Below are 57,671 nucleotides of genomic sequence, written 5' to 3'. Positions count from 1 at the left end.
ACCTGAATTTAAAAGGATATTTGCTTTTGTCTATTTTTAAGAGATTAACTGCAAAGAGAAAATAGAAATACGGTCTTATAGTGAACGACATAAAAAAGCATGTGTTTAAAGCTACAATAAGCCATAAAGGCAATACCTTGTATTCATTACATGCAATACTGGATGTGATGTCAAAGAAAATAACAACTCCTTCGTTTATAAGAATACTAAGGAACGTTTTATTAAGATTTAATGGAACACGCGGAAGGGCAAAGTAATACCCCATAATAATTATAATAATAAGCATGCTTGGAACAACATAACTGAAATTCCAATTTATCATATTTATTTCCCCTCAAAAAGATTTCCGAAGAATCTCATTCTCCAATATATAAAGTATAACATTTTTATATTACGTTTATCCTTTTGTGATTATTAAAATATAATAAACTATTAAAAACCCGGAGCCAAGAAGCTCCGGGTCATCCTCATAAGAAAAAATATATGTTTTCCTCCCAATACATAAAAAAGCGAAAAGCTTTGTTATGATCATAAAAGTTCCTGGAATCCGGGAACAAACAGATGTCTCGGTATTCCGTCAACCATTATAGGCCCTACATCACCCTGAATAAGGGGACGAACGTAAGTAATAAACTCATCAGTTACATAGGTGCCTTCTTTATTGATCCAATCTCTGGGAACAAGACGCTCATCATTTGCAATCTTGTGTACGTCCTTAACCTCAGTACCAGCCTGATAAGGATCATCTGAAAGACGTGTGATTACAACCATCTTGCCGCTGTCGCCTTCATCTGCAGCCTTCATTGCAGCACCGCCTACCTCATAAGCCTCAAGTATATCAACTCTGGAAGCACAGTGGCTTGCAGCTCTCTGTAGAGTTGAAAGCTCGATTGCTCTTGTCTTACATCCAATCTCAGTTGAAAGGACTGTGCAAAGATATCTTGCAGTACCTGTAAGCTGCTTATGACCGAATGCATCTACATATTCAACACCGTTATCATATTCGCTTATGTACTTGCCGTCTTTATCATGAATACCTTCAGAAATTGCGATAACAACATTTGCTTTTTCTTTTAGAAGGCCTTTGACCTTAGTAACAAATTTCTTAACGTCAAAAGGAAGCTCGGGAAGATAAATTGCATCAGGTCCGTCACAATCCTCTCCTCTTGATAATGCAGCTGATCCTGTAAGCCAGCCGGCATTTCTTCCCATTATTTCAACAATGACAACCTGACCATGGTCGGTTTCAAGACTCCATCCATCTCTTATGATTTCCTTAACAGATGTACCAATATACTTGGCAGCGGAGCCATATCCCGGTGTGTGGTCTGTAAGAGCAAGGTCGTTATCGATTGTCTTAGGGCAACCAACAAATCTTACAGATGAGCCGGAAATAATTGCATAATCAGAAAGCTTTTTGATGGTATCCATAGAATCGTTACCACCAATATAGATGAAGCAGTCGATTTCAAGATCTGTTAAGATCTGGAAAATCTTCTCATAAGTTTCCTTACTCTCAAATATTTCAGGTAACTTATAACGACAAGAGCCAAGATAGGCTGAAGGTGTACGTTTTAAAAGTTCAGCATCAAGACCGGTTTTGATGTGATCGGCAAGATCAACATATCTTCCTTCCATCAGTCCCTGTACGCCATGGATCATTCCATATACTTTCTTGTATCCACGATCGATAGCTGTACGGTAAACACCGGCAAGTGATGAATTAATAGCTGCTGTAGGTCCTCCTGACTGACCAACAATAACGTTTCTCTTCTCCTTTGTTGCCATATTAAGAATACCCCCTTAAGTAGATTTGTTATGCAACATGTATATATTTTATCAAACAGAGTACCTTTTGTCATTAAAAATAACTATAATATTAAAAAATAATAAAAAAAGACGTAGAAAATATGACATTTTATATTTTCTACGTCTTTTTTAAATTGTCTAGTAGTTCAGCAATGGACTATTCTGAGACTTCTATTTCCTTAATAAGAAATTCATTTCCCTGAACAAGATATGTTTTTTCACTTCCGCAAAAAGGACATATTCTGCCATGAGCGATAGTTCCATATTGTTTCCCGCAATCCTCGCACTGTGTTATGGCTGATATGGGCTCAATAGAGAGCTCAGTATCAGCTATAAACTCATGCTTTGGCGCAGCCCATTTCCAACAATCTGTGAGGAAATGAGGTATTACAGATGAAACCTCACCAAGCTGAATAGTTACTTTTTCAATTTTACTTATATTGTTTTCATCTGCGACGGTTTTAAGATCGTCGATTATATGAAAAACTACACCAAGTTCGTGCATATTAAATCCTCATTAATTCTTCTTGCCCTTGAATTTGATGTTAATAGCCTGCTTTGCTGCGTAAGGAAGAATGTATTTAAGCTTATCTTCACTCTTTCTCATCACGCTGCATTCAGGGTTTTCTCTGTAAAGATGAATTGCATCAAATTCACATTTTGTAGTACACAATCCGCATCCGATACACTTATTTGTATCAACAACAGAAGCTCCACATGAAAGGCATCTGGCTGTTTCGGCCTTAACCTGTTCTTCAGTAAAGACAAGCTTTGCATCTCTGAAGGAGTGTGTGGGATCAGTGATCTTGTCACTCTTTCCGGGAATCTGTCTCTTACAGGTATCGTAATCCTTAACAAGAATATCCTCTTTGTTGAGCTCCTTGAAATCGTTACGGTTACGACCGATTGTTAGTGAAGAATGAGGCTGTACAAATCTATGAATGGAGATTGCACCCTGCTTACCGGCAGCAATTGCATCAATAGCAAACTTAGGACCTGTATAAACGTCCCCGCCTACGAAAATGTCAGGCTCAGCAGTCTGATATGTAAGTGAATCGGCAACGGCACCGTTACCTCTGCCAAGCTCAACCTTTGATCCATTAAGCATATTACCCCATACGATTGACTGACCGATACTTAAGAATACGTGCTGGCACTCAACAGTAACTGTATCATTTTCATCATACTGAGGATTGAATCTTCCGTCAGCATCCTTAACTGAAGTACATCTTTTAAGAACAATGCCCTTAACTTTTCCGTTCTCAGTAAGGATTTCCTTGGGACCCCAGCCGGGATTGATCTCAACACCGTCTTCTTCGGCTTCAGCAATCTCTTCATCAGAAGCAGGCATGATATCTCTTGTCTCAAGGCAGAATTGCTTAACTGATGAAGCACCGCATCTTACAGCGCTTCTTGATACATCGATAGCAACGTTACCACCACCGATAACAACAGCATCTCCCTCAACCTTAAGAGATTCATCATCTGTAACTGCATGAAGGAAATCTACAGCTGTTACAACACCTTCGGCATCTTCTCCGGGAACGCCTGCTTTTCTTCCGCCCTGGCATCCTATAGCAATATAAAATGCCTTATAGCCTTGCTTTCTAAGCTCGTCAATAGTGATATCTTTACCTATTTCTACACCGGTTTTGATTTCGACACCCATCTCTTTAATGATGTCTATCTCTGCCTGTACAACGTCTTTTTCAAGCTTGTATGAAGGAATACCATATACAAGCATACCACCTGCTTTTTCATTTTTTTCAAAGATTGTTGGCTTATAGCCTTTTTCAGCGAGGTAGAATGCACATGAAAGTCCGGCAGGACCACCACCTATGATGGCGATCTTTTCATCAAACTCACCCTGAACCTTGGGAACAACTTTCTTGGGGATGAATCTTGTTTCAGCATTAAGATCTCTTGCAGCGATGAATTTCTTTACTTCATCGATAGCAACAGCCTGATCGATAGTGCCTCTTGTACAAGCTTCTTCACATCTTCTGTTACAGATATGTCCGCATACAGCAGGAAGCGGATTATTCTTCTTTATAAGCTCAAGTGCTTCAGTATATTTACCCTGAGCAGCAAGCTTTAAATAACCCTGAACTGCAATATGAGCCGGACAAGCTGTTTTACAGGGAGCAGTTCCTGTATCGTAGCAATTGATCCTGTTATTATCTCTGTAATCCCAGTCCCAATCAGCTTCAGACCATTTCTTTTCTGAAGGAAGAACATGTTTAGGATACTGAACTTCACTTCCGTCCTTTTTGCAGAGCTTTTGTCCAAGCTTAACAGCACCTGCAGGACACACTTCTACGCAACGTCCGCAAGCAACACAATCTTCTTTTGTAACACGTGCAACATAAGCTGAACGTGACATATTAGGTGTGTTGTAGAGCTGAGAAGTTCTGAGGGCGTAACAAACATTTACGTTACAGTTACATATAGCAAATATCTTGTTTTCACCATCAATATTGGTAATCTGGTGTACAAAGCCGTTATCTTCGGCCTTCTTGAATATAGCAAGTGCTTCTTCTTTTGTGATATATCTTCCGCCCTTACCGGTCTCAACAACATAGTCGGCCATATCACCAACTGCGATACACCAATCCATCTCATCATCAGCGCATCCTTCTTCGTAGGTCTTACGTGAACGACGGCATGAGCAGGGACTTGCAGCATATTTTCCTTCATATTTATCGAGCCAATGAGAAATATGTTCAAGTGAGATTGACTCATTATTCATCTCAATAGCTTTCTCAACAGGAATAACATGCATTCCGATTCCTGCACCTCCCGGAGGTACCATAGGCGTAACCTTCTCAAGAGGAAGAGTTGACATATAATCGAAGAATCTACCCATCTCAGGATTCTTGTCGATAATGTCTTTGTTCATGTTTGAAAATTCTGCACTTCCGGGTACAAACATAGGAAGAACATACTGCTTTTCTCTCTTCTCATTTTCCCAGTTGTACTCGATAAGTCCGGTCCATGACATGTGATCAAGAAGTTCCTGCAGATGATTTTTCTCTATGCCTGATATTTTCTGTATTTCTTCAAAAGTTTTAGGCTTTCTGACACCCATCTTAAGAGCAAGTTCTGCTTCTTCATCTGTTGCAAGAGAAGCAAGAGCCCAATATTCAGGGTCATCATTAGTGATCTTTTTAAGACCAAGATGATAAGGGATGCGGTCTGTAATCATTTTGCCAAGTTTGACTATAGGCTCACGCATCACGGCATCGTCTTTAACATAAGACGGCTTATAAGGTGGTTTACGTCCCATAAAAAATCTCCTTAAATTAAAAAACATTATAGATAATAAGTTAAACATAGGGGAATCTTTCGACTCCCCTAATGAAGTAACTACATTATGTTTTAGTTTTCAGCACGCTCCATAGCAAGCTGGTAGTCCTTAGTATCAGCAAATACATCATTTGCATAAGGGTTCTTGCCCATCTTAATAGATCTCTTGATGATCTCAGCCATGCAAATTACGTTGATAGTAATAGCAAGAACTGCTACAAAGCCCTGCATTCTGGGATCTGCTGTGATTCCCATTGAAGAAATGATCTCTCCTGCCTGAGCTGTTTTGCCGTTACCTGCATTGAACAGTTCGATTGCCTTTTCGTACAGATCCATAGTAGTGATACCATTTGCTGTAGCACCGCTGTAAACTGAAGGAAGTGCAGCTGCAAACTTGCTGCTAAGCTGGAATCCGGGAACAACCTGTGCCCACATGCACCAGATTGCAAGAGTGTTTGCACGGTTCTGGATCCACGCGCCCTTGTTCCAGAATGCATTTGCAAATGTAGGAGCAAGAAGAAGTGCAACACCGCAGTACCATGAATGTGTAGGAAGATTCAAGTAAGTATATTCAAAGTTCCATACATCATAAGCAAGGATGAACCATATTGTCATGTCAGGCCAGAGCATATCTGATTTGTTCTTATCACTTGATGTATACAGATTAACGCAACCTGTCATACAGAAAATATTGATAAGACCGGCAATGGCATTAACAACGTTCCACCATCCACCGTAGATGAATACACCTTCGTTAGATGCCCACCATGCACCGCTGAGGTTTCCAGAAATTGAGAATGCAGCAAGAGCAGATTCCATATCAGAAACATTTGCGATCATGATATTAGCTGCAACGATGAGCCAGGGGAACCATGCAAACCATTTTTCCTTGCCGATGCCCCATTTGTACTTGATCATCATGAAGCCTACGCAACCTATATCAGCAGCATATAACTTAAAGTAATGGAACCAGCCATCCATATATGCAATTGTAGGATTAGCCGAACCTCCAAATGCACCAAGATGAGCAGCTATAAAATAAACTGTTAAGATTGAAGGAATAACAACGAATACCATTATTCCGCCAAGTTTGGTCCTACGACCGATTTCGTTCATGAGAATAAGTCCCACAAACACCAATACCCAGCCTATAAGCTGCATACTGGCACTGTTACCGTATAATTGAAACAGCATATGAAACCTCCTAAAGATAATAAAAAATTAAATTTCTATAAACTAATAATAGCAATTCACGGGTATGAATTGCTATTGACAAAAGTAATATATTTTAACAATAATTTTTGGACACTATTATGTATTTTTAAGTTTCCCAACATAAGAATGCTCTTATTGCAGAGTATTTAAGCATTTTAAGATCATTTTTCTTCATCTGAATAATAAGGAATTATCAGTGAAGTTCCTGAAATGAGTTCTGAATCGGTTCTTATCTTATTAACACTTGCGATGTCTCTCACATAGCTCTCAACATTGTTATAATGCATAAGATCCATATTCTGTTCAGCGATACTCCATATAGTATCTCCTGCCTTTATACTAACGCAGCTGTAATATCTGTTGTCCTTATGTTCCCCGTTATTCTTGGCATCGGACATAAATGAGAATGACAAAAAGATTGAAATAAATACTACAACCGATATCATTATCACAAAAGTAATTATTCTACGACGAAGCTGCTTTTCTCTTCTTTCACGGTTTTTGATAGAGCGGATCCTGCTCTTATCATATATAACAGATTGATTATTGTAGATTTCCATTGTTGCTCTCATTGCATCACTCATGTCTTCTTCCTCCATACAACCCCGAACAAATGTTGCGAACAACCGTTCTATATATAATATATCGAGCATACATTCCGATGTCAATGCTTTTTCGCACACTTGTTCTAAATAAAATGATAAGTATAAAAAAATTATAAAATTTCTTAAAGAAATCATTCGTTTCAGTTCATAATTTGTTCATAAATTCAATGTAATATAAGTATCAAGATAGTTGATGAACGAAATCACTATCTCCCCCTCATAAGAAAATCGCAGGACACTCACAGCAATGTGAGTGTTTTGTGATTAATAAAACTTTTTCTTATTTTCTTATCACAATCACTTTTATATCATTTGGTTCATGTAATAAATGGCGAGACTTTTTCGTCACGAATGTTTCTTATGTAGATAATATAACCTGTTTGCTGTCCAATATTACGTACAGCAATTTTTTATAGACTCTATAAGAACTATAGTTTCACTATAGGTTCTATAGGTTACTATTCACGATTTTTTCAGGCAACCACCTCATTTCATGGTCAGTTGCCCCGTCCGCAGTAAAAAAAATAAATGCTCGTCATGCCTTTGAATTCATAGGGTCTACGTGACTTGCTACTTTTAATTTGTTGCAGTTCACGTAGAAATAAGCTGATTTTTAGACGAATTACGTGAGGGGATGTTCTGTTAAAGGGTGGTATCACGTAGAGTGGCTGAAATATTTAGACGAATTACGTGAGGAGATGTTCTGTTAAAGAGTGATATCACGTAGAGTGGCTGAAATATTTAGACGAATTACGTGAGGGAAGATTCTGTTAAAGGGTGGTATCACGTAGAGTGGCTGAAATATTTAGACGAATTACGTGAGGGAAGATTCTGTTAAAGGGTGGTATCGCGTAGAGTGGCTGAAAAAAGAAACAGGAGAAGACACAATGATCTTCTCCTGCTTAGGTGTATTACTTTTCGTATTCTTCGATTGAACATTTTCAAAAGCCTCGTAATAGACTGGTAAGATCAATAAGTCCCGATAAATACCATTGAACTGCGAGGCATGAGTTTAATAGATCCATTACATACTATTTAATGGATTTAATGTTTTAATGTTCAAAGTGAGCTGCAACTTTCTTAAGATTGTCTATAATAGGAAGATGCTGAGGGCAAACACCCTCGCACTGACCACAGGCTATACAGTCGCTAGCTCTTCCGAATCCGCTTTTTACAAGGTTTTCGTAGTTTGTAAAGTTAATGGTCCAGCCCTTTTCTTCCATGTCTTCTCGCATATTCTCATTATAAAGAGAAAAGTACTTAGGAATTGCTATCTTCATGGGACAGCCTTCCGTACAATACGAACAGCCTGTGCATGGAATAGCAATTTGATTATTAATTATATCGGCAGCTTTGAAGCAAAGCTTTTTTTCATCTTCTGATAATGGCTTAAAATCCTCCATGTAAGAAGTATTGTCATCCATCTGCTCCAAACTGCTCATTCCTGATAAGACAACCATGACATTATCTAAGCTGGCTACAAATCTGATCGCCCAGCTTGGAATAGACATATTCTCATCCTTTTCCTTGAATAACTGAGTAGCTTCTAAAGGAAGTTTAGAGAGTGTGCCGCCTTTTACAGGTTCCATGACTATGACAGGTTTGCTGTGCTTTGCAGCTACTTCATAGCATTCTCTTGAATGAACCCATTCACTTTCCCAATCCAGATAATTGATCTGCAGCTGAACAAATTCCATTTCCGGATGTCTTGTAAGTATGTCGTCCAAAAGCTTTGGACTGTCATGGAAAGAAAAGCCCGCATGACGCACAAGACCTTCCTTCTTTTTATCAAGCAGCCAATTAAAGCAGTCAAGGTCTTCATATTTTTGAAGCAGCCCCTCTTCTATGCCATGGATCAGATAATAGTCAAAGTATCCTGCTCCGGTCTTTTTAAGCTGCTCATTAAAAATCTTATCTCTGTCTTCTTTAGAATTGATAAATCCTGCATGAAGCTTTGTAGCAAGAGTAAAGCTATCCCTAGGATGTCTTTCAACAAGTGCTTTTCTTGCAACATTTTCACTGTTGAAACCATTATACATCCAAGCAGTATCAAAATAAGTGAACCCTCTTTCAAGGAACATATCAACCATTTTTGAAACTGCTTCAATATCAACATCTGCATCATTTGTTTTGTCGATAAGCGGCATTCTCATCATGCCAAATCCGAGTTTTTTTGCCGGTTTGAAATCCATAGATAATCTCCTCTCCTAAATGAAAATATAGTCACAACTATTATTTGAAGCTTTTTTTTGCCCTAAAAAGCTTAACAGTCTGGATCACTTTCTCAGAAATTTTTCATCGGCCTCATAATCATCACTGATAAAACGTTCTACCGTCATATGAAGATCATATTTTTCACGCAAGTCTGCAAGCTGCTCCATCATTTTAGATGCATGGTGTGAGTCTATTGCAGCCTGATCTGTCCATGAGTCTATAAGCAAAACAGTCTCAGGGTCACCTATTGGCTGAAAATATTGATAGCGCAGATTACCTTCTTCATTTCTTATTGCATCTGCAATTCCGGATGACTCCATTTCATCTGCAAATGCTCTGGCACTCCCATTTTTCCCTTTGTAGTAAAGATTAACTGTAATCATATTATTTTTTTATTCCTCCATTTTCCGCTCCTGAAACGCCAAATATCAAGAGCTGCTTTAATGCACCAGTCTAGAACCATTGCAAGTGCAATTCCTATTACTCCCATTTTCATCCATAGTGCAAGCATAAATGACAAGGCTGTCCTGCATACAACTGTGGCAAATATAGAAGCCCACATCGTAAACTTCACGTCTCCTGCAGTACGTAGTCCAGATGAAAGCGGGCCGGAAAAAGGCTGTACAAGTCCCGAAAAAAGATTATGAATCGCTACAATTATGAGGATCAGACGTTTTGTTTCATCTGATAGATTGTATAGAGTAAGCAGTAACGGTGTAAGTGCCATTACGATCACGTTCCAGATAACAGCAAGTAAAAGCGATAATCTGGTAAGCTTTCTTATGTTCCACTCTGCGGCTTCATAATCGCCTGCACCTACACATTGTCCGACAACAGTGATAAATACTGTCCCCATAGACATACCCATACATGCTGCAAGTGACCAGAAAGTCTGACCTGTAGTATTTGCTGCAATCTGAGAAGTCCCAAAAGTCGCAGTCAGCATACCAAGAACAACCTTTGCTGCCTGGAAAAGAGTATTTTCTATTGAATTAGGGATGGCAACGCCCAGAATACGTTTTGCCATCTGTACATTCAGGCTAAGAGAATCCTTTATGCCTATACCTATTCTTGTGCCGCTAAGTGAACTTATTTTTCTCAGGATATCATCAGATGCCTTCGTCTCTATACATAGCATCGTCATAATAATGGCTGCTACATACCATGATATCGTTGTAGGCCATGCAACACCGGCTGCACCTGCTTTTAATACGAATATACCAATAGCGTTTCCTACAACATTGACCAGATTAGCAATAAACGATACAAACATGGTCACTCTGGTCTTACCCATCGCACGAAAAACCGCGCAACCAGCGTTATAAATTGCATTTGCAGGAAAAGACCATGCAACAATCCACATATATGTCCTACAGGCCGCCATGGTATCTGCTTCAGCTTTGGGATACATTGTTCCAAGAAGTGATGAACCAAAAAACAGCATCAGCATCATGCATACTATAGAAAGAAGGCCTCCCATAAAGAAAATCTGCGATGCGGACAGATCTGCATTATCCTTTTCTTTACTACCGATGTACTGTGATACAACAACCGAACCTCCGGCTGAAATTGCGGTAAAAAGATAGATGAATATGGTGTAAACCATGGTATCAAGCCCAACACCCGCAACAACAGCTTCGCCTGCATAACTGACCATCATGGTATCCGCAAGTCCTACTACCATCTGAAGAAGCTGCTCTATAAGGAGAGGTACGATCATCGCTTTTAATGCCAAATTGGTAAATCGCTTGCGATCCTCTGATAAAAATTCTTTTGGTTCAATTATTTTTTCAATTAAACTCATCTTCTACCGTGATCTCGAAAAAAATGCATTTTCGCCTTCCTATAACTTATTTTGTTCCATAATTATGTTTAGAATATGATAAAACGAAAATTAAAAACACAATATTTATTTGTTTTTATGTGAAATTATTTATCGTGAATATATAAATTTGGAAACGTAGAAACATATATTTCCCTCATGTAAACATTATAATATCCGCACAAAAAAATATAAAGACAAATAAACTCATGTTTGCCTATGGTATTTTATTATGATATACTGAACATAGGTTCGTTAATGAATGGAGGATTATTATGTCTAAAGGAAAAATATCTGAGAAACAGTCTGAGATACTTGAATTTATGAAAGAAGTTATTCTTGAAAAGGGGTATCCGCCAACTGTACGTGAAATATGTGAGAAGGTTAAGCTTAAATCTACATCTTCCGTACACTCTCATCTTGAAACTCTTGAGAAAAACGGATATATAAGAAGGGACCCCACCAAACCCAGAGCAATTGAAATCTGCGACGACAGCTTCAATATGATCCGTACTGAAATGGTGAGTGTACCTGTTATTGGCCAGGTTGCTGCAGGAATGCCTATTCTTGCTGAGCAGAATATTGACAGCTACTTCCCTATTCCCGCAGAGATGTGCCCTAAGGGTGACACATTTATTCTTAATGTTAAGGGCGATTCAATGATAAATGCAGGTATTTTTAATGGCGACCGTATTTTTGTTCATGCTTGCGATACTGCAAAAAACGGTGATCAGGTAGTTGCTCTTATTGATGACTCTGCAACTGTTAAGACTTTTTATAAAGAAAACGGCCACATCAGACTTCAGCCTGAAAACGATACCATGGATCCCATAATTGTTGATGATTGTGCTATCCTCGGCAAGGTTTTCGGCGTTCTTAGACTTTACTAAATAATGTAAAAATGACTTCTTGCAGGCGAGTTCCACTTTTGCCTATAAGAAGTCATTCTTTTTTTTATTTATTTACGTCCTGAAATTTACAGGTCTTCTTTTGAAATCTGTTTTCCGTCTCTCCATATTCTCTCAAGGTCGTAGAAAATTCTGTTCTCTTCATCGAATATGTGAACTATGATATCACCAAAATCGAGAAGAATCCAAAATGCACTTTCGTACCCTTCAACATCTTTTTTTTCATAGCCTGCTCTTCCAAGCATCTCTTCAACCTTGTCAGCCATTGCCTGGATCTGAGGTCTGTTTGAACCGCTTGCAATGATAAAGTAATCTCCGAGAGAAGAAACCTCGCTTATATCAAGAATTTCAATATTTGTACCCTTACGGTCTTCAAGAGCATCAACCGCAAGCTTTACCATCTCTTTTGAGTTTTCAATAGAATGTTCACTCATTAAATAATCCCTCCAAATAATTAGTTTATCCAATAAGATTTGAATAGTAATCGAATGTACTTTTTGTCATAGGATCACATTCTTTATCGATATGATCAAGATAGTTTAGGGTGTCACGCAAAATATGAAGCATACATAAGTTAAGATCCCTGAAGGCCTCTTTTCTGATCTCATCCATATGTTCAAGAGGCTTTCTGTTGGGCTCTATAAAGTCTGCAATAAATATTATCTTCTCAAGGTCAGTCATATCAGGCTTTCCTGTAGTATGCCATCTTATGGCAGATAATATTTCCTGATCTTTAATATCATACTTATGCTTTGCAAGGCACATTCCGGCTTTTGCATGAATGAGTGCAGGATTTCTTTTCTCTATATCCGTAATCTCGACATCATACTTCCTGCATATCTGCATCTGCTCATCATGGCTGATGTTTTTGGCACAGTCATGAAGAAAGCCCGCAATAAGCGCTTTTTGAACATCAACGTCATGTACAGAAGCCATATTCGCAGCTGTATAAGCAACACCAAGTGTATGGTCGAATCTGTCAGCTTTAAGTGCGCTTTGCATTTCTTTTCTAAGTTTCTGCGTTATATCAATAGTTTTCATTAAAACTCCGCAATAAATCAGTTGTTGTAGATCTTCACATCATCATCATTTACAGCCTGTGCGCGTCCGCTGTAGATGTTCTTAACTCTGGCGAACTCAATAACTTCTTCAGGAAGAAGATAACGGACAGATCTGCCAGTCTGGATTTTCTTTCTAAGAGCTGTAGATGAAAGATCCAGATCGTGAAACTGAAGAAGGCGTACATCAGCGCCAAACTTATTCTGAAGATACTGACGATGTTTATCCATTTCAGCAAGTGACATATGATCTCTTACAGCAGCAAGAATAATACAGTTTTTAAATATTTCCTCGCTATCCTTCCAGTATTCGATCTGCTTAAATGTATCACCGCCCATAATAAGATATATCTCATCACCCGGATACATATTGTTTAGTTCCTTAAGTGTATCTATCGTATATGTATTGCCTTCTCTGTCTATTTCAATACGTGAGCAGGTAAAGTATGGATTACCTTCTATCGCAAGCTTTACCATCTGATAGCGAAGATCTCCTGATGGAATATCCTCATCCTTTTTCATATATGAACATCCACTAGGTATAAAAATAACCCGGTCAAGCCCAAACTGCTCTCTTGCTGCTTCTGCAAGTAACAGATGAGCATTATGGATTGGATTAAATGTTCCGCCTAAAATACCTATTTTACGTTCTGCCATGTCATGTTCCCCTCTTTGATGTAATATTTTATTTTAGAACTTCAAATGCTTATTTAGGGAGCTTTATTTCAGGATTCTCATGAAAAGGCTTGTATAATACTATCTTTCTGCCAATAACCTGCACAAGTGTAGATCTTGTTCTGTCAGCTACAGTATTTGCAACCTCCTTCACATCATCCAGACAGTTTTTCTGAACAGTTCCTTTAATAAGTTCTTTTGTATTGAAGCATTCTGATACACTTTCAGTTACTTCAGGTGTAACAGATGATTTGCCTATAGAAAAAACAGGCTCTATATTCTGTGCAAGTCCCTTAAGATAAGCACGCTGTTTACTCGTTAAATTCATCTTCGTCCTCCATATTATCGAAATCGTCGAAGTTATCTTCATCTTCTGCAATCATGTTTCCACCTGTTGCTGTATCCGCATTCTTGTAATAATCAAAGCTGTTACCATACATACGTACAGTATCGCCATCCTGAATTCCGAGCTCTTCAAGCTGATCAAGGATTCCGTTCTCAACAAGGAAATTCTGGAAGAAAGCAAATCCCTTCTCGGAATCAAGGTTGGTGTAACCAAGCATCTTTTCAATCTTAGGTCCTTCGATCACATATTCCTTGGCATCTGAATCGTATTCTACAGTAAATGCAAGATTCTCTTCCTTAAGTTCTGTCTCAGGATCATACTCGCTTTCAAATACTATCGTATCTTCAGGGAGTTTATCGAGTTCTCTGCTAATATAGTATAACAGCTCATTAATACCTTTTCCAGTTAATGTAGATGTAGGAAATACCTTAACTCCAAGCGGTTCGTACTTCTCTTTTAGCTTTGCTATTATCTCACTGTTTTCTCCATCAGGAAGCATATCTATTTTGTTTGCAGCAATTACCTGAAGTCTCTTCGTGATATCAGCATTATATTTGGCAAGTTCGTTGTTGATTGCCTCTATATCTTCAAAAGGATCACGACCTTCTGTACCTGCAGCATCAACAACATGTATCATTACGCGTGTTCTTTCAATATGTCTTAGGAATTCATGTCCAAGACCTGCGCCATCCGAAGCACCTTCGATAAGACCCGGAATGTCCGCAACAACAAAGCCTCTGGCATCATTTAAGCTGACAACACCGAGCATAGGAGTAAGGGTTGTAAAATGATAGTTTGCAACCTTGGGCTTTGCATTAGATACTTTACTCAAAAATGTTGATTTACCGACATTAGGGAATCCAACAAGTCCAACATCTGCGATCATTTTAAGCTCAAGAATAACTTCCAGCTCCTTCGCAGGCTGTCCGGGCTGGGCATATCTTGGTGCCTGCATTGTACTTGTTGCATAATGCATGTTACCATTTCCGCCTTTTCCGCCCTTAAGGATAACGAATTCCTTAGTATTTCCGGACATATCGACAATTACTTTTCCGCTTGCTGCTTCTTTTATAACGGTTCCTTCGGGAACCTTGATGATAATGTCAGAGCCCTGCTTACCATGGCATCTTCTCTTACCACCGTCCTCACCATTTTCTGCCTTATACTTTCCGCCAAAATGAAAATCGGAAAGTGTATTGACACCAGGATCTACACAGACGATGACATTACCACCATTGCCGCCGTCACCACCATCGGGGCCACCGTTAGCAACAAATTTCTCTCTTCTGAAAGAGACATGTCCATCTCCGCCTTTTCCACTTCTTATGAATATTCTTGCTCTATCAACAAATGCAGGCATTCTTTTCTCCACTAATCAAACTACAATAGTCAGCTACAAATAATTATAAAATAAGACCTTAAAAATGTAAAAAAGCTCCAAACAAAAATTTGTTTGGAGCTTAAACCTGTTCGTATTACTTGCTCTCTACAGCGTAAACGCTAGCCTGCTTCTTATCGCGGCCCTTGCGCTCAAAACGAAGAACACCATCGATCAGGGCAAAAAGTGTATCATCTTTACCGATACCAACGTTTGTACCCGGATGAATATGAGTTCCGCGCTGTCTGTATAAAATATTTCCAGCCTTTACGAATTGTCCGTCAGCTCTCTTTGCTCCAAGACGCTTTGCTTCGGAGTCACGACCGTTCTTTGTAGAACCGACTCCCTTCTTATGAGCAAAAAATTGAAGGTCCATATTCAACATGACTTATACCTCCTCGAATTTTATGTTCAAAAACTCATTACCATACTGTTTGTAGATACTTGTGATCCCGAGTTCAAAAGATTTCATCAAAAGCTCGGCATCATTGGAAATAGGTCCATTAAAATCAAGCCTGATAATACCTTCATTAGGATCAGCATTGCACACAATATCATCTTCTGTAAGTTCTTCAAGTGAATTTACGGTATTTATGCTTAGAACTGAAATCGAAGCACAAACAATATCTTTACCATAATCACCGGAACCGGCGTGTCCGTTTAATTCAAAACCAACATAATCGCCATCTGAATTTTTACGAATAGTGATATTTGTCATATCTCAAACTCTTCTCACATTACATAGAGATCTTGTCGATCTTAACGCTTGTGAAGCACTGTCTGTGACCGTTCTTCTTGTGATAACCGGTCTTACTCTTGTACTTATAAACGATAACCTTCTTGCCCTTGCCCTGCTCAAGTACAGTTGCGCTAACTTTAGCACCTGCAACATCGCCTGCAACCTTAAGAGTCTTATCATCGTTTACTGCAATAACATTGTCAAATGTAACTTCTTTTCCAGCTTCAACATCAAGCTTCTCAACTTTGATGATGTCGCCCTCGGAAACCTTGTACTGCTTACCACCAGTAACTATAATTGCGTACATAAGGCACCTCCTTCTTCCAAATCTCGCTAACTGTGGTGGGAAATAATCTCCTCTTTAACCTCGTTAAGCGGCATACCATAGAATAATAACATCACATACTATGTATGTCAATAGTCTCACGTAGTGTTTTATTCTTTTTATCTCTTGTAAATTCCATAATCCCAAGTCCTGTGAGGTCGATAAATCTCATATTGAACCGGTCTTTTTTTACAAGATCCGATACAAATTCTATAAGCTCGTCATTAGCTTCTTTAGTCTTTAGATCGATAAAATCAATAAGTATCATACCGGAAAGGTTTCTTAGTCTTATCTGCCTGTAAGCTTCGATAGCCGCTTCTTTATTTATTTCAAGAAATATTTCATCTGATTTTTTTAAGTTTTTTCCGGAATTTACATCTATAAGATTAAGTGTCTCTGTCTGTTCAATCACAAGATATGCTCCGGAATCAAGCCATACTTTCTTTTTCAGAAGGTCATCTGTCTTGCTTGTCAGACTATAGTGAACATTTATCGGAAGCCTGCTTTTTTCTTCATCATAAAATGTGATATCGCTATCTTCCTTAAGCTCATCATAAACACTGCTGATATCAGTAATAAGCTTAAATTCTAAGCCATATTCTTTTTCAAGCTGCTCTTTTGCTGAAAGGATGCAGGCTTTTAAATCAGACGAATTGCCATGCAAAAGCTGATATTCACATCTGCATTTTGCAGTTTTTATCAGCTCTTCAAGATCTGCATAGTGCTGACCTTCCATGTGACCGGAATCTTCACCGGAAAATGCTTTTGACTTTCTAAAAGCTCTCTCATCGCAGGAAAGCCTTGCCTGTTTTGTCTTATGCTCTTCAGTTCTCAAAAAGACAAGTACGTCGTCTCCTGCTCTTAATTCAGATGCGCTTTTTATTTCTCTGTTTAATACAAATTTGGGATCAAGATTTTTTACGGGCAAAAATCCTATTCCGTGCTTTTTATTATTACTTTCAAAGCGGACAAAAGCAGCATTTAGATTCGAAACAACATTCTCGACTCTTCCGACATATATGTTTCCTGTTCTGTCATTTTCGCATGGAAAATCCAGAAAAATAAGCTTTCCATCAAAAAAACCAAGAATACTTAAATGCTCTTTCCAGTTTGTAACTATTATTTCAGACATGAATTTTTCCTTCATTACCAAGAGTCCGTGCAAAGGAAGCATCGGAAATCACATCGGTGATCATTGGAACAACATAGGGGCCGTCCTCATCTTCGCCTGAAAGATATGTATCAATCCTGTTGTATACTGCTGCAAACTCGGGCTCTTTTTCACCTGCAAATCTGTAAAGCGAACTTACAAACAAAGACGCTTTAAGATTGGATGCGCTTCCTGCAGATAAAAGAACATGGATTTTATTATCATCAGTGATCTCGCCTCTGAATATCAGGGGTCTTATGTCTATTTCTTTTTCGCCATTCTTTGTCTTTTTCATAGCAGGTATGGTATCAAGAGCCATAAATCTTTCAAATGTATCCTTCAGATCAAAAGAAGGCTCCTTACCATTTCGAAATGAGATCATGTATTCACAGGCAGCAACACTTGTCATAGCATTTTCGCACTTTTCGGGAAGTACTTTTGCGCAAATGACATCAAGGCCTTCATTCATGTTATCCTGAAGCCTTGCTACGACATCCTCTACGGAAATCATTGAATTGAGCGTCATATCCATATAATCTCCATCAGTTGTAGAACCGACGCTAAGAGGCTGTGCAAATGATAAAATCTGATGCGGGCTGTAGCCTTCTGAATACTTAATATCAATTTCAGCTCGTCTTATGGCTTTCTGAACATATCTCATAACATCAAGATGCCCAAGAAAACGGATAGGACCGTGCTTTTTGTATTTCAAACGTAATTTAATCATTCTTTTTAGTTAACTCCAATCTTTGGCTCTATGCATATTCCAACACCATAATATGCACCGCCGCATCCCATGCATGCCTGTCTGCAGTTCGGGGAAACAACGCCTTCCTTAGACCTTAACCATTCACGCCAGAGGAATTCCTTAGAAACTCCGCAGTCAATCATATCCCACGGAAGGATTTCATCCTTTGTTCTTTCTCTCTTAACATAGAACAAAATATCAAGGCCGGCTTTTTCAAGTTCCTCCATCCAGATATCATTTTTAAAGTATTCACTCCATGCATCAAAAATGCATCCGCGCTTATAGACATTATAAATAACCTTAGCCAGTCTTCTGTCACCTCTTGCAAGAATGCCTTCAAGCATACTTGCATCAGCTTCATGCCAGTTATACTTGATATGCTTCTGATTTAGCTGTGACATAATCCCTTTTCTTGTAATATTTGCTTTATCAAGGAATTCATCCTTGGTATTCATAGATGCCCACTGGAATGGAGTAAACGGCTTTGGTACAAAGAATGAGGTACTTGCAACTATGTCAATTGTTCGGCCGTTTCTTTTTTCCTTCGGCACTGTTTCAAAATATTCAACAGCAATTTTGTTTGCAATATCGCCTATTCCCAATATGTCATCTTCCGTTTCGCCGGGAAGGCCAAGCATAAAGTACAGTTTTACCTTATTCCAGCCGCCTTCAAATGCTTCGTGAGCTCCGCGGAGAATATCTTCCTCTGTAAGACCTTTGTTTATGACATTTCTCATTCTCTGCGTTCCGGCCTCAGGAGCAAAGGTAAGTGAAGACTTCTTTACATCCTGGACCTTACTCATTACATCAAGAGAAAAAGCATCAATTCTTAGAGAAGGAAGTGAAATATTAACCTTGTGTTCATTGCAGTAATCGATAAGAAAATCAAGAAGTTCGTTAAGGTGTGAATAATCACTGGTACTTAGTGAGCTAAGTGATATTTCCTCGTAGCCTGTATTTTTAAGAAGTGTTATAGCGTATTCCTTTAGCTTTTCAACATCTCTTTCGCGAAGAGGTCTGTATAGCTGACCTGCCTGACAGAATCTGCAGCCTCTTATACATCCGCGCATAACTTCCATAACGACTCTGTCCTGAGTCACTCTTATAAAGGGCATAACCGGCTTCATCGGATAATATGCATTTGTAAGATCTGTGCACATCTCTTTTTTTACAACAGCGGGTACACCTTCCTTTAATGGAGTTATAGCTTTGATCGTGCCATCCTCGTTGTAGCTGATATCGTAGAGAGAAGGTACATATAGGCCGTGTATCTGTGAGCACTTATATAAAAACTCTTCTCTTGAAACGCCTTCTTCCTTTGCCTTCTCATACAGGTCAAAAAGTTCACGATATTTCGTTTCACCTTCGCCAATATAAAAGATATCGAAAAAGTCAGCAATTGGCTCGGGGTTATATGAGCATGGACCTCCGCCGATGACTATCGGATCATCCCATGTTCTGTCTTTTGCAAAAATGGGAACGTTTGAAAGATCCAGTACCTGCAGGATGTTTGTATAGCACATCTCATACTGCAAGGTGAATCCAAGAAAATCAAAATCCTTTACCGGATCTTGTGATTCAAGCGCAAAAAGCGGTATCTTCTCCTGTCTGAGCACATTGTCCATATCAGCCCAGGGTGAAAATACACGCTCGCACCATACATCATCATATTCATTAAAAAGACCGTAGAGAATTTGAATTCCCAGATGTGACATACCAATCTCATACACATCCGGGAAACAAAATGCAAATCTTATTTTTACATCATCAGGATTCTTGACAACACTATTAACTTCGCCGCCGATATAGCGCTCCGGTTTACTGATGCTAAGAAGAATCTCATCTGATAAAGCCAGTTTTTCGTTCAAAATACACCTCAAATTACTTAAAAGATTCAAAAGGACTTATCTTCTGGCAAGTTCATCCGTAATCTCTTCCCAGGTGATTTCCTTTTCAGACATAAGTACCATCATATGATACAGGAAATCTGCCATTTCGTAAATGAGTTCATTGGAATTTTCATTTTTGGCTGCAATCACCATTTCTGTGCTCTCTTCTCCGACTTTCTTAAGGATCTTATCAAGTCCTTTTTCGTAGAGATAGTTGGTATATGAGCCCTCTCTGGGATTGATTTTTCTGTCCTTTATTACTTCAAATACGTTATCAAGAACCTTTTGCGGATTCTTTTCGGTATAATTTCTTGAAGCAATCTCATTGAAAAAGCACGAGTATCTGCCTGTGTGGCAGGCAACTCCGACCTGTTTTACCTTGGCAAGTATTGTATCTTTGTCGCAGTCACAGATAAGCTTTTTGACATATTGGAAATGTCCGCTGGTTTCGCCCTTTACCCAAAGCGAGTTCCTGCTTCTGCTAAAATATGTCATTTTGCCGCTTTCAATGGTCTTATAAAATGATTCCTCATTAAAATATGCAACCATCAAAACTTCATCGGTTCTGTAGTCCTGAACAACAACAGGCACCTGACCGTCAGAGTTTTTCTTAAAATCTTCCCATCTGAATGAAGGTACCATTCTGTTTACGGCAAGGTCGTTATCGGCACAGATTTTCTTCATATTCCTTATTTCGCCGGAATTAGCATTCATAGCTGCGCCGGATATGCCGCTTACATTTGCCTGTGATAATAAAGACAGAACCTTATCGAGTGAAGCATCGGGAAGGCTTAAGATCGTAGGCATATCTATTTCGGGAGTTTTCTTTATCTCGCTCGAATTAAGTAAAATTAGTTCATCAGCGTATTTTTTGATATTTTCTTCAAGAGAACTTATCTTATCGGTTTCCGTATAGCAGATGGCAATCTTATCTTTTCCGAATTTCTCGGAGACTTCCAGAAGGATATCTATGTTCTCCTGCTTTGAAAAATTAAGACATGCCTTTTTGCAGCCTGCATAGAGAAGCTTTTTTATATCCTCCATGCGCTTTACATTCCCGGCTCCGTAAATTTCTGCTCCTACTTTTCCGCATATATCCTTGATGATGTCTAATGATTCTTCATGCTCAGCATCGCCTTTTGACATGTCATAGATTATTATTGCATCAGCATCATCATTGTCATATTTTTCAGCAAGGGCAAGAGGAGTCTCTGCATAGGATGTAAGATCATCAAATCCCTTAACAGCGGTATTTTTGTATAAATAAATGCATGGAACAAATTTTTTCAGCATATTATAATGCTCCCTTCGTGCTTAGAACTCCGGCTATGCGGTCGTCGATTTTTGTTGCTTCGTCAAGTGCCTTGGCAAAGGATTTAAACATAGCTTCTATCTTGTGATGATCATTAATGCCGGTGATAAGTCTTAGATGCAAATTCATCATGGCGCCGTAAGATATTGCATAGAAAAATTCTCTGACAAGCTGAGTGTCAAACTCTCCTACCATAGGAGCCTCAAAATCGCAGTCCATCATCATGTAAGGTCTTCCGCACAGATCAACTGCGCACATGACCAAAGCTTCATCCATCGGAAGCAGCATCTGGCCGTATCTTTTTATGCCCTTCTTATCTCCGAGGGCCTTCATTATAGCCTGTCCCAAAACAATACCGGTATCTTCTACGCTGTGGTGACCATCAACATTAAGATCTCCCTTTACAGAGACTGTAAGGTCAAACAGACCGTGTTTTGCAAAAGCCTGAAGCATATGGTCAAAAAAACCAATTCCGGTATCAATGGAATTTTCGCCTGTTCCATCAAGCTCTATCTTTACGGTTATGTCAGTTTCTCCGGTTTTTCTGTTTACTTCAGCATATCTTCCCATTTTAAATGTCTCCTGTATTTATTCAAATCTTACCGCGATTGAATTTGCGTGAGCTGTAAGACCTTCATTTTTGGCAAATAGTTCAATGTCTTTGTGAACCTTTGAAAGTCCTTCCTTCGAATAAGCGATGATGCTTGTTTTCTTTACAAAGTCATCAACTGAAAGCGGTGAGAAAAATCTTGCAGTCTGATTGGTCGGAAGGATGTGGTTTGGACCTGCGTAATAGTCTCCAAGCGGTTCCGATGAATTTTCCCCAAGGAATATAGCGCCGGCATGCTTTATTTTGGTCATAACTTCAAAAGGACTTACGGTTATGATCTCAAGATGCTCGGAAGCTATGGCATTTGCGCAGCTTACAGCATCATCCATATTATCTGCAACGAAAATATAGCCATAGTTTTCAAGAGACTTTGAGATGATATCAGACCTTGACAGTTCCTTTAAAAATCCGTCAATTTCCGTTGAAACTTTTTCTGCAATATCCTTGCTTGTAGTTATAAGTATAGCACTTGCCATCTCATCATGCTCTGCCTGGGAAAGAAGATCTGCGGCAACATATCTGGGATTGGCAGTTTCATCAGCAATAACAAGTATTTCGGAGGGACCTGCTATTGAATCGATCGATACATAGCCAAAACAAGCCTTTTTGGCAAGGGCTACGAAGATATTTCCGGGGCCTGTTATTTTATCAACCTTAGGAATAGACTCTGTACCAAATGCCATCGCAGCTATTGCCTGTGCGCCGCCAACCTTATAGACTTCTGTAACTCCTGCAATATCAGCAGCTACAAGGGTTCCCGGATTTACCGAGCCGTCCTTTGAAGGGGGCGTACACATGATGATTCTCTCTACGCCCGCAACTTTAGCTGGAATAACATTCATAAGAACGCTTGAAGGATAAGCAGCTTTTCCGCCGGGAACATATACTCCGGAAATCTCGATCGGAAGTATCCTTTGACCGAGTATCGATCCGTCATCCTTGGTATCTATCCATGTATTTCTCTTTTGCTTTTCATGAAAAACTCTTATATTTTCGGCACTTCTTTTCATTACTTCGACAAATTCCGGCTCAAGACTCTTATAAGCATCCTGAATTTCTTTTTGAGTTACCTTTATGTTTTCCTTTGTAAGGTCGTATTTATCAAATTTCCTGGTATATTCAAATACAGCACTATCGCGGTTTTTTCTTACATTATCTATGATATCAGAGACAATGGCTTCGTACTCGCCATAGCTGTCGGGGCTTCTCTTTAAAAGCTTATCAAGAAGCTCTCCTTTTGTATTTTCATTAAGCTCTACAATGCGCATCAGAGGTTCTCCTTCATATCTTTAATAAGTTTATGTATTCTGTCAGGCTCCATCTGCATACTAACCTGATTTACGATAACTCTGGCAGAAAGCGGGCAGATTTCTTCAAGAACGGTCAGACCGTTTTCTCTTAAGGTGCTGCCGGTTTCAACTATATCAACGATAACGTCCGACAAATTAACGATGGGTCCAAGCTCCACAGAACCATTTAGTTTGATTATGTCCACAGTCTGATCCTTGGTCGTATAAAAATAATCTCTCGCGATCCTTGGATATTTGCTTGCTACTCTTATCATTTCGTGATGATTTAGAAGCTCTCTTGCTGACTCCGGGCCGCACACGCACATTCTGCATTTTCCAAAGCCCAGATCAAGGACTTCATATACACTGCGGTTTTCTTCCATAATCGTATCTTTTCCGACTATTCCGATGTCCGCAGCGCCAAGCTCCACATAAGTTGGAACATCAGGTCCCTTTGCAAGGAAAAATTTTAACTTTAATTCTTCATTTGTAAAAATAAGTTTTCTGGTGCTCTTATCGGTAACTTCCTTGCAATGGATCCCGCATTTTTCAAGAAGCTCCATAGTGTCATTTACAAGTCTGCCTTTTCCGAGGGCAAAGGTTAAATATCTTCTTTCATCGCTCATTTCTTTGTCCTTTCTTTAAGTATGACTTTCTTTCCCTGATTCCTAAGCTGATCTGCCTTCTTTAAGGATTCGTCAAAATCTGAAGCAGTATATTCAATGACAATTGCTTCATCACCGTCTGATATCTTAACCTTCTGGCTGTATAGAGCCTTCATCAGCTCATCGATATTTATCATAAATCCGATGGCAGGTGCGCTTTTTCCAAACTTTTCAAGAAGATTGTCGTAGCGGCCGCCTCTTGCGATAGCATCACCTACGCCATAGGTGTAAGCCCCGAAAATAACACCGGTGTAGTAATTAAACTTACTTAAAAGCCCCAGGTCAAATGATATGTATTTCTTAATCCCATAGCTGCACAGAACCTTGTAAAGTTCCTGAAGCCTTGCTATTGCGTTGTTTGACCTTACATTATTAACAAGCCTTGCAGCTTCATCAAGGATTGAGGAATCTCCAATAAAAGTTGCCACGTTCTGGATAAGCTGTCTGTATTTTTCGGAAACAGCTGCCTGCTGCATAACAAGGTCTGCTGCAAAGCTGTTACGGCTGACCATATGCTCTCTGATATCTGCCTCAAGGCCTTTTCCAATGCATGCTTCATCGCATATTCCAAGGTAATAGTCTGCATCGCCTATGCTTACCTTGAAATCATCAAGACCTGTTTCTTTAAGAGATTGAACAAGAAGCGCTATCATCTCGGCATCAGCATAGACAGATGGCTCATTCATAAGCTCTGCGCCCATCTCAGTGTTTTCTTTGAGCTTTCCCTGAAGATTGTGAGTATTAAGAAATGTTTTTCCGCTATAGTAAAAACGTACCGGCTCATTTTCTGTCAGGAAATACTTGGATACGCATCTTGCAACAGAGGGCGTAAAATCGGGCCTAAGGACCATGGTTCTTCCCTCGTTGTCAAAGAACTTATAAAGCTCCATTGCACTGTTGTTGCTTATCTCTCGTGCGAAAACATCAAAAAATTCAAACGACGGTGTATCTATCTCTTCAAACCCAAATGACTGCATCTTGCGGCTTATGGCATGCTTGACCTGACATCTGTCGCTGCATTCATGTCCGTAAATGTCTCTGACCCCCTCGGGAGTATGCAATAAATTTCTATTCATATCATCCTCCAACACTTTACCGTAGTAGTGCGTTACCATGCTACTATGTTAAACTTATCTCAGTTTATCGAAAGACCGTATAAATGTCAACAATGAAAATGAAAATAAAACTTACAACTATCTCTCGCCCAAATCCTTGTTGAGCATATTGAGATATGGGATAAATGCCCCATCGGAATCTGTGGAGATCGTATACTCAGGATCAAGCTCATCATGGCGAAAGCTCTTTCGGCCTCCTGCTGCGGCTCTGTCCCAGAATACTTTCAGTTTCCTGAAAGGCAGATAATAATATTCTCCTATTGATGAAAAATAGATAAGAAAAAAAGCAATTCCATCCTGCTTTTCAAATTCATCCATGAAAAAGACCTGGTGTTCATGGATATTCTCTAATGCGAATGTAGAAGTGGCACATTCTTTGGCATCGAAGCAAACAGGAATTCCCTGAACTGCTCCGATATAGTCAACAGTACTTTTCTGGTCAAAATATGCAAGGGTGATGTGCCTTGTCTCCTTGTCGATGTTTATAGGCGTTATAGGAGTAGGGATCTTCTGAATAAGAGCGAGTCCTTCCTCCTGATAACGTTCGTTAGTCCTGTTTATAAGTTCTTCAAGTGTAGAGCCTCTAAGTCCCCTCGAACTCCACGTTGCCATATATTTTCCCCCAGCTTTGGTCCTAAGGGGGTACCGCTTGCGGTGGATTCCTTAGGACGGTCTAATGTTTTCATAACTTGCTTTACACTACCAATTTATTTAAGAAAAGTTTCTATCAGATCTTCGAATTCTTTTTCGGGCTTTGCCACAAATTCTTTTCCTGATAAACCATCAATTTCCATATTATCAGGAAAAACAAGTCTTCTTGCGTGAAGGAGCTGATTCCTGATCTTGTAATTTGATTTAAATATTTCATTTACACCTTTTTTGCCATATTTGGTATCACCAACGATCGGATGATCTATTGATGACAAATGCGCTCTTATCTGGTGCGTTTTTCCTGTATGAAGAAGGACTTCAAGAAGAGTTACCTTAGTATCCCTATTCCCATTTGCAGGCTTATTATCCGGATTTTTTAATGGATTTATACTTGCAGATGAAATAACGTGGTAGGACGTTTTGATCTTATCTACCTTATTGTCCTTATTCTTTGTTTTGCCATTTATTAAGGAAGAGGTATTTAAAGCTTTTTTTATTGAATCCTCATCCTTATAGAGCGTGACCTTATTAGTCTTTTCATCCTTAACAAGAAAGCCTTCTATATCGGCATCTTCCGTAACAGTTCCGCAAACAAGTGCATAATAATACTTTTTAAGGCTTCTGTCCTTTAGAACTCTTGCCATCTCCCTTGCACCCTTAAGGGATTTAGAACAGATAATGATGCCTGATGTATTCCTGTCCAGTCTGTTACAGACTGATGGGCGAAAGGTCGCAAGACTTTCTTTTGAAACTTTACTATTTTCAATAAGATAACCGATCAGCCATTCATTTATGCTGAGGTCCCCTCCTTCTGCCTTTTGAGAAAGAATCCCTGTTGGCTTATTCAGAAGCAGGATGTCGCTGTTTTCAAAAATGATCTCAACGCTGCCGAATTTCCTGTAGGCTTTTTTGTACTGTGAAAATTCAGTGGTTTCCTCATTATCATTTATTTTATTATCAGCCTGTATATTTTCATTATTTATATCGCTATCGTCATGTGAAGAGGATGTATTTTCAGTAGAAAGCAGTCTCTTTACATGTTCATTTGCAAATTTATAGAAAGTATCATCGGAGAAGAAAACACTTATGCAGTCACCATCACTAAGAACTTCCTTTCCGGTAGCTTTTTTCTTATTTAAGGTTATATTCTTTTTCCTTAGCATTTTATACAAAAAGCCTGCGCCGGCATTTGGAAAATACTGATTCAGAAATTTGTCGAGACGCTTTCCCTCTTCATTTGAAGATATTTTTATTTCTCTCATTACTTATTCCTTACAATGAAATAGACAAAAGGACATGTGCGCAGGTCTCGGTTGTTCCGGGAACCCAGGCATCTTCTATGGCAACAGGATCGATATTCTTTGCCTGTCTTATTTCTTCAAGCTGATCAAGCCTGTTTAAAAATGCATTCAGATCCTTAAATACTTTTACAGTATATGAGCTGTAGCCGCTCTGAGCGATCTGATTTCTGATATGTTTTTCACAGTTTGCTATATCGAGATCTTTTACCTCGGTAAAGCAGCATACATTTTTATCAAGAACCGTTGCGGCTGCAATGCTGTAGTTTTCTTCATAGCTTGTCATTTCCAGATCGTATCTGATAAGAAGCCCTTTTCTGTGAGCTTCGATTTGCTCGTAGCTTTCTTTTGAACAACTGTGAGCTCTCATGTACATGATCGTATTAACTGCAGACAGACCTGCGGGAAGACAACCAAGTGCTGCTATAATACTAAATGCGCTCTTATTGGACTCATAAATAAAAAGACCTGTAAGAAATATCAAAAGACATATTGCAAGCGCAATTATCGTCCTTATTACAGCAAATTTTCTGCTGCTTTCTATATATCCAAATTCACCCTTAAAAACTCTTTTCATAATTACCTCAATCCGTATTTTTTTCCTGCAAAAGGGAAAGCTCCTCTTTAGTAAGTTCTCTGTACTCCCCAACCTTTAGATCCCCTGTAAGGCTTAGTTTTCCCATTCGTATTCTTCTTAAAAATGTAACTTCATTGCCAACAGCCAAAAGCATTCTCTTTACCTGATGGAACCGGCCTTCATGTAAAATAAGATGCAAGGTCTCTTCTCCGTTTTCATCTTGTTTAATGAAAGCTTTTGCAGGAAGCGTTGGCTCTTCATCTCCTATATCAAGGCCTTCTTCAAGTTTTCTTATATCCTCATCTAAAACTTTGTCCCTTGTATAAACAACATATTCCTTCTCAACGTGTTTCTTGGGAGAAAGAAGGCTGTGCGTGAGCTTGCCGTCATTAGTGATTATAAGAAGCCCTTCTGTATCCTTATCAAGTCGTCCAACAGGTGCAAGATTCTTATCTAAACCTGTATCTATAAGGTCAAGAACGGTTTTGTCATGATTATCTTTTGTAGCTGACACCACGCCCTGCGGCTTGTTAAGAATATAATATCTGAACTCACTATAGTTTTCAGTTAAGCTCTCTCCGGAAAAAAGGATCTCATTTTTATTTGGATCAACTGCAAATTCCGGCTTTGATATTATATTTCCGTCAACGGTAACCATGCCGTTTTTTATATACTCTTTTAGCTGCTTTCTTGTACCAAGTCCGCAGTCACTTAAAAATTTATCAAGTCTCATGAATAATTCCTATTTAAAAATGCCGCAATATAAAATTGCGGCATATTGCTCGTTTGTTAAGAGCACCCGGCGAATATCATTTTACCGGGCGCTACATATTTTATAGCATATCGAGATTTAGGTCAGCACCATCCCCCGCCTGAGCAGATGATGTATCTTGTGCGGCACTTGTAGTAGAAACTGCTTTGTCAGGATTTACACTGGGCGGCACAAGATCAGCTCTGTTAGATCTGATTGTCTCGCTGTAGCTTGTAAGCGAACTTAAAAGTGCACTGTTACTTGCATTTGTAGTTTCTATAGCCTTTGTAATAATGGCATCAACGTCTGCAAGAAGCTGATCTGTATAGGCTACTGCAGCAGCCTTCATCTGATTTGCTTCATTTGTAGACTTGGTAAGAATCTCTTCTGCCTGCTTTGCTGCCTGAGCTATAACTTCATTTGCCTGGGCATAAGCCTGCTGCATGATCTCATGCTCATTTATCAGTTCATTTGTCTGCGCTGTGGCTTTATCAATAAGGTCCTGAGCTTTCTTTTTTGCATCATTTAAGATAGCTTCCTTATTACTGATGATCGTCTGATAACGTTTGATCTCATCAGGCGTTTTGCTTCTAAGTTCCCTCAAAAGCTCATCAATTTCTTCCTTATTCACTACAATACTTGTTCTGGACAGTGGCTGATACTTGCAGTTGTCAATGAAAGTTTCGATTTCATCGATACATTGCTCAATTCTGCTGCTCATCTTCTTTTCCCCCATCTTTCGTTTTTATAGTGTATCCATATTTTTCATATACTCTTTTAGCTACGTAAGGTGTCACACACTTTGAAATATCTGCATTAAAGCTTGCGAACTCCTTGACCGTTGAGCTGCTGAGGTATGAATATTCCAGACTAGTTGTGAGAAAAACCGTATCAACTTTATCTTTGGAAAATGCCTTGTTTGACTGAGCTATCTGCAATTCATATTCAAAATCAGTTATAGCTCTCAGTCCACGCATTATTATATGAATGTTGTTCTTCATACAATAATCAATCAGAAGTCCTTCATAAGATTCAACAACTATGTTATCGATTCCGGACGTTGCATCTACAATCATCTTAACACGTTCATCTGCTGAAAACAACGGACTTTTAGCGGTGTTCACACTCACAAGGACTACAAGTTTATCAAACATAAGTGACGCTCTTTTGATAATATCCAAATGTCCTAGCGTTATAGGATCAAAGCTTCCGGGATAAACTGCTATTTTCATATTGTGTCCTCTTTTTTATCTGACAATAACTTTACACTTGGCTTTTTTCTTGCCATCTTTTGTTATTACGGTAATCGTAGTCTTTCCTGGCTTAAGCGCTGTAATTGTTCCGTTACTGTCAATAACGGCAACCTTCTTCTTGCTGCTCTTCCATGTGACAGCCTTAACTGTAGCACTTGAAGGCTTTATTGTAGGAGCAAGCGTATAAGTCTGGCCTGCACTAAGCTCAAGCTTCTTAGGAAGTTTAACTTTCTTTACATGGATCTGCTTTTTAACTACAACTTTTATCTTGACAGAAGATTTACCATCCGGAGATTTTACGGTAATTGTGCACTTACCTGTCTTCTTACCTTTGATATTTCCGTATTTATCAACTTTAGCGATACTCTTATTACTTGATTTATATTTTAATGCACTTCCCGCAGCACTTGAAGGATAAATGGCAACGTCGCAGTTTCTTGTTTCATTTACTCTTAAAGTGATCTTAGAGGGACCTTCGACTCTGTATACAGTATTATCTGTTACCTTTACTGTGCATATAGCTTTTTTGCCGCCATAAGTGCTTGTAGCTATAATGTCGCAGGTTCCGTCAGCAATTGCTGTTATAAGTCCGGATGCTGTTACTGTTGCTACATAAGGATCTGTTGATTCAAACTTGACTGATTTTGTAGCATTTGAAGGTGCAAGCGTAGCACTAAGCTGCAAGGTCTGACCGGGCGCAAGTGTAGCACTATTTGTATTTATAGCAATTGATGTAGCATTTACTACTCCGCCTGAGTTTTTATAGCTTACAGTACTAGTTGGATATAAAGCATTAAAGGATTCACTGCTATACTGAGGCCATCTTACATGCTGATCATCAAATGACACTTTCTTTCCATTAGTAAGAGTCAAAATAGGGTCAGAACTGCCTACAAATCTAAAATATGGTGTATATGTAGACTTTTTCCCTCCATCTTCATATAGGTTTGAATCCCAGGTAGTATCAACGTTGTAATAGTATTTACCAAGCTGAACTATGTTCCATCCGTGGTTTTCACCATCTCCGTAGCCTGCAATAAGTCTTGCATCTACGCCAAGAGAAAGCATAAGTCTGTAGAACAAGAGTGCATAGCCTTCGCAAACTGTATTATGCTCGCAGGCTGCTGAATAACAGGAATAGCGGCTATAATCACCTCGTAATTCTCTGGCCTGAAAATCCCTTGCATAAAAAATATGTTTGTAAATATAATCGTAAACTGCTTTTGCTTTTTCATAGTCAGATTTATTCTTAACGTTTTTAAATTCATTGTTAAGAAGTCTGTTTATTTCATTTGTAGTCTGAACTTCCTGTGCTGCATCATGAGTGTATGTAAAGTTGATTATAAGTGTTCCGTAAGTGCAGTTACCTGCATAAGCGTTACTTCCGCCTGTTGAAGAAGCACAATAAGCCCATCTTATATAATCGCCTTCGTTAGGTACACCTGTGTGTGCAACAAGTGTTGATGACAGTCTTGCTAAAAGGATCTGCTGATTAACATTGCCCTTTATGGCATAATTGAGTGTTACCTGAGGCTGTCTGTTTTTAATAGCATTTCTTGTAGCTATAGCCATATCATAAATATTCTCATATTTATTAGGTGCTGCAAGAAGTGTCTTAACATTAGCTGTAGGATCGATGCTATCGCCAAGTGCTACAAAATCATCTTCATTTACAATATCCTTGTAGACATCATTGATTTCAACAACAGGCTCATATACATCGAATGAAAGAACGACAGCAACTTCGTATACAGAAAAACTATCTGCATCATAAGAAACTACTGTTTCTTCGCCCTCGTCAACTACTGTAACATCCTCGACAACGCTTGCATTAGCCTCATCATCAATATGGATTATCTGAAGCTCTGAGCTATCGGGATTGTCTGTATTTTCAAGAGACTCTGCGCCTTCTACTACATCAGAAAGAGACTCAGTAAGATCATCATCTAGGGAAATTGTTACATTTACCTTACCTTCTTCAGGCTCAATCTCTGTGCCATCAAGCATAAATGAAATATCAAAAGCTACAGAATCATATACTGCCTCATTCTCAGCAAGAACTTCGTTAGCAATATCTTCTGTGTCCTTGCCGGCAACAGATTTCTGCTTTGTGATCACAACTTCAGTTCCTTCGGGAATAACTCCTTCTTCGGCTGAAAGTTTAATTAAATAATTATCTATCTTTTCTTCATAAGAAAAGGCAGAAGTTTCAGTGTTATCAGCATTTTTTACATTTTCATCAGAAACAGGCTCTTGTGTTAATGATTCGTCTGCCGAATCTGAAGTGTCTGCATCATCAGCACTTTCTGACTCTTCTGTAGAAGATTCCTCTGAAGAATCAGCATTATCTGCATTTTCAGTATTATCTGAATTTTCCGTATTTTCAGTATCATCAGTGTTTTCTTCTTCTGAAGATTCCTTTGAATCCGAAATATCTGTAGCATCAGAATTATCTATTGCTTCCCCGCCTTCAACTTCATTTGCGTCAGAAGAGGGTTCACCTAATTCACTTCCGGCTTCTGCTGAATTATCTGATTCTGATGTTTCCGCGCCAGAACCTGCATTTTCAGTCTGATTGCCAGCATTGTCAATGTTTTGATCAGAATCACCAGGTTGTGATACATCCTGTTCACTTCCGGCTTCACTACTAATAACAGCAGCATCATTTGTATCTTGTGCAGCAGCATTTACATTGAGTGTTGCAGCACCGGATACACTAAGAGTTATGCTTAAAATAAACGCAAGACTCTTACTCAAAAAACTTCTTTTCATTACTAAATCCTAAAAACCTTTCCTTTAAATTCCCCTCGAAAATATAAGATTAAGGAATGACTCCTTTCATTCCAAAAACTATCATTCTGCAGATTTCTTTAAGAAAATATGCTGATTTGTCTTATAGCGCTTTTCTTTAATAACTTCAAAGCCCTGATCTTCAAAAACAGACAGATCCATATCCAGATTACATTCAGCAATTAGCAGAGTTTCATCTGTCACATAAGGCATTTTTGAAAGAAGCGCAAATGTTCTCTCATAAAGACCGCCTTCATAGGGAGGATCAACAAAAATTATATGTGCTTCGCTCTCCCTTATATTCTTAAGGCCAACCAGAACGTCCTGCTTAAGCACAACAGCTCTGTCCTCAAATCGTGTGGTCTTAAGATTTTGATTTATGCATTTTACAGCCTTTATATTATTTTCAATAAAATAGGCTTTTTTTGCGCCTCTGCTTATGGCTTCGATGCCTATTCCACCGCTTCCGGCAAAAACATCGATAAATACAGCACCCGGGACATCATTCTGAATCATATTAAACAGAGTCTCTTTGATCCTGTCCTGTGTAGGTCTTGTATCATTTCCTTCCGGTGTTACAAGCTTAAGGCGTCTTCCTTCTCCTGCAATAACTCGCATAATCTTTCCTTTAATAAATTAAACTCTTACTTTGGTTCCCTTGGTATCTCTTCCTGCTATCTTAAGATGCTCAAGATGAAGCTCCTTGCCGTTATGTTCGATTATCATTTCAGGCTCTGACATCTGCCCTGCTTCGCCCTCTGCATTTTCTGCAACAGGCACCGGCTCCTTTAGATAATAAACATCCCTTAAAACATCCTTTGCTGAAAGCCTCATACCTCTTACGCCTACGGCACTCTTCTTCTTTTCAGGTATTTCATCCAGCTTTATTCTTAAGAAAAATCCGCCTTCAGACTGAAGTACCACAGTGCTTACATCATGAAGAACCTGAACACTTACAAGTTCATCTCCTTCTGATAGCTTGGTCGCAGCAACAGTTCTTCTTGTGACATCGAATTCTCCGCCATCTACAACCTTCATAAACGCGCTCTTTGTCACAAACATAAGCCTGTAGAGATTGAGCTCGCTCTGACTTGCAACATAGACTATTGTATCCTTCGTGGTATCAAAATCACTAACATTATCAATAGGAATACCTTTATCACGCATTCTTCCCTGCGGAAGATCCATTGCTTTAATAGTATGAAGGTTACCGGATGATGTAAATACGCAGATCTTTCCGGTATTCTTCATGATAAATGAATACTTAAAGTCATTTTTGATGGTTTCGTAATTCTTTTCATAAGTGGTAACGTCGATCGTCTTAGCATAACCGAATCTGTCCATAAGAAGAGCAACATCGATCTCTTCAACCGGCTTTTCTTCATAAACAGCATCTTCAACGTTATCAATAATAGTCTTTCTCTTATGAGAATAAGCCTTTCTTATCTCGGTTAGCTCATTCTGTATTACGAGTGACATTGACTCATGGTCTTCAAGAATATCCTCGTATCTGAAAATCTTGGCAACGGTATCTTCGTGCTCCTTTACAAGAGCATCAAGTTCAAGTCCAATGAGCTTGTACAGACGCATCTCAAGGATCGCATCAGCCTGTCTTTCTGTGAAAAGAAGCTGTGCTGCCATGGCTTTTGAAGCCTCGCTCTTAAATCTGATTCCATCTGTATTGCCGTTTATCAGGCAGTCTTTTGCCTGAGCTCTGTCCTTGGAACCTCTTAAGATCTCAATAACTATGTCGATTACATTGCAGGCCTTTATAAGACCTTCCTGTATTTCCTTCTTTTCCTGCTCTTTTCTTAAAAGAGTTGTATATTTTCTTCTTGCAGTCTCAAACTGGAAGTCAACAACTGCCTTCATAATAGCGGGAAGGCTCATAGTCTCAGGTCTTCCTTCGCTGATTGCAAGCATGTTTACGCCGAATGTGTCTTCAAGCTTTGTCTTTTTATATAAAAGATTGGTGAAGTTTTCAACGTCAGTATCCTTCTTGAGCTCGATTACTATTCGGATACCTTCCTTTGATGACTGGTTTGAAATATCAATAATGTCATTTGTTATCTTCTTCTCAGCAAGATCAGCTACGTCCTGCAGGAATTTACCGATGCCGGCACCGATCATGGTATAAGGTATCTCAGTAATTACAAGATTTATATGTCCGGCCTTTCCTTTTTCTGTTGTGACAGTTCCCCTGATTTTTATCTTTCCCTGACCGGTTTCATATATGGAGCGAAGGTCATCTTTATTTACGACAATGCCTCCTGTAGGAAAATCGGGCCCTTTTATATATTTCATGAGCTGCTTTGTAGTAAGCTCAGGATTTTGCATATATGCTATCTCAGCATCGATTACTTCGCCGAGATTGTGTGGCGGCGTGCTTGTAGCCATACCTACCGCAATACCCTCTGATCCGTTTATAAGGAAATTCGGAATCTTTACAGGCAAAACAGAAGGCTCTCTCTCTGTTTCATCGAAGTTGGGAATAAAATCAACAACGTCTTTATCAAGATCAGCCAGGAAATTCTCCTGCGTGATCCTTGCAAGTCTTGCCTCTGTATAACGCATTGCAGCGGCGCCGTCACCTTCGATATTGCCGAAGTTACCATGACCGTCAACAAGCGGCAGAGCCTTTTTGAAATCCTGTGTCATAACGACAAGGGAGTCATAAATTGAGCTGTCTCCATGGGGATGATATTTACCCATAGTATCTCCGACTATACGGGCACTCTTACGATAAGGCCTGTCATAGCGGATACCAAGCTCATACATATCATATAAAGTTCTTCTCTGAACGGGCTTAAGTCCATCCCTTATATCCGGAAGTGCACGAGCGACAATTACGCTCATTGCATAGTCTATATAAGACTTCTGCATTATCTCCGAATATTCAGAGCGAATAAGTTTTTCTTCCATCTTTAATCCTCATGTCTGTTTAATAAAAAATAGTAATATTCATGCATCCATCAGAAATCAAGGTCAGCATCTGTAGCATGCTGATGGATGAAATCTCTTCTCGGAGGAACTTCATTACCCATAAGAAGTTCTGTCATATGAGAAGCCATCTTGGCATCCTCTATTTCAACGAGACGCATCATACGATTTTCCGGATCAAGTGTTGTCTCCCAAAGCTGCTGAGGATCCATCTCACCAAGACCCTTATATCTTTGAAGTGTAAAAGGACCTTTATGTGTCTTTCTGTATTTTTCAAGGGCAGAATCGTCATAAAGATACTCTTCCTTACCCTTGCTGGGCATAGCCTTATAAAGAGGCGGCATTGCTATATAAACATGTCCCTCAAAAATAAGTTCAGGCATGAATCTGTAGAACAAAGTAAGGAGCAGGGTTGCAATATGAGCACCATCTACGTCGGCATCGGCCATGATGACAATCTTGTCATATCTAAGCTTTGAAATGTCAAAATCATTGCCGTAGCCTTCTGAGAAACCGCATCCAAAGGCATTGATCATAGTTTTGATCTCTGCATTTGCCAAAATCTTGTCTATACTTGCCTTCTCAACATTAAGAATCTTACCTCTTATTGGTAGAATAGCCTGGAATTCACGGTTTCTTGCCATTTTGGCACTACCGCCCGCAGAGTCACCCTCTACGATGAAGATCTCACATTTTGAAGCATCTTTGCTGATACAGTTAGCAAGCTTACCGTTTGAATCAAATGAGTATTTCTGCTTTGTTAAAAGGTTTGTCTTTGCCTTCTCTTCAGTTTTTCTGATCTTTGCCGCTTTTTCTGCGCATCCGATGATAGCCTTTAGAACTTCAAGATTTCTATCGAAAAATCTTGTTACTTCATCACCTGTTATCTGAGATACGATCTTGGCAGCATCCTGATTATCAAGTTTTGTTTTGGTCTGACCTTCAAATCTTGGATCGGGATGTTTGATACTGACAACGGCTGTCATTCCGTTTCTGACATCCGTGCCGTTAAAGTTGTTATCCTTATCCTTTAAGACACCAATTTCTCTTGCATACTGATTGATGACATTGGTAAACATAGTTTTAAAGCCGGTGAGGTGTGTACCACCCTCGGCATTATAGATATTATTACAGAATCCAAGTACATTCTCATGAAATTCATTTACATACTGAAAAGCGACATCAACTGAAATTCCGCCGCTCTCACCGCTGTAAAAGATGACATCTGTGACAGCTTCTTTACTTTTGTTCATATCACGGATAAATCCGGTGATTCCCTCTGGTTCATGGAATTCAATATATTCCTCTGTTCCCGGTCTGTCATCGATGTATACGATCGTCAGATCCGGATTAAGATATGCAGTCTCGTGAAGTCTGGATTTAATGTCTTCCTCACGAAATCTTGTCTTTTCAAATATCTCGGGATCAGGTAAAAAAGATATGGTCGTGCCGTGTTCACGCGTTTTTCCGACAGGTTCAAGAAGACCATCCTTTAATTCAACGGTAGGAACTCCTCTCTCATAGGCATCTTCATAGACAAATCCGTCGGTTCTTATCTGAACCTTGAGCCATGTTGAGAGCGCGTTAACAACAGATGAACCAACACCATGAAGACCACCACTTGTCTTATAAGCAGCATTGTCAAACTTACCACCTGCGTGAAGCATGGTAAGAACAACTCGCTCTGCAGTAATTCCCTTGGCATGCATACCAACAGGAATACCTCTTCCGTTATCTTCAACACTGGCACTTCCATCCGGATTAAGTGTTACAGTTATCTTACTGCAGTAACCCGCCAGATGTTCATCGACAGCATTGTCAACAATTTCGTAAACCAAATGATTGAGTCCCCTGGTGGAAACACTTCCAATATACATTCCGGGTCTCATTCTTACTGCTTCAAGGCCCTCAAGTACTGTAATACTGGAGGCATCATAGTTATTATTAGACATAAATTACTTCCCCAACTTCAAAACTTTTTTCATAAATGTATTTTTCGTGAGCAGGCAATCGCAAGTGCTCCGGGACCGATATGGCATGACACAACAAGTGACAAAGGATCCATATGCATATCATATCCGGGTATCGCTGCTTCTACCTCACTCTTAAATTCAAGCGCTTTATCAAGATTATAAGAATACGCACCGGCAAGATTTACATCTTTGGCATCAAGACCGCCAAATCTGTTTTCAATGTCGGATATCATGGCATTTATCATAATGTTTTTACCCTGAGAGGCAGTTCTTGCTTTTGCAAAAGCATCAAGTTTTTCACCCTGGATCTGAAGTACCGGCTTAAGCTTAAGCAGTGTACCAAGAGCTGCTGCAGCAGGGGTGATTCTTCCGCCTTTTTTAAGGTAATAAAGAGTATCAAGCATAATGTAAATACTTGATTCAAATTTAACAGCCTCAAGTTCTTCCTTTATTTCCTTTGCGCTAAGTCCCTTATCCTTCATCTCTATAGCATCAAGGACAGACTGGCGCATGGTTACAGAAATACGCTGATTATTTACGACAAAAACCTTGCCCTCATAATCATCTGCAGCAAGCATTGTTGCTGTCTGACAAGAGCTTGAAAGTCCGCTGCTGAGCGGTATATAAACAATTTCATCATATTCTTCAAGAAGTAAGTCCCATGATTGCAACAATGAAGCGGGACTGGGCTGGCTTGTAGATACATCAGCGCCTTCAGCAAGCTTTTTGAAGAAATCATCCTGAGTAAGAGTAACTCCTTCAAGGTATTCTGTTCCATCTATCATAAAAGGTGTGGGAATTACTAAGATACCGAGTTCTTTTCCTTCAGCCGGCATAATTCCGCAATTTGTATCTGTCATTATCGCAACTTTAGACATATTTTCCTCCGTAATAAGACAAAATTATAGCTTTTGTTTTTTCTCAAAAATTCGTTGCTACAATATATTGTGTCCATTTTATGCATACACACTAAATTTTACTTTTATAATGCTGTAAAGTCAAATGAATTTGCTAAAAGGGCCGCCTTAAGTGGCGCATTTTCATCAAAAACAAGGTCGGGATCTTCCAAAAGCAGTCTGTCAGCATATGCTGCAGCCTCTTTTATAAGCGCAGCATCCTGGTAAATATCAGCGACATGAAAAGACATCTCACCGCTTTGCCTTATTCCGAACAGATCGCCGGGCCCCCTTTGTTTTAGATCTTCTTCAGCGATCTTGAATCCGTCATTTGACTTATTCATTATTTCGAGTCTGTTTTTAGCCTCTTCTTTTCCTGAAGTGTTAATAAATATGCAATATGACTGAGCAGTTCCTCTTCCTACTCTTCCCCTTAGCTGATGAAGCTGGGCAAGGCCAAAACGCTCAGAGTTTTCTATCATCATAACAGTAGCATTTGGTACGTTAATGCCGACTTCTATTACGGTTGTTGAAACAAGAACATCAATCTCGCCTCTTCCAAACATATCCATGATCTTTTCCTTCTCCTGACCCTTCATTTTTCCATGGAGTGTTTGGATCCTTATGTCTTTGGGAAGAGCACTTCTGAGCTTTTGAGTATATTCTGTTACATTTTCAGAAGATCCCTCTTCTGTTTCCTCGATCATCGGACATATAACATAAGCCTGATGGCCTTGCTTTACCTGATCTGCAATGAACTTGTAGGCGGTATTTCTGTATTCTGTTCCTACAACGCAGTTCTTGATCGGTATCCTTCCGCCCGGCATCTCATCAAGAATGGAAATATGCAGATCGCCGTACATTATTATCGCAAGTGTTCTTGGGATCGGAGTTGCACTCATTGCAAGAACATGAGGCATATAGCCTTTCTCTGAGAGCTTTTCTCTCTGCAAAACACCGAATCTGTGCTGCTCATCAGTTATTACGAGTGAGAGATTTTTATAATTTACTTTTTCCTGTATCAGAGCATTTGTTCCTACAATGCAGTCAAATGCACCGTTTTCAATACCTTCCTGTGCAAGGCGTTTTTCTTTTGCAGTCAAAGATCCGATAAGGAGAACAGGCTTCATGTTTAAATTGTATTTTTCAATCATGTCCATAAAGCCTTCATAGTGCTGTCTTGCAAGAACTTCGGTGGGTGCCATTATTGCTCCCTGATATCCGTTTTCCGCAGCACATAAAAGCGAAAGAAAAGCAAGTATCGTCTTTCCCGAGCCAACGTCTCCCTGTATCAGACGGTTCATTATATGCTCTCCCATAAGGTCATTTTTAATATCCTTCCAAATCTGCTTTTGCTTATTTGTAAGGTCATAGGGAAGCATGCTTATCAGCCTGTCAGTCTCTTTTTCATCCTTAAAAGGATAGTTGTTTATTGACTGTTCCTCTTCCTTTTTAAGAAATCTGAGTTTTAATATAAACAAAAGAATTTCATTAAAAGCGATTCTTTTTCTGGCTTTTAAAAACTCTTCCATGTTTTCCGGGAAATGTATCTTTCTAACAGCTTCAGGATAATCAATAAGGTCAAGCTCCCTTTTTAGTGACGGAGAAAGTATATCCTCCATATAAGCTGTAACCGGTATGGCCTGATGCATAGTCTTTATAACAAGGTTGTTTGAAAGTCCCTTTACAAGCGGATATTTAGGCTGCATTGAGCCCATTATTTCAAGATAGTCTTCTGTTTTATAGTACTTTGGCTGTTCCATACAAAAAGAAGAACCCTTTTTCTGTACAAGGCCTCTTAAAACAAAATATCCACTGCCCCTTACTGTTCCCAGCATGTAGGGCATATTAAAAAATGTAACATTCATCTCACCTGTAGAATCCGCAGCCTTAAAAGCAAGAATGCTTAAGTTTCTTACATGTCTTACCGCGGGATTTCCTACTGCCATAACCCTTACAGCAGCAACTTCTCCGGATACCAGATCAGATACATTCTTTATTTCTCCGCAGATGTCATAATCTCTTGGAAAATAATTAAGGAGATCCTCAACTGTTCTAACATTACATTTTTCAAAAAGGGCGCGGCTCTTATCGCCAACGCCCTTTAGTGAACTGATATTTTCAATTAAAGATGGATTTTTACTCTTTGAATTCATCCTTATTCTGCACTCACAATATAGTAGTAAATCGGCTGTCCGCCATACTGAACTTCAATGTCACAGTTTGAATACTTAGAAGCAATTCTCTCTCTTAAAGCATTTGCCTCTTCTTCCTTAGTATCAGCACCATAGTAAAGACTTATAAGCTCAGTAGAATCATCAGCAATCTTTTCAATGATCATGTAGGCAACGTCTTCGATATCATTTCCAACGCCCAGGATTCCGCTGTCGCCGATACCCATGTAATCGCCCTGCTTGATCGTTACGTCATCAATAACAGTATCTCTTACGGCATAAGTAACTTCGCCTGTCTTAACAGCTCCGATAGCTTCCTTCATAGATGCTTCATTATCTTCAACTGACATGTCAGGTATAAAGTTAATAGCAGCTGTAATACCCTGAGGCACAGTCTTTGTAGGAATTACAACGATCTTCTTATCGCTCTCCTGATCCTCAAGCATGATCTGAGCCTGATTTGCAGCAAGAATGATATTCTTATTGTTAGGAAGTACAAATACTGTATCAGCATTTACTTTTGCAGCAGCATCAAGGATATCCTCTGTACTGGGGTTCATTGTCTGACCACCCTCGATAACGTAGTCGATTCCAAGACCTCTAAATACATCAGCAAGACCATCACCTGCACATACAGCAACAAATCCCATATCCTTATGTTCGCCTAAAGGCATCTCATCATTGCTATTTGTCAAAGAAGATGTTCCATCTTTAAGTGGAATATCATCTCCCTTTGAATAAGTTGGAGTCTGCTCAGCAGCACCATTTATCTCAGTATCGATCTCAGCATAAGATCCGCTCTCAAGCTCATGGAAGAGCTTCTCTCTGTGCTCCATTCTCATATTGTCGATCTTCATATTTGAAAGCTGACCGTACATAAGAGCTCTCTGGATAGCAAGACCGGGATCGTTTGAATGTACATGTACCTTGCAGATCTCATCATCTGCAACCATTACAATACTGTCACCGATAGATTCAAGGAATGCCTTGAAATCCATCTCCTGCTTAACATTTAAAGGCTTATTTAAAAGAACGATAAATTCTGTACAATAGCCAAATTTGATATCTACTTCAGCTTCAGCAGTTGCCTGCTTGGGAGTAGGTGTAGCCGCTTCGACATCGATATGAACATCACTTTCTCTGCCCATGTAGATGTCAACAGCACCCTTAAGTACCTGAACAAGTCCCTGTCCGCCTGAATCAACAACACCGGCCTGCTTAAGAACAGGAAGCATTTCAGGAGTTTTAGCAAGAACCTCATCAGCGTATTTAACAACCTCGTCAAAGAAAACGCCGAGATCATCACATCCTTCTTTTGCAAGCTCTGAAGCTTTCTCACTTGCACCCTTTGCTACAGTAAGGATTGTACCTTCCTTTGGCTTCATAACTGCCTTATATGCAGTCTCTACAGCCTTCTCAAAAGAATCAGCGATAATCTGAGCATCAAGTTCGTTGTAATCTCTGATACCTTTTGTAAAACCTCTAAGGAGCTGTGACAAAATAACGCCGGAGTTACCTCTTGCGCCACGCATAGCTCCGGAATAAATATTCTTACTAAGTGTAACCATATCAACGTCATCGGGAAGATTCTGAACATCCTTAGCAGCTGACATGATAGTCATAGTCATATTAGTACCTGTATCTCCGTCGGGAACAGGAAATACGTTAAGTTCATTGATCCATTCTTTTTTTGCATTCAAATTACTTGCGCCTGCAAGAAACATCTTCTTAACATCAGACGCATTTATTGTGTTACTCAAAATTCCAATCCTCCTTGAATTTAATCGATGACGCGAACGCCCTCAACGAAGATATTGATCTTCTCTATTTCAAGGCCGGTGAATTCCTCAACCTTGTATTTAACATTATCTATAAGATTCTCTGTGACAGAAGAAATATTAACACCATAAGCAATGATTACGTGAAAGTCCAATGTGAGCTTACGATTCGGGGCAACAGAAACATTAATACCCCTCTTTATATTGTCCTTTTTCAAAAGACTGACGAAACCTTCTGCCATGTTGACATTAGCCATACCAACAATACCGAAACATTCATTAGCAACAGCACCTGCGTACTGGGCTATAACTTCATTATCGATAGAAATACTACCCATATGAGTATTCATTGAAGTAGACTTCATACTGCACCTCCATTTAATTCACATATATTGCATTATAAACTAAACCGGCTTAAAAAGAAAACATTTTTAAACTATTTTAGAACGAAACGAAAAAAGGATTCACTTTCGTGAACCCTTCCTTAATAAACATTGCAAAATAAATTATGCACGCTCTACAGCCTTTGATCTAAGGCAACTAGAGCAAACATTCATTCTCTTTGTTCCGCCGTTAACCTTAACTGCAACCTTATGTACGTTAGCATTCCAAGCTCTATTTGTCTTTCTATGGGAATGGCTTACGTTGTTACCGAAATGAACGCCTTTGCCGCAAACTTCACATTTAGCCATTTTGACACCTCCTTATAAGCCATATTTTTCTATCAACACGCGAATAATCAATTAAACTCAAACATATATCCGCAACATATGATAATATAACAAAAAACTTCTGATATTGCAAGTATTATTTTAAAAAATATATTGCTTATAAAAAGAATCAAATTATTAAGCTAAAGAAGTTTCAGGCATTCATATATGTGTCAAATTGTCTGAGAAGAATATTATATTCCTGGTTTATGAGATCACACATCTCGTGATCACCGCAAAGATTATCCGGATGATATATCTTCATAAGATCCTTGTATCTTTTTTTGAGCGCAATAAGAGAATTTACGCCAAAGAAAAACACTTCAGCTCTGCTAAACTCATCTTCTCTGATGTATCCCTTCTCCTGTTCGAGCTTCTTCCATTCCTTCTCAAGTCTTTTCTTATCGGTGTTAAGTTTGTCAAAACCATCTTTCAAAATCTCGATCTGCTGGTCAAAAAGCACCTTATCATCTTTGAGCCTTTGTTTTTCGTGTTCGAGTGCGCTTCTTTCCTGTTGTAGATTTTGTCTGAAGTTTGCAATTTCATCCTCGATGGCTTTGATCTTGGAGTCAACCATTTTCTGCTCCTGTTCCAGGCGCTGGCTCTCCTTGAAAATCCAGAGCTTCATTTCATAAAGCTCCTGTTCCGATGCCGTGTCGATTCTCTCTTCTGTGCAATACTTCTCCATACGAACCCCCTAAATACAACTAACTACTCCAGGTTCTCTTCTTCCGGAAATGCAATGTTTGCAGCATTCTCATCATCCATGAGATTATTGCTGCGATTCAAAAAACGATCTGCGATGTCGGGTACAAGATCAAGTACTTTGGTTACAGCATCCTGATTCTTGATATTTACAAGTTTTGTCTGACCGTTTCTGATAACAAGAACTGCACTGGGTGACATCTTAGCGGCAAATCCGCCTGCACCCGAATCCTTCTTGTCAGCATTACTTGAACCTGCTCCAACGCCAAAGGATACATCAACAAGTGGTAATATAATTGTGTCTCCAACCGTAGTTGCTTCGCCGACAACAGTTTTTGAGCCCAAAATAGAATGCATACCATCCATTAAAGAATCAATAACTGAATCGAAATTCTGATTTCCCATTTAAACTCTCCCCTGATTGGGCATTAGGTTATAAGACCTATATGCCGGTTCATTTTATTTCACACTGCCGTTAAGAACCCATTATCTTCCTGAACCTTCTGATAGTTTTCTTAACGTCCTTATTAAAGTACAAAACAGCTGCCGCCCAGATTATGGTAAATATGCGTATACGGCCTCTGATATAGACATTTCCGCCTATTACCTGTCTTTCAAAATCAGGCTGCATATACACCTTGCCAACAAGCAGAGGATACAGGATTCCATATGCACTAAATATATCGGCCGTAGCTGCAACATCCTCCATCCCCACGAGAAGATTTATTTTGCACTTTTTCGGCAGGATCATCTTCAGCACTCTAAAAACCTGCTTTTTTGTAACCTCAAAAGCACGCTTAAAAATATCATTAGTCAGTGTGTTTTTAATCATGTTTATCTTAGCATATATGCTAGATATTGTACATTGAATTTTTTTGAGTACATTTTGTGGTATTTTTACGATATCACACAAGATGCTGAAAATATTATGAAGAGTATCCAAAAATGACTTATCATCTTCCTCTTCATCTTCAAAGTCATCTTCTTTAGATTCTTCGTCATCTGCACCATCACCGTAATCATTCTTTTCAAAAGCTTCATTTAATTCTCTATCATTATTCATACTCTCATCATTTGTACTGCCTTGATCAGAACTTGTTTTATCTTCAGATGCTTCTTCCTTTGTTTGATCATCCGTCTTGTTTTCAAGATCCCCCAGATCTTCCATCTCTGTCTGAATATCTTTTTTATCTTCAAGATCATTGCCGCTTTCTTCTTTATTTCTCTTTTTGGAAGGAAAAACCTGAAAGAATAAAACCTTCACTTTAAAGTTTAGATCATCGGGATATTCTATACTTCCTCTTACTAAATAAAGGAGCCAGTGAAAGGATGCTTTTGCATAAATATTATCCTTTAGCTTATCAGCTTCTTTGCCGAAATCCGTCTCATCAATCCTGGCATCAACAGCATATCTTATCGGTACAAATAAAACAAGCAGGATAAGTACAAGAAGTACAGCAAGGGCAACAAGAAGTACAATCCCTATTATTTTAAGTATAGATAAAAAAGTCGCCATAGAGAAAAACCTCAATTCATAGTGCTAAGAAAACCTGCAAGATCACCTGCCATTTGTGCATTTGCAGCTTCATCACTTATTTTAATCAAAAGTTCCAGTGCTTCTTCGTAGCTTCCGGCAATCCCGTAGACCATGATTGGATGCCTTAAATAATACTTTTGTTTCAAAAAAGCACAGTGCATAATTTCGAGCTGATTGCCTTCTCCGCCTTCAGATTCGGTGATAACAAAAATGCCAAACTGACCTGCTCCATGCTTTAGTTTCCATTTCACAAGTCTTTCATTCTTTATGGAATTTCCAACATACAGATGTTTATAAAATCTGCAAAATCCCTTTATATTCAATATGCGCTCCTTTAATCAACGCCAAAGTACGTATCAAAAACTCTCTTTGATATAGGCACGGCAAACTCACCGCCGGATCCTGCATTCTCAACTATAATCGTAACCGCAATCTGCGGGTTTTCGCAAGGAGCAAATCCGGTAAACCATGCATGTGAATCAGATGATGAAGTCATAAACTCAGCAGATCCTGTCTTTCCTGCGGCAGAGTATGTAAGACCTTTAAGCCTGGTTGCTGTTCCCGTATTAACCACTTCTTCCATTAGCTGTTGTAAAAAATCTGCCTCATCTACAGATAAAAGCCTTTTATAGTTTTCGGTATCATATTTTTTTATTACTTTGCCTTCAGCACTTACTACGCTGTCAATAAGCCTTGGCTTTACAAGCATTCCGTCGTTTGCGATAGCCATTGTGATCATATTAAGATGAAGCGGCGAAATAGTATCTGTTCCCTGACCTATCGCAAGCTGCATCATATCTCCCGAAGACGTGTTTTCATCACAGTTTGCATTTGATACGGATGCGCTCATATCCCAGGGGATGACATCGCCAAACATCAGATCCTTTAGAGTATTGTTAAAGCTGCTTTTGTCTAGTGTAAGAGAAATATTTGCAAAAGCAGAATTACATGACTTTGCAAAAGCCTTGGTAAAATCGAGCTTTCCGTGATTTTCACCGTGATAGCAGTTTATGGTATCCGCCCCGTTTGAAAAGCTTCCCGTACATGTAAATGAAAAGTCTTTGTAGGCCTCATGGTTTTCTCTGTAATATTCCAGTGCTGTAATAATCTTAAATGTTGAGCCCGGAGGATACAAGCCCTGAGAGACTCTGTTTAAAAGCTCGGTATTTCCATCGTCTTTTGTAAGCTCATCCCAGTCTCTTTCTATACTGTTAGGATCAAAATCGGGTTTTGATACCATAGCAAGTATACGTCCTGTCTTTACCTCGGTCACTATAACAGCTCCCTTGTGCGCTGATAAAGCATCATAGGATGTCTGTTGAAGATTAGTATCAAGAGATGAGTAAACATTGTTACCCGGATATTTTTCGCCGTTATCGTAAGCCTTAGCTTTTTGGGATAACGAAATATCACTGTTTATCAGGTAGTAATTGGCAAGGTCCTCTAAGCCGCTTCTTCCGTTTGTTGCAAATCCTACCGCATGCGCAAATACTTTTCCAAAGGGATAATCTCTTTTTTCATCGCCATTTTCATCAGTCAGTGTTACTGCAAGCTCTTTACCATCCGACGAATAGATGGTTCCTCTGGTATTTTGCTTCTTAAGGAGTGCCTGATGAGCATTATAACTGTTGTCGATCATTTCAACCTTATGCGTATAGGCATAAACACTTATATATACGAGCATTGTAATAAATAGGATTATGTTAAAGGCGCCTATAAAGATAATTGAATATGGTTTATTCTTTTTTTCCAACAGCTTCTCCTCTCTTTTTCCTAAGGTAATCCTGATATCTCTCATCGCTTCTTACAAGGCATTCTCCTTCAATAAGAGAAAGCATTATTATGGTTACAACGACCGATGTTCCGCCGTAGCTTACAAGCGGGAGTGTTACTCCTGTAAGCGGAATAAATTTGGAATTGCCTCCAATCGTCAAAAATACCTGGAAAATATATGTCACACCAAAGCCCACACACATAAGTCTTCCAAAATCGTTCCTTATTTTGTAGGCTTCCAGTAATATCATAATAAATGTTGAAAGACACACAAGCGCGATGCAGCTCGCAAAGATGATCCCAAGCTCCTCTGCGATCGCTGAAAATATAAAGTCAGCTTCAACATAGGGAATCGATGTTGGAGTTCCCGAATAAAGGCCAAGGCCAAAGGCTCCGCCACCGCTTATTGCAAAGAGTGATTGTGATATCTGATATCCCCCGGTTTCAATGCTTGTCCAGGGATCAAGAAACGCATTAACTCTGGTTCTTATGTGAGGAAAAATATTATATGCAAATACGCTTGCAAATGATCCGAGTAAAAGACCACCTGCAAAATAGAACGGATTATTCGTTGCAACCAATACTATGCATAAATAGACAACAAAGTAAATAAGCGCACTTCCAAGATCCTTTAACAAAACAAGGATTATCACATGAGCTGCCGCAACAGCTGAAGCTAAGGCAACTGTCTTAAAATCATTTTTCATGGATAAAACGGAAGAAGCGAAGAATACGAAAATGAGCTTTCCAAGTTCGGAAGGCATAAAGGTGATCCCGAATATGCTGAAATTGATCCTTGAACCGTTTGCAACCTGTCCATATAAAAACAGGACAACCAAAAGCATAAGCCCAAGTCCTGCAAAGAACCAGCCTGCCCTTTCAAGAAATTCCATCCTGAATAAAAGCTCCGGTATAACGAATGCCAGGATAATTGAAACCGACGCTATGAGAAACTGCCTGATGCCTCTTCCATAAGATATTCTGGTTAGAACGATCATTCCAACCATGAGAAGAAAGCACATATTATTGATGATCAGCCTGTTTCCGTCAGGATAAACCATTTTAAACAAAGATGTAGTGAGCAAAATAGCAACCATCTGTATCATACAAAGAGCGAAATATCGCTTACTTCCGGTCCTTGCAAAAATCTGGATAAAAAGAGAAAACTGAGTAGCAAACAAAAAAAAGATCTGAATGGCATACAGAGGCTGTCTTCTCTTTTCTCCCCTGTAGATAAAAACCAGATAACTAAACATTGTATATAAAACAGCACATAGTGCTATTACATATTTTGATATTTCAGTAACGTATAATTCCATGTCTTCCCCAAATCAAAACCTTTATAGATCAAGTAGCACTTTTTTCAAAATGCCCTGCAGTATAGTCCATTTCAGAAAGGAACTGACTGTTTTTCATCTCCCCATCAAAAACAAGTCCCTCATAGGCTTTAAGGATTTCTAAGGTCTCATCCCCGTTTTCTGTAGTAAAATCCAGGCGATAGGCTACGCCGTATTTACCTAAGGTCCTATCAATCTTGTCCATTTTCTTAAAAAGTGAAGTGGACGCACTGTTATAAATAACATTATTGCAATATCTGCAATCATAGACAACAGGCATAGTTCTGCCTGTTCTGTCAATAAGAGAGACTTTGCTATAATCAGTGATGCTTCCGCGAAGGCCGCTGCATTCTTTAAGCGTATTTCTTACGCAGTTTGCAGAGATCATCATAGGTACCTTTCCATATATCTGATATGCAAAAAGGCTTTCATCTTTAATACTACCTAAAGCATTTACAAAGTCACAGTTTTTAAGTATATCTTCCTGCTCATGCAGATTAAGCTCAAGAGGAAGATTAAATTCCATTTCGTTAAAGGCAAGTGTCTCATACATCGAAAGTGCATGATGATTCCATACATAAAGTCCGTAATCGGCAACTATCCTGCCCTTATATCCAATGCTTAAAATATAAGAAAGCTGTTCAAGGTTTCTTACAAGAACTCCCTTTGCGATGCCTTTATTAATATACTCAATAGCCTTATCTATATCTTCATAATAAGATATACTCTGTTCTGCTCTGCACACATATGGAAGCGCTATGAAAATATCGCTCTCACCATGCTCAGGGATGTCTTCTCCAAGAAGGATTATCCTGCTATCAACATATATTCTGGAAATACAGCTATTAGCTAAAGCTCTTTCACATACCTTCTTTAGCTGATCTGCATTAAGGACGCTTACATACATCTTCTTTGAAAAATCAGGGTCAGAAGGTAAAAATCCTTTATGATCATCTTCATTTTCTGATTGAGGCTCATCAATATGCTGTATATATCCTCTCTTTTCAAGGATTGCTTCTTCAAGCAGGCTTATAGCATCTCTTCTTAGCTCATTAAGCTGCTTTACCGGAATAAAGATGTTATCGCCTTGTATATTTAAATTAAATTCTTCGATATAGAAATCGGAATCTCCGAATTTACGAAGCTGCTTTTCGCAATCAGCTTCAGACATAGGTCTTTTCTGTGCAAGCTGAACTTCGCTGCCTACAGCTGTAACACTTACCTTTTCGCCAAAAATAGTTGTACTTAGTGTTAGAGATGCTTTTTCTTTTGCGCAAAGGCTACACACAAGATTTACAGGCATCTTTAGCTTCTTATCAAGATACTTTTCTCTTATATTAGCTGTAACATTATCATCAGAGCCGTTATAAGCGGGATTACCAAGTGTGACCATCTCTTTTCCGTTGTGCCTATAGTAATATCCTTCTCCGATTTCAGATCGCAGATACAGATGCGAAAGGATAGCCTTATCTTCCTTAGAAGATGTGATCTTAATACCTGTATCACGATCAGGCTCTGCAAAGCCCTTTTTTGAAAGCTCGTCATAGTATTTATCTATAAGTTTTCTGTATACAGAAGTTACTCCCGCAGCATATTCAGGCTTTTTCATGCGCCCTTCAATTTTAAACGAATCAATACCAGCTTCAATAAGCTCGGAAATTCTGTCGACAAGGCACATATCCTTAAGACTTAAGGGATAGCATTCATCACAGCTTGCACTCTTGTACGGAAGTCTGCAGGGCTGAGCGCATTTTCCTCTGTTTCCGCTTCGGCCGCCGACCATACTTGAAAAAAGACATGCTCCGGAATATGAATAGCACATAGCTCCGTGTACAAATGCCTCTATTTCAATGCCGCTGCCCTTTTCAAGGCAATAATCATGAATTTTCCTTATTTCACTAAGAGATAATTCTCTTGCGGGAACAACTCTGGATGCACCATTGTCCATAAGAAGCCTTGCGCTCTCAGGACCTGTAACAGTCATCTGGGTGCTTGCATGAAGCTCAACCCAGGGAAACTCCTCATGTATTATCTTAAAAATGCCAAGGTCCTGAACTATCGCAGCATCGAGTCCCGCATAGGCATAAGGCGCAAAAAATTCTCTAAAGGAAAAAACCTCTTTTTCTTTTAAAAGAGTATTAACCGTCAGATATATCTTTTTGCCATGAATATGAGCATATCTTATTGCAGATATCAGCTCTTCCTGTGTGAAATTGTCAGCAAATGCTCTGGCTCCAAAGCCCTGACCTCCAAGATAAACCGCATCTGCTCCTGCATAAAAAGCCCCGAGCATTGTTTCATAATTACCTGCAGGGGCAAGTAGTTCAACCTTTTGCATAAAACTCCTGTATAAACGTACAAGCTTAAAAAGCCGCCATAAGGCAGCTTTTTAAATAAAATTTATTTCTTTAATGTTTTAAGTTCTGTTTCCATCTGGATTATTTTTCTTGAGTCCTCTGTGATGTCGGACTGAAGATTTTTCACATTTTTCTCTGTATTTTCCAGCTTTATCTGAGTTGCGATAAGCTCATGCTTGATATCATAGAGTTCTTTTTCCTTATCGCTGAGCTGTCCTTCCAGAAGTTCAACCTGTTTCTTAGCTTTAAAATAGTCATCTGCTATATTAAGCTGAAGCAGAACATTCTGTGTATCAACAGGCTGTCTCTTAAAGCCATCCATCTTATTGTAATCTGCTATTTTATTGTTAATATATAGAGCTACCTTCTGGAGATATTCCTCACTTTCGTAACCGCTGAGTGTAAAGACTTTACCACCGATGATTACCTCTGTATCTGTCTTTGAAGCCATAATTCCCCTCCCTTTTTTCAAACCATCCTACTCGAATCTCTAATATTTTACATAACTTGCAATGGTTATATTGAATTATATACTTTAGGGAATAAAGTTTTCAATAGTATTGCTTGTTATTTAATTAATCAAATTATACCACAACATCATGTATCCTGGCTAGTGTAAAGCCCAAGATGTTCGTACGCAAGATCGGTTACTACTCTTCCTCTGGGTGTCCTGTTTATGAGGCCGTTTTTTAACAGATATGGCTCATATACATCCTCGATCGTGCCGGCATCTTCGCCTATTGATGCAGCCAGAGTATCAAGACCTGCGGGGCCTCCCGCGAACTTCTCAATAAGAGTAAGAAGCAAAGTCCTGTCGTTGTGATCAAGCCCGAGTTTGTCTACATCCATAAGGTCAAGTGCTGTTTTTGCAACTTCCTCAGTGATAACACCGTCATACCTAACCTGCGCATAATCTCTTACTCTTTTAAGGATCCTGTTTGCAATACGTGGCGTTCCGCGGCTTCGTCTCGCCATTTCTTCAGCGCCTTTTTCCCTTGTTTCAACGCCTAGAACCTTTGCGGACTGCATTATTATCTGCATAAGCTCTTCTATCTCATAAAATTCCATTCTAAAGAGCATTCCGAACCTATCCCTTAAGGGAGCTGAGAGCATACCGGCTCTTGTTGTTGCACCAATTAGCGTAAACCTCGGAAGGTCTAGTCTTATAGACCTGGCTGTTGGTCCCTTTCCTATCATGATGTCTATCTTAAAATCTTCCATTGCAGGATAAAGAACTTCCTCTACCTGCCTGTTAAGTCTGTGTATCTCATCGATAAAAAGGACGTCGCCCTCTTTTAAATTATTAAGTATAGCAGCGATCTCGCCCGGTTTTTCAATTGCAGGTCCGCTTGTAACCTTGCAGTTTACGCCCATCTCCTGCGCTATTATCTCGGCAAGGGTCGTCTTTCCAAGTCCGGGAGGTCCGTAGAGAAGGATATGATCAAGACTTTGATTTCTCTTTTTAGCGGCCTCGATTGAGATAAGAAGATTCTCTTTTATCTTCTTTTGACCGATGTAATCCTTTAATCTCTTTGGTCGTAGCGATCCTTCAATTCTTAAATCCTCTTCTGTAAATGAAGCATCTGTCGTTCTTCTGGATTCACTTGCAGAAGTTTTAATACTTCTTTTTTCCATAAAAATCCCCATTACGAAAATATTATTTAATGAAAGATGAAAATATCTCTTTCGTGTTGTATCAGAACAGTTCTTTTAAAGCCATCTTAAGAATAGCTTCAGTATCATCTAGCGATACTTCTTTTGAAGATAATACCTTTCGTACTGCTTTAGAAGCCTCTGATGCGGAATATCCAAGAGCAACAAGTGCTTCGAGTGCTTCACTCTGTGCGCCCTCTTTTTCTGATGATCCGGAAAGGCCATCGCCGCCAAAATCTGCGCCTGTTATATCCTCTGCAGAAATCTTATCATGCAGCTCAAGAACCAGTCTTTCTGCTGTTTTCTTGCCAACTCCCGGTGCTTTACTTATTGATTTGGAATCTCCTGCCAGAATTGCAAATCTCAGATCGTCAGGCGTCATAACCGACAAAATCGCCTGTCCAACCTTAGGACCGATGCCGCTTACACTGATAAGCATCTTAAAGAAATCAAGCTCATCCCTTGATAAGAATCCGTAAAGGCTCATTGCATCTTCCCTTACACTAAGATATGTATAAAGCTTTACTATCTCACCTATACCCGGAAGCCTGTCCGCAGTATACCCTGAAATATTAACGTTATATCCGACACCCTGAACATCGATGACGCAGCTCTGCCCATCTGTCATATCCAGAATTCCGTTTACAAATGCTATCATAAAAATCTCCCGGTCAAACTTTTTTCAAGATGAATTTTCATTCTCTCAGCGATAAAGCCGTTTACATAACCTGTAATTGCACCCGCAATAAGAAGCGGCGGCAGATAAAACAAAATGCCGCTTGTCTTTACAATAAAGCAAGCCACAAAAAGCTGCCCGATATTATGGGCAATCCCGCCTATGACACTAACTCCTCCCATGTCAAAAAAATTCATCTTTTTAAATAATACCATAAAAATGAAGCTGAAAAGAGCCCCGAAAACAGAAAAAAGAATTCCAAAAAGGCTTCCAAAAAGGAAGCCTGTAAGTACAATTCTAAGAATATTTATAAGTATGCCCTCTCTGCTTCCGTATACATATAAGATGAAAACAATTGCCATATTGGGAAGTCCGAGCTTCATCCCGGGGACTCCATAAAAAAACGGAAATAATGATTCCACATATGACAGTATCATCGCATAAGCAAGCGACAGAGAAAGAATTGTAAGTTTTTTGGTTGTTATCCTGTTTTCCATGAAAACAATTATATCACATCATGCGCTCTCAAGATCCTCAATCTGAGCTGTGTAGAGTTTGTAATAGTCACCCTTTTTGGCCATAAGCTCTTCGTGAGATCCGCACTCTGTTATTCCGCCGTCTGATATATACATTATCTTATCGCACCCTGTAATGGTTGAGAGTCTGTGGGCGATAATAAAGCTTGTTCTTCCTTCAAGCATCGCATTAAGTCCCTTTTGAAGAGCTTTTTCAGTCTGCACATCAATACTTGACGTAGCTTCATCAAGAACAAGTATTGCAGGATCTGACAAAAGCGTTCTTGCAAAAGATATAAGCTGCTTCTGCCCCTGTGAAAGAAGTGCGCCTCTCTCCTTAACCTCAGTATCATAGCCTTTTGATAGTTTTCTTATAAATTCATCGGCACATACGGTTTTGCTTGCTCTGTAAACCTCTTTTTCAGTTGCATCAAGTTTGCCGTATTTAATATTATCCTCAATTGTTCCTGAGAATATAAAGCTGTCCTGAAGCATTATACCCATCTGGCTTCTTAGTGATTTAAGCGATACTTTCGAAATATCCTGCCCGTCAATAAGTATCTGTCCCTTGTCAACGTCATAAAACCTTGAAATAAGACTCACAATTGTACTCTTCCCTGCACCTGTAGGTCCTACAAGAGCGATACTTTCACCCGGCTCAACAGTAAATGATACATCGTGGAGGATTTCTTCTCCGGGCTCGTATGAAAAAGATACATTTTTGAATTCAACCTTTCCTGTAACCTTTTTCATCTCAATGCATCCGGGCTTATCATCGATCGTTACGGGTTCATCAATCGTTTCAAAGATACGCTCAAGGTAAGCAATATTATTTATAAAGTTATTAAATATATTTCCAAGGTTCATAATAGGCTGCCAGAATCTTGACGCATAGTTGGAAATCGCGATGATAGTTCCAAGAGTCTGATGTCCGTTTGTAAACATTACTATTCCGGCTGTATACAGCGCTGCTGTTACGAAAACAGAAATAGTATCGATGCCCGGCCAAACAAGTGTGGAATAATAAATAGCCCTCATCCATGTCTTTCTGCAATCATTTGAAAGATCCTTGAAAATGGCTGCATTCTCATCTTCTCTTGCAAAAATCTGAGTGATTCTTGCACCTACGATATTTTCCTGCAGATAAGCATTCAGGTTAGAGTTTTTGTTCGAAACCATCTGCCATGCTATTCTCTGCTTGTTCTTTATCCAGAACATGAAAAACATGAGAATTGGAACTCCCGCAAGGACAACAAGGCTTAGCTTAACGTCCACATAGAGCATGAAAATAACAATAAAGATCAGATTCAAAAACTCAAGTATAAGATTTATAAGTCCGTTACTTAACATATCAGAAACGGAATTTACATAGTTTACAACTCTTACAAGAATCTTGCCGTGCGGTCTGTCATCATAATACTGGAATGATAGCTTCTGAAGATGCTCATACAGATCACTCCTTATCTGATAAATAATATCCTGACTGACATTGACCATGATATAAGATCTGATAGTTGCAAACAAAATGCTTATAAGATAAACAGCTCCCATTAAAATAGCAAGCTTAAAGAGCATTATCCTATCTGAATTGGGAATTGCCTCGTCCAATGCCTTCTGAAAAATAATAGGGCTTATAAGCGCTGTAATACCGCCAATAGCTGAAAGCACAAGGGCAATTATCATTTTGCCTGCATGTTTTTTAATATATCCCGAAGCACGAAGTAGGTGCTTTATGTCAAAAGGCTCTTCTAAGACTTCATCCTGTTTATACGTATTTCTTGCCATAATTTAACTCCCCTGTCATGCACCCATCTGAAGCTTAACAAGCTCTGCGTAATAGCCGCCTTTTTTGATAAGCTCCTCGTGAGTTCCTCTCTCAGTAATCTCGCCGTCCTGCATTATAAGAATCTGGTCAGCATCTTTTGTAGTTGATATTCTCTGTGCAATGATGATCTTGGTGCAATTAAAATCAAGGTTTCTAAGGCTTTCCTGTATAGCCTTCTCTGTCTCAAGATCCACAGCAGATGTCGTATCATCAAGTATCAGTATCGAAGGCTTTACAGCAAGCGCTCTTGCAAGAGATATTCTCTGCTTTTGTCCGCCGGACAAGCCAACACCTCTTTCACCTACTATGGTTTCATAGCCTTCAGGCATTTTTGCAATAAAATCCGATGCCTGAGAATACTTTGCAAATTTAACGACTTCATCCCTTGTTATATGCTGATCTCCATAGGCAATATTTCCATCGATAGTATCTGAGTAAAGAAGCACGTCCTGCGTTGCAAGACCTATGTTCTTCCTAAGCTGATGAAGCTTTATCTTTGATACATCAACGCCGTCTATAAGTATCTGGCCATCAGTTGGCTCATAGAATCTGGGTATCAGGTGAATAAGAGATGTTTTTCCGCATCCTGTTTCGCCCATTATGGCTATAGTCTGACCGGGCTTTGCTGTAAAGGAAATATCCTTAACAACAGGAAGCTTACCATCAGAGTATTTGAAAAAAACATTCTTAAATTCTATTTCGCCCTCAAATCTCTCGGGCATATCGACAGCATCAGGGCTATCCACGATTTCAGGCTCTGAATAATAGATTTCCATAACCTTTACAGAGCATGCTGAAAATCTCTGGAATTCGTTCATGATATTTCCAAGCTGTCTCATAGGATTGGCAATAGCCCATGTAAGACCTGAAAATGCTACAAATTCACCCATAGTCATCTGGCCACCTATAAGGAACAGGCCGCCGACTACAAGGAGTAATAGAGGCAGCAGGTTTGCAACGCTCTCAACTATCGGGAAGAATCTGATCCAGGTAAATGCCGTTTTCTTATTGGTATCCCTGTAATCTGTGTTGCACTTATCAAATCTTTCTATCTCGTAGTCTTCCCTGGCAAAGGCTTTAACTACCTTGTTTCCGGATATGTTTTCCTGAGCCATGGTATTCATGCCTGCAAGCTTTTCACGAAGAAGAGCATGCATAGGTGCAACCTGATTTTTGAAGATGATGATAACGCCAAAAATAAAAGGAGCAACTGCAAGAAGTGTGAGTGCCATCTTCCAGTTCATGAAAAAGAAATATATACTTGTTGCGGTTATAAGAGAAAGCGCTTCTACTACCATTCTCACAACCCATGCAACCATATGGCGCACCGCATCGAGGTCACCCGTAACTCTCGTCATCAGGTCACCTGTTCTGTATGAAGCATAAAACTTCATATCCTGTCTTTGAATTTTGTCATAGAGATAATTTCTGATCCTGAAGAGGACTCCCTGAGATACTTTTTCATATCCCACGCAGTCAAAATAAACTATAAGGCATCTTATGACCGTAAATATGATCATAGCTGCTATTAGTTTATAGAACTCATCCGAATGGTTTAAAAAATTTGTTTTTCCTTCTTCCCCTGAAAGGAATCTGTCAACGATTCGAGAAGCAAAGTAGGGAACAGTAAGCTGCATAACGTTATATACAACCGTTCCAATGACTACTGTTAAATACAGCAGTCTGTACCCTTCCATGTTGTCCCAGAGCCATTGCAGTCTTGTTCTTGGGAATTTCCAAGCTCCGTAACTTTTTTTCATAATACACCCCATTTTTTTAATGTTAGTGACCTGCAATGAAGTTCTACCCACAAAAACTGCATTGCAAAAAAGGAAAAAAAACACGTTTGTTTATTATGTTTACAAGAAACTTATTAAACAAACGTGAATTACTTTAGTCACTTCTTTAAGATATTATAGCTATTTTGAAATTAAGTCTATACCTTTATTCGATTTTCCTAAAATTATAATAATTACCCTGTGAGGAAGACAAATTACAGACTCCCCGGCGCTGTCAATCATACCCTGTTCGATGCACAAACAATCGGGACAATCCGCACTTTCAACGAAGGCCTTGCCGTCTTTTATAACAACGTCATTGTATCCTCCGTTATAGCCCTCAATCCTTACTTTCCTGTCTTCTGAAAGGGGAAATGACTCTATATCTTTACCGTCTACGGATATTACCACCATCTCTCCTTTTTCTCCAAATGCCTGATTAAAGCCATAGATCAAAAATGAAATGATGATAATAGCACATAGCAGTAAGATGGAATTTTTTCTTTTTCGTGATATGTCACTCATATATTATTTGATTACGTGAAC

Annotated in this window: 56 protein-coding genes (2 of these 56 running past the window's edge); 1 reads left to right on the top strand and 55 read right to left on the bottom strand. The window is 39.3% G+C overall.

Annotated features, from left to right (window positions below; genetic code table 11):
• The 9 genes from T543_RS04365 to T543_RS04325 all read right to left on the bottom strand — a co-directional run.
• Positions 1–322 carry the 5' end (the start) of an EAL domain-containing protein gene (locus tag T543_RS04365; RefSeq protein WP_035766082.1) on the bottom strand. 1,583 nt of this gene lie to the left of the window's left edge, so 322 of the gene's 1,905 nt are visible here — the first part of the coding sequence; it begins with the start codon at positions 320–322; its stop codon lies off the left edge, out of view.
• Between the two features lie 206 nt (positions 323–528).
• On the bottom strand, positions 529–1,788 hold the full coding sequence (locus T543_RS04360; protein ID WP_035766080.1) for a 6-phosphofructokinase: 1,260 nt from the start codon (positions 1,786–1,788) through the stop codon (positions 529–531).
• A 178-nt stretch (positions 1,789–1,966) separates the two neighbouring features.
• A complete protein-coding gene (locus T543_RS04355) occupies positions 1,967–2,314 on the bottom strand; it encodes a hydrogenase maturation nickel metallochaperone HypA (RefSeq protein ID WP_035766079.1) in 348 nt (115 codons plus the stop codon).
• Positions 2,315–2,326: 12 nt separating this feature from the next.
• Positions 2,327–5,095 carry an FAD-dependent oxidoreductase gene (locus T543_RS04350; protein WP_197023929.1) on the bottom strand — a complete coding sequence of 923 codons (2,769 nt, stop codon included), beginning with the start codon at positions 5,093–5,095 and terminating at the stop codon, positions 2,327–2,329.
• Positions 5,096–5,187: 92 nt separating this feature from the next.
• Positions 5,188–6,309, bottom strand: a complete 1,122-nt coding sequence (locus tag T543_RS04345; protein ID WP_035766078.1) for a DUF5692 family protein — start codon at positions 6,307–6,309, stop codon at positions 5,188–5,190.
• Positions 6,310–6,491: 182 nt separating this feature from the next.
• Entirely contained in the window at positions 6,492–6,914 is a 423-nt protein-coding gene (locus tag T543_RS04340) for a LysM peptidoglycan-binding domain-containing protein (RefSeq protein ID WP_035766077.1), read from the bottom strand.
• A 1,073-nt stretch (positions 6,915–7,987) separates the two neighbouring features.
• Positions 7,988–9,127 carry an aldo/keto reductase gene (locus T543_RS04335; protein ID WP_035766076.1) on the bottom strand — a complete coding sequence of 380 codons (1,140 nt, stop codon included), beginning with the start codon at positions 9,125–9,127 and terminating at the stop codon, positions 7,988–7,990.
• A gap of 84 nt (positions 9,128–9,211) precedes the next feature.
• Positions 9,212–9,532 (bottom strand): putative quinol monooxygenase, encoded by a 321-nt coding sequence (locus T543_RS04330; protein WP_035766074.1) that lies wholly within the window; start codon positions 9,530–9,532, stop codon positions 9,212–9,214.
• The gene (locus T543_RS04325; protein ID WP_197023928.1) at positions 9,529–10,953 is read right to left on the bottom strand and encodes an MATE family efflux transporter; all 1,425 of its coding nucleotides are present in this window, start codon (positions 10,951–10,953) and stop codon (positions 9,529–9,531) included. Before T543_RS04325 ends, T543_RS04330 begins: the two co-directional genes overlap by 4 nt.
• A gap of 293 nt (positions 10,954–11,246) precedes the next feature.
• On the opposite strand from T543_RS04325, the gene lexA reads away from it, so the two are divergent.
• A complete protein-coding gene (gene lexA / locus T543_RS04320; RefSeq protein ID WP_035766073.1) occupies positions 11,247–11,861 on the top strand; it encodes a transcriptional repressor LexA in 615 nt (204 codons plus the stop codon).
• An 86-nt stretch (positions 11,862–11,947) separates the two neighbouring features.
• On the opposite strand, the gene rsfS is transcribed toward lexA, so the two are convergent.
• The 46 genes from rsfS to T543_RS04090 all read right to left on the bottom strand — a co-directional run.
• A complete protein-coding gene (gene rsfS, locus T543_RS04315; protein WP_035766072.1) occupies positions 11,948–12,313 on the bottom strand; it encodes a ribosome silencing factor in 366 nt (121 codons plus the stop codon).
• 25 nt (positions 12,314–12,338) lie between these two features.
• On the bottom strand, positions 12,339–12,920 hold the full coding sequence (yqeK, locus tag T543_RS04310) for a bis(5'-nucleosyl)-tetraphosphatase (symmetrical) YqeK (RefSeq protein ID WP_035766071.1): 582 nt from the start codon (positions 12,918–12,920) through the stop codon (positions 12,339–12,341).
• 17 nt (positions 12,921–12,937) lie between these two features.
• Positions 12,938–13,594: a nicotinate-nucleotide adenylyltransferase gene (gene nadD, locus T543_RS04305; RefSeq protein WP_035766070.1), complete on the bottom strand. Its 657-nt coding sequence runs from the start codon at positions 13,592–13,594 to the stop codon at positions 12,938–12,940.
• A gap of 49 nt (positions 13,595–13,643) precedes the next feature.
• On the bottom strand, positions 13,644–13,940 hold the full coding sequence (yhbY, locus tag T543_RS04300) for a ribosome assembly RNA-binding protein YhbY (RefSeq protein WP_035766069.1): 297 nt from the start codon (positions 13,938–13,940) through the stop codon (positions 13,644–13,646).
• Positions 13,924–15,318 carry a GTPase ObgE gene (gene obgE, locus T543_RS04295; protein ID WP_051638528.1) on the bottom strand — a complete coding sequence of 465 codons (1,395 nt, stop codon included), beginning with the start codon at positions 15,316–15,318 and terminating at the stop codon, positions 13,924–13,926. Before obgE ends, yhbY begins: the two co-directional genes overlap by 17 nt.
• A gap of 115 nt (positions 15,319–15,433) precedes the next feature.
• Positions 15,434–15,721, bottom strand: a complete 288-nt coding sequence (gene rpmA / locus T543_RS04290) for a 50S ribosomal protein L27 (RefSeq protein WP_035766068.1) — start codon at positions 15,719–15,721, stop codon at positions 15,434–15,436.
• A 3-nt stretch (positions 15,722–15,724) separates the two neighbouring features.
• Positions 15,725–16,054, bottom strand: coding sequence for a ribosomal-processing cysteine protease Prp (locus T543_RS04285; RefSeq protein ID WP_035766067.1), 330 nt, complete (start codon positions 16,052–16,054; stop codon positions 15,725–15,727).
• A 19-nt stretch (positions 16,055–16,073) separates the two neighbouring features.
• Complete coding sequence (gene rplU, locus T543_RS04280) at positions 16,074–16,382, bottom strand: 50S ribosomal protein L21 (protein WP_035766066.1); 309 nt, start codon at positions 16,380–16,382, stop codon at positions 16,074–16,076.
• A gap of 91 nt (positions 16,383–16,473) precedes the next feature.
• A complete protein-coding gene (locus T543_RS04275) occupies positions 16,474–17,532 on the bottom strand; it encodes a ribonuclease E/G (protein ID WP_035766064.1) in 1,059 nt (352 codons plus the stop codon).
• A complete protein-coding gene (locus T543_RS04270) occupies positions 17,525–18,277 on the bottom strand; it encodes a TIGR03936 family radical SAM-associated protein (protein ID WP_051638527.1) in 753 nt (250 codons plus the stop codon). The genes T543_RS04275 and T543_RS04270 overlap by 8 nt, the downstream gene beginning before the upstream one ends.
• 5 nt (positions 18,278–18,282) lie before the next feature.
• The gene (locus T543_RS04265; protein WP_035766062.1) at positions 18,283–20,166 is read right to left on the bottom strand and encodes a TIGR03960 family B12-binding radical SAM protein; all 1,884 of its coding nucleotides are present in this window, start codon (positions 20,164–20,166) and stop codon (positions 18,283–18,285) included.
• A 36-nt stretch (positions 20,167–20,202) separates the two neighbouring features.
• Positions 20,203–21,480 carry a bifunctional phosphoribosyl-AMP cyclohydrolase/phosphoribosyl-ATP diphosphatase HisIE gene (gene hisIE, locus T543_RS15585; RefSeq protein ID WP_035766060.1) on the bottom strand — a complete coding sequence of 426 codons (1,278 nt, stop codon included), beginning with the start codon at positions 21,478–21,480 and terminating at the stop codon, positions 20,203–20,205.
• Position 21,481: 1 nt separating this feature from the next.
• Entirely contained in the window at positions 21,482–22,069 is a 588-nt protein-coding gene (hisB, locus tag T543_RS04255) for an imidazoleglycerol-phosphate dehydratase HisB (protein ID WP_035766058.1), read from the bottom strand.
• An 18-nt stretch (positions 22,070–22,087) separates the two neighbouring features.
• Positions 22,088–23,377, bottom strand: coding sequence for a histidinol dehydrogenase (gene hisD / locus T543_RS04250; RefSeq protein ID WP_035766056.1), 1,290 nt, complete (start codon positions 23,375–23,377; stop codon positions 22,088–22,090).
• Complete coding sequence (gene hisG, locus T543_RS04245; protein WP_035766054.1) at positions 23,377–24,024, bottom strand: ATP phosphoribosyltransferase; 648 nt, start codon at positions 24,022–24,024, stop codon at positions 23,377–23,379. The genes hisD and hisG overlap by 1 nt, the downstream gene beginning before the upstream one ends.
• Complete coding sequence (hisZ, locus tag T543_RS04240; RefSeq protein ID WP_035766052.1) at positions 24,021–25,139, bottom strand: ATP phosphoribosyltransferase regulatory subunit; 1,119 nt, start codon at positions 25,137–25,139, stop codon at positions 24,021–24,023. Before hisZ ends, hisG begins: the two co-directional genes overlap by 4 nt.
• Before the next feature lie 117 nt (positions 25,140–25,256).
• Positions 25,257–25,790 carry a Holliday junction resolvase RecU gene (locus tag T543_RS04235; protein WP_035766050.1) on the bottom strand — a complete coding sequence of 178 codons (534 nt, stop codon included), beginning with the start codon at positions 25,788–25,790 and terminating at the stop codon, positions 25,257–25,259.
• A gap of 95 nt (positions 25,791–25,885) precedes the next feature.
• Positions 25,886–27,091 carry an RluA family pseudouridine synthase gene (locus T543_RS04230; RefSeq protein WP_035766048.1) on the bottom strand — a complete coding sequence of 402 codons (1,206 nt, stop codon included), beginning with the start codon at positions 27,089–27,091 and terminating at the stop codon, positions 25,886–25,888.
• A gap of 10 nt (positions 27,092–27,101) precedes the next feature.
• On the bottom strand, positions 27,102–27,704 hold the full coding sequence (locus T543_RS04225; RefSeq protein ID WP_035766046.1) for a hypothetical protein: 603 nt from the start codon (positions 27,702–27,704) through the stop codon (positions 27,102–27,104).
• Positions 27,705–27,711: 7 nt separating this feature from the next.
• Positions 27,712–28,437 carry a pseudouridine synthase gene (locus T543_RS04220; RefSeq protein WP_035766044.1) on the bottom strand — a complete coding sequence of 242 codons (726 nt, stop codon included), beginning with the start codon at positions 28,435–28,437 and terminating at the stop codon, positions 27,712–27,714.
• A 100-nt stretch (positions 28,438–28,537) separates the two neighbouring features.
• Positions 28,538–29,176 (bottom strand): HrpE/YscL family type III secretion apparatus protein, encoded by a 639-nt coding sequence (locus tag T543_RS04215; RefSeq protein ID WP_035766043.1) that lies wholly within the window; start codon positions 29,174–29,176, stop codon positions 28,538–28,540.
• Positions 29,160–29,687, bottom strand: a complete 528-nt coding sequence (coaD, locus tag T543_RS04210) for a pantetheine-phosphate adenylyltransferase (protein WP_035766039.1) — start codon at positions 29,685–29,687, stop codon at positions 29,160–29,162. The genes T543_RS04215 and coaD overlap by 17 nt, the downstream gene beginning before the upstream one ends.
• A 15-nt stretch (positions 29,688–29,702) precedes the next feature.
• Positions 29,703–32,480, bottom strand: coding sequence for an Ig-like domain-containing protein (locus tag T543_RS15050; protein ID WP_051638526.1), 2,778 nt, complete (start codon positions 32,478–32,480; stop codon positions 29,703–29,705).
• A gap of 81 nt (positions 32,481–32,561) precedes the next feature.
• A complete protein-coding gene (gene rsmD, locus T543_RS04200) occupies positions 32,562–33,116 on the bottom strand; it encodes a 16S rRNA (guanine(966)-N(2))-methyltransferase RsmD (RefSeq protein WP_035766038.1) in 555 nt (184 codons plus the stop codon).
• Positions 33,117–33,134: 18 nt separating this feature from the next.
• Positions 33,135–35,420 (bottom strand): DNA gyrase/topoisomerase IV subunit A, encoded by a 2,286-nt coding sequence (locus T543_RS04195; protein ID WP_035766037.1) that lies wholly within the window; start codon positions 35,418–35,420, stop codon positions 33,135–33,137.
• A 50-nt stretch (positions 35,421–35,470) separates the two neighbouring features.
• Entirely contained in the window at positions 35,471–37,390 is a 1,920-nt protein-coding gene (locus T543_RS04190; RefSeq protein WP_035766036.1) for a DNA gyrase/topoisomerase IV subunit B, read from the bottom strand.
• 29 nt (positions 37,391–37,419) lie between these two features.
• The gene (locus tag T543_RS04185) at positions 37,420–38,289 is read right to left on the bottom strand and encodes a DegV family protein (RefSeq protein WP_035766035.1); all 870 of its coding nucleotides are present in this window, start codon (positions 38,287–38,289) and stop codon (positions 37,420–37,422) included.
• Positions 38,290–38,393: 104 nt separating this feature from the next.
• Positions 38,394–40,463, bottom strand: coding sequence for an ATP-dependent DNA helicase RecG (recG, locus tag T543_RS04180; RefSeq protein WP_035766034.1), 2,070 nt, complete (start codon positions 40,461–40,463; stop codon positions 38,394–38,396).
• 2 nt (positions 40,464–40,465) lie between these two features.
• Positions 40,466–42,244, bottom strand: a complete 1,779-nt coding sequence (locus tag T543_RS04175) for a DAK2 domain-containing protein (RefSeq protein ID WP_035766033.1) — start codon at positions 42,242–42,244, stop codon at positions 40,466–40,468.
• A 17-nt stretch (positions 42,245–42,261) separates the two neighbouring features.
• Positions 42,262–42,624: an Asp23/Gls24 family envelope stress response protein gene (locus tag T543_RS04170; protein WP_035766032.1), complete on the bottom strand. Its 363-nt coding sequence runs from the start codon at positions 42,622–42,624 to the stop codon at positions 42,262–42,264.
• Between the two features lie 141 nt (positions 42,625–42,765).
• Positions 42,766–42,951, bottom strand: a complete 186-nt coding sequence (gene rpmB, locus T543_RS04165; protein WP_035766031.1) for a 50S ribosomal protein L28 — start codon at positions 42,949–42,951, stop codon at positions 42,766–42,768.
• Positions 42,952–43,123: 172 nt separating this feature from the next.
• Positions 43,124–43,657 carry a hypothetical protein gene (locus T543_RS04160; RefSeq protein WP_035766030.1) on the bottom strand — a complete coding sequence of 178 codons (534 nt, stop codon included), beginning with the start codon at positions 43,655–43,657 and terminating at the stop codon, positions 43,124–43,126.
• Between the two features lie 23 nt (positions 43,658–43,680).
• Positions 43,681–44,079: a GerW family sporulation protein gene (locus T543_RS04155; protein WP_035766028.1), complete on the bottom strand. Its 399-nt coding sequence runs from the start codon at positions 44,077–44,079 to the stop codon at positions 43,681–43,683.
• 70 nt (positions 44,080–44,149) lie between these two features.
• Positions 44,150–45,190: a hypothetical protein gene (locus T543_RS04150; RefSeq protein WP_035766027.1), complete on the bottom strand. Its 1,041-nt coding sequence runs from the start codon at positions 45,188–45,190 to the stop codon at positions 44,150–44,152.
• A gap of 11 nt (positions 45,191–45,201) precedes the next feature.
• Complete coding sequence (locus tag T543_RS04145) at positions 45,202–45,534, bottom strand: hypothetical protein (protein ID WP_051638525.1); 333 nt, start codon at positions 45,532–45,534, stop codon at positions 45,202–45,204.
• Positions 45,535–45,545: 11 nt separating this feature from the next.
• Positions 45,546–46,964 carry a peptidoglycan D,D-transpeptidase FtsI family protein gene (locus T543_RS04140; RefSeq protein WP_242839465.1) on the bottom strand — a complete coding sequence of 473 codons (1,419 nt, stop codon included), beginning with the start codon at positions 46,962–46,964 and terminating at the stop codon, positions 45,546–45,548.
• Positions 46,948–48,303, bottom strand: coding sequence for an FtsW/RodA/SpoVE family cell cycle protein (locus T543_RS04135; RefSeq protein WP_035766025.1), 1,356 nt, complete (start codon positions 48,301–48,303; stop codon positions 46,948–46,950). The genes T543_RS04140 and T543_RS04135 overlap by 17 nt, the downstream gene beginning before the upstream one ends.
• A gap of 28 nt (positions 48,304–48,331) precedes the next feature.
• Positions 48,332–50,659, bottom strand: a complete 2,328-nt coding sequence (locus T543_RS04130) for a peptidase U32 family protein (RefSeq protein ID WP_035766024.1) — start codon at positions 50,657–50,659, stop codon at positions 48,332–48,334.
• Between the two features lie 62 nt (positions 50,660–50,721).
• Complete coding sequence (zapA, locus tag T543_RS04125) at positions 50,722–51,129, bottom strand: cell division protein ZapA (RefSeq protein WP_197023927.1); 408 nt, start codon at positions 51,127–51,129, stop codon at positions 50,722–50,724.
• Positions 51,130–51,275: 146 nt separating this feature from the next.
• A complete protein-coding gene (gene ruvB / locus T543_RS04120; protein ID WP_081829931.1) occupies positions 51,276–52,313 on the bottom strand; it encodes a Holliday junction branch migration DNA helicase RuvB in 1,038 nt (345 codons plus the stop codon).
• Between the two features lie 61 nt (positions 52,314–52,374).
• Positions 52,375–52,989 (bottom strand): Holliday junction branch migration protein RuvA, encoded by a 615-nt coding sequence (gene ruvA, locus T543_RS04115; RefSeq protein ID WP_035766022.1) that lies wholly within the window; start codon positions 52,987–52,989, stop codon positions 52,375–52,377.
• Complete coding sequence (locus tag T543_RS04110) at positions 52,986–53,504, bottom strand: Gx transporter family protein (protein ID WP_035766021.1); 519 nt, start codon at positions 53,502–53,504, stop codon at positions 52,986–52,988. The genes ruvA and T543_RS04110 overlap by 4 nt, the downstream gene beginning before the upstream one ends.
• An 18-nt stretch (positions 53,505–53,522) precedes the next feature.
• Positions 53,523–55,307, bottom strand: a complete 1,785-nt coding sequence (locus T543_RS04105) for an ABC transporter ATP-binding protein (protein ID WP_035766020.1) — start codon at positions 55,305–55,307, stop codon at positions 53,523–53,525.
• A 15-nt stretch (positions 55,308–55,322) separates the two neighbouring features.
• Positions 55,323–57,107, bottom strand: coding sequence for an ABC transporter ATP-binding protein (locus tag T543_RS04100; protein ID WP_051638524.1), 1,785 nt, complete (start codon positions 57,105–57,107; stop codon positions 55,323–55,325).
• A gap of 159 nt (positions 57,108–57,266) precedes the next feature.
• Positions 57,267–57,650, bottom strand: a complete 384-nt coding sequence (locus T543_RS04095) for a NusG domain II-containing protein (protein ID WP_035766019.1) — start codon at positions 57,648–57,650, stop codon at positions 57,267–57,269.
• A 3-nt stretch (positions 57,651–57,653) separates the two neighbouring features.
• Positions 57,654–57,671 carry the 3' portion of a branched-chain amino acid aminotransferase gene (locus T543_RS04090; RefSeq protein WP_035766018.1) on the bottom strand. Its footprint extends 1,014 nt past the window's final position, so 18 of the gene's 1,032 nt are visible here — the last part of the coding sequence; its start codon lies off the right edge, out of view; it ends in the stop codon at positions 57,654–57,656.

It is taken from the genome of Butyrivibrio sp. NC2002 (assembly GCF_000702265.1).
Lineage (GTDB): Bacteria > Bacillota > Clostridia > Lachnospirales > Lachnospiraceae > Butyrivibrio.
Note: the sequence above shows the minus strand (reverse complement) of the source record. Positions and strands in the feature narration are given on the sequence as shown.

Excerpts from the sequence above, each read along its gene's own strand:
- nadD (WP_035766070.1), bottom strand. The coding sequence starts at position 13,594 with ATGGCAGAACGTAAAATAGGTATTTTAGGCGGAACATTTAATCCAATC.
- hisZ (WP_035766052.1), bottom strand. The coding sequence starts at position 25,139 with ATGAATAGAAATTTATTGCATACTCCCGAGGGGGTCAGAGACATTTAC.
- T543_RS04340 (WP_035766077.1), bottom strand. The coding sequence starts at position 6,914 with ATGAGTGATGCAATGAGAGCAACAATGGAAATCTACAATAATCAATCT.
- T543_RS04100 (WP_051638524.1), bottom strand. The coding sequence starts at position 57,107 with ATGAAAAAAAGTTACGGAGCTTGGAAATTCCCAAGAACAAGACTGCAA.
- T543_RS04135 (WP_035766025.1), bottom strand. The coding sequence starts at position 48,303 with ATGGAATTATACGTTACTGAAATATCAAAATATGTAATAGCACTATGT.
- T543_RS04220 (WP_035766044.1), bottom strand. The coding sequence starts at position 28,437 with ATGAGACTTGATAAATTTTTAAGTGACTGCGGACTTGGTACAAGAAAG.
- rplU (WP_035766066.1), bottom strand. The coding sequence starts at position 16,382 with ATGTACGCAATTATAGTTACTGGTGGTAAGCAGTACAAGGTTTCCGAG.
- T543_RS04325 (WP_197023928.1), bottom strand. The coding sequence starts at position 10,953 with ATGAGTTTAATTGAAAAAATAATTGAACCAAAAGAATTTTTATCAGAG.
- lexA (WP_035766073.1), top strand. The coding sequence starts at position 11,247 with ATGTCTAAAGGAAAAATATCTGAGAAACAGTCTGAGATACTTGAATTT.
- T543_RS04270 (WP_051638527.1), bottom strand. The coding sequence starts at position 18,277 with ATGATTAAATTACGTTTGAAATACAAAAAGCACGGTCCTATCCGTTTT.
- hisIE (WP_035766060.1), bottom strand. The coding sequence starts at position 21,480 with ATGCTGAAAAAATTTGTTCCATGCATTTATTTATACAAAAATACCGCT.
- T543_RS04355 (WP_035766079.1), bottom strand. The coding sequence starts at position 2,314 with ATGCACGAACTTGGTGTAGTTTTTCATATAATCGACGATCTTAAAACC.
- T543_RS04275 (WP_035766064.1), bottom strand. The coding sequence starts at position 17,532 with ATGTCTGAAATAATAGTTACAAACTGGAAAGAGCATTTAAGTATTCTT.
- rpmB (WP_035766031.1), bottom strand. The coding sequence starts at position 42,951 with ATGGCTAAATGTGAAGTTTGCGGCAAAGGCGTTCATTTCGGTAACAAC.
- coaD (WP_035766039.1), bottom strand. The coding sequence starts at position 29,687 with ATGAAAATAGCAGTTTATCCCGGAAGCTTTGATCCTATAACGCTAGGA.
- rsmD (WP_035766038.1), bottom strand. The coding sequence starts at position 33,116 with ATGCGAGTTATTGCAGGAGAAGGAAGACGCCTTAAGCTTGTAACACCG.
- T543_RS04330 (WP_035766074.1), bottom strand. The coding sequence starts at position 9,532 with ATGATTACAGTTAATCTTTACTACAAAGGGAAAAATGGGAGTGCCAGA.
- T543_RS04195 (WP_035766037.1), bottom strand. The coding sequence starts at position 35,420 with ATGGAAGAAAAACTTATTCGCTCTGAATATTCGGAGATAATGCAGAAG.
- T543_RS04225 (WP_035766046.1), bottom strand. The coding sequence starts at position 27,704 with ATGAAAAGAGTTTTTAAGGGTGAATTTGGATATATAGAAAGCAGCAGA.
- rsfS (WP_035766072.1), bottom strand. The coding sequence starts at position 12,313 with ATGAGTGAACATTCTATTGAAAACTCAAAAGAGATGGTAAAGCTTGCG.
- T543_RS04185 (WP_035766035.1), bottom strand. The coding sequence starts at position 38,289 with ATGTCTAAAGTTGCGATAATGACAGATACAAATTGCGGAATTATGCCG.
- yqeK (WP_035766071.1), bottom strand. The coding sequence starts at position 12,920 with ATGAAAACTATTGATATAACGCAGAAACTTAGAAAAGAAATGCAAAGC.
- yhbY (WP_035766069.1), bottom strand. The coding sequence starts at position 13,940 with ATGAATTTAACGAGTAAACAGCGTGCTTATCTTAAGGGACTTGCACAG.
- hisD (WP_035766056.1), bottom strand. The coding sequence starts at position 23,377 with ATGCGCATTGTAGAGCTTAATGAAAATACAAAAGGAGAGCTTCTTGAT.
- T543_RS04285 (WP_035766067.1), bottom strand. The coding sequence starts at position 16,054 with ATGACAAATATCACTATTCGTAAAAATTCAGATGGCGATTATGTTGGT.
- T543_RS04190 (WP_035766036.1), bottom strand. The coding sequence starts at position 37,390 with ATGTCTAATAATAACTATGATGCCTCCAGTATTACAGTACTTGAGGGC.
- zapA (WP_197023927.1), bottom strand. The coding sequence starts at position 51,129 with ATGGCTTCAAAGACAGATACAGAGGTAATCATCGGTGGTAAAGTCTTT.
- T543_RS04335 (WP_035766076.1), bottom strand. The coding sequence starts at position 9,127 with ATGGATTTCAAACCGGCAAAAAAACTCGGATTTGGCATGATGAGAATG.
- ruvB (WP_081829931.1), bottom strand. The coding sequence starts at position 52,313 with ATGGAAAAAAGAAGTATTAAAACTTCTGCAAGTGAATCCAGAAGAACG.
- obgE (WP_051638528.1), bottom strand. The coding sequence starts at position 15,318 with ATGCCTGCATTTGTTGATAGAGCAAGAATATTCATAAGAAGTGGAAAA.
- T543_RS04155 (WP_035766028.1), bottom strand. The coding sequence starts at position 44,079 with ATGGGAAATCAGAATTTCGATTCAGTTATTGATTCTTTAATGGATGGT.
- T543_RS04150 (WP_035766027.1), bottom strand. The coding sequence starts at position 45,190 with ATGGCGACTTTTTTATCTATACTTAAAATAATAGGGATTGTACTTCTT.
- T543_RS04105 (WP_035766020.1), bottom strand. The coding sequence starts at position 55,307 with ATGGCAAGAAATACGTATAAACAGGATGAAGTCTTAGAAGAGCCTTTT.
- T543_RS04230 (WP_035766048.1), bottom strand. The coding sequence starts at position 27,091 with ATGAGAGAAATAAAAATATCTTCAAATGAAGAGGGAAAGCGTCTCGAC.
- hisG (WP_035766054.1), bottom strand. The coding sequence starts at position 24,024 with ATGAGCGATGAAAGAAGATATTTAACCTTTGCCCTCGGAAAAGGCAGA.
- T543_RS04215 (WP_035766043.1), bottom strand. The coding sequence starts at position 29,176 with ATGAGCAGCAGAATTGAGCAATGTATCGATGAAATCGAAACTTTCATT.
- T543_RS04110 (WP_035766021.1), bottom strand. The coding sequence starts at position 53,504 with ATGGAAAACAGGATAACAACCAAAAAACTTACAATTCTTTCTCTGTCG.
- T543_RS15050 (WP_051638526.1), bottom strand. The coding sequence starts at position 32,480 with ATGAAAAGAAGTTTTTTGAGTAAGAGTCTTGCGTTTATTTTAAGCATA.
- T543_RS04350 (WP_197023929.1), bottom strand. The coding sequence starts at position 5,095 with ATGGGACGTAAACCACCTTATAAGCCGTCTTATGTTAAAGACGATGCC.
- hisB (WP_035766058.1), bottom strand. The coding sequence starts at position 22,069 with ATGGGAAGATATGCTGAAGTAAACAGAAAAACCGGAGAAACTGACATA.
- T543_RS04345 (WP_035766078.1), bottom strand. The coding sequence starts at position 6,309 with ATGCTGTTTCAATTATACGGTAACAGTGCCAGTATGCAGCTTATAGGC.
- T543_RS04360 (WP_035766080.1), bottom strand. The coding sequence starts at position 1,788 with ATGGCAACAAAGGAGAAGAGAAACGTTATTGTTGGTCAGTCAGGAGGA.
- ruvA (WP_035766022.1), bottom strand. The coding sequence starts at position 52,989 with ATGATAGCATTTGTAAACGGAATTCTGGATATGACAGATGGGCAGAGC.
- T543_RS04130 (WP_035766024.1), bottom strand. The coding sequence starts at position 50,659 with ATGCAAAAGGTTGAACTACTTGCCCCTGCAGGTAATTATGAAACAATG.
- recG (WP_035766034.1), bottom strand. The coding sequence starts at position 40,463 with ATGAATTCAAAGAGTAAAAATCCATCTTTAATTGAAAATATCAGTTCA.
- T543_RS04160 (WP_035766030.1), bottom strand. The coding sequence starts at position 43,657 with ATGGAGAAGTATTGCACAGAAGAGAGAATCGACACGGCATCGGAACAG.
- rpmA (WP_035766068.1), bottom strand. The coding sequence starts at position 15,721 with ATGTTGAATATGGACCTTCAATTTTTTGCTCATAAGAAGGGAGTCGGT.
- T543_RS04235 (WP_035766050.1), bottom strand. The coding sequence starts at position 25,790 with ATGGCAACGTGGAGTTCGAGGGGACTTAGAGGCTCTACACTTGAAGAA.
- T543_RS04170 (WP_035766032.1), bottom strand. The coding sequence starts at position 42,624 with ATGAAGTCTACTTCAATGAATACTCATATGGGTAGTATTTCTATCGAT.
- T543_RS04095 (WP_035766019.1), bottom strand. The coding sequence starts at position 57,650 with ATGAGTGACATATCACGAAAAAGAAAAAATTCCATCTTACTGCTATGT.